This window comes from Xanthobacter sp. NM-59, from assembly GCF_021401125.1.
Classification (GTDB): domain Bacteria; phylum Pseudomonadota; class Alphaproteobacteria; order Rhizobiales; family Xanthobacteraceae; genus Xanthobacter.
The window spans coordinates 1-57,671 of the sequence record NZ_JACBFQ010000016.1 but is presented as its reverse complement, the minus strand read 5'-3'; the positions used below and the strand labels follow the sequence as shown (position 1 = coordinate 57,671).

Annotated in this window: 51 protein-coding genes and 1 pseudogene (1 of these 52 running past the window's edge); 30 read left to right on the top strand and 22 right to left on the bottom strand. The window is 65.5% G+C overall.

The features are described from left to right. Positions 1-142, top strand: partial view of a hypothetical protein gene (locus tag L0966_RS21150; RefSeq protein ID WP_234054058.1) — the 3' portion only. Its footprint begins 206 nt before the window's first position; the window shows 142 of its 348 coding nt (coding positions 207-348); its start codon lies beyond the left edge, outside the window; it ends in the stop codon at positions 140-142. A gap of 24 nt (positions 143-166) precedes the next feature. Here the strand turns inward: L0966_RS21150 and L0966_RS21145 are convergent, their stop codons facing one another. From L0966_RS21145 to L0966_RS21115, 7 genes are all read right to left on the bottom strand, one after another. Beyond that, entirely contained in the window at positions 167-1,090 is a 924-nt protein-coding gene (locus L0966_RS21145) for a DUF2493 domain-containing protein (protein WP_234054057.1), read from the bottom strand. A 309-nt stretch (positions 1,091-1,399) separates the two neighbouring features. Continuing rightward, positions 1,400-2,437, bottom strand: coding sequence for a toprim domain-containing protein (locus L0966_RS21140; RefSeq protein WP_234054056.1), 1,038 nt, complete (start codon positions 2,435-2,437; stop codon positions 1,400-1,402). Beyond that, complete coding sequence (locus L0966_RS21135; protein ID WP_234054055.1) at positions 2,437-6,750, bottom strand: strawberry notch family protein; 4,314 nt, start codon at positions 6,748-6,750, stop codon at positions 2,437-2,439. The genes L0966_RS21140 and L0966_RS21135 overlap by 1 nt, the downstream gene beginning before the upstream one ends. Before the next feature lie 149 nt (positions 6,751-6,899). Next, complete coding sequence (locus tag L0966_RS21130; RefSeq protein ID WP_006022619.1) at positions 6,900-7,313, bottom strand: hypothetical protein; 414 nt, start codon at positions 7,311-7,313, stop codon at positions 6,900-6,902. A 166-nt stretch (positions 7,314-7,479) separates the two neighbouring features. After that, entirely contained in the window at positions 7,480-9,618 is a 2,139-nt protein-coding gene (locus tag L0966_RS21125; protein ID WP_006022620.1) for a ParB/RepB/Spo0J family partition protein, read from the bottom strand. A 187-nt stretch (positions 9,619-9,805) separates the two neighbouring features. Next, entirely contained in the window at positions 9,806-10,924 is a 1,119-nt protein-coding gene (locus L0966_RS21120) for a DUF3800 domain-containing protein (RefSeq protein ID WP_006022621.1), read from the bottom strand. 151 nt (positions 10,925-11,075) lie between these two features. Then, positions 11,076-12,269: a hypothetical protein gene (locus L0966_RS21115; protein WP_024338475.1), complete on the bottom strand. Its 1,194-nt coding sequence runs from the start codon at positions 12,267-12,269 to the stop codon at positions 11,076-11,078. A 256-nt stretch (positions 12,270-12,525) separates the two neighbouring features. Between L0966_RS21115 and L0966_RS21110 the strand changes: the two genes are divergently transcribed. From L0966_RS21110 to L0966_RS21060, 11 genes are all read left to right on the top strand, one after another. Then, positions 12,526-13,155: a DUF6088 family protein gene (locus L0966_RS21110; protein WP_006023614.1), complete on the top strand. Its 630-nt coding sequence runs from the start codon at positions 12,526-12,528 to the stop codon at positions 13,153-13,155. A 75-nt stretch (positions 13,156-13,230) separates the two neighbouring features. Continuing rightward, positions 13,231-14,061: a DUF6088 family protein gene (locus tag L0966_RS21105; protein WP_006023613.1), complete on the top strand. Its 831-nt coding sequence runs from the start codon at positions 13,231-13,233 to the stop codon at positions 14,059-14,061. Beyond that, a complete protein-coding gene (locus L0966_RS21100) occupies positions 14,058-15,137 on the top strand; it encodes a nucleotidyl transferase AbiEii/AbiGii toxin family protein (RefSeq protein WP_006023612.1) in 1,080 nt (359 codons plus the stop codon). The genes L0966_RS21105 and L0966_RS21100 overlap by 4 nt, the downstream gene beginning before the upstream one ends. Further along, positions 15,134-15,991 carry a DNA-binding response regulator gene (locus L0966_RS21095; RefSeq protein WP_234054054.1) on the top strand — a complete coding sequence of 286 codons (858 nt, stop codon included), beginning with the start codon at positions 15,134-15,136 and terminating at the stop codon, positions 15,989-15,991. Before L0966_RS21100 ends, L0966_RS21095 begins: the two co-directional genes overlap by 4 nt. Further along, the gene (locus L0966_RS21090; protein WP_234055166.1) at positions 15,988-16,566 is read left to right on the top strand and encodes a hypothetical protein; all 579 of its coding nucleotides are present in this window, start codon (positions 15,988-15,990) and stop codon (positions 16,564-16,566) included. Before L0966_RS21095 ends, L0966_RS21090 begins: the two co-directional genes overlap by 4 nt. A 1-nt stretch (position 16,567) precedes the next feature. Continuing rightward, positions 16,568-19,969 (top strand): UvrD-helicase domain-containing protein, encoded by a 3,402-nt coding sequence (locus L0966_RS21085; RefSeq protein ID WP_234054052.1) that lies wholly within the window; start codon positions 16,568-16,570, stop codon positions 19,967-19,969. Between the two features lie 81 nt (positions 19,970-20,050). Next, entirely contained in the window at positions 20,051-20,797 is a 747-nt protein-coding gene (locus L0966_RS21080) for a multiubiquitin domain-containing protein (RefSeq protein WP_006023608.1), read from the top strand. Continuing rightward, the gene (locus tag L0966_RS21075; RefSeq protein ID WP_006023607.1) at positions 20,772-21,944 is read left to right on the top strand and encodes a ThiF family adenylyltransferase; all 1,173 of its coding nucleotides are present in this window, start codon (positions 20,772-20,774) and stop codon (positions 21,942-21,944) included. Before L0966_RS21080 ends, L0966_RS21075 begins: the two co-directional genes overlap by 26 nt. Further along, on the top strand, positions 21,941-22,381 hold the full coding sequence (locus tag L0966_RS21070) for a DUF6527 family protein (protein ID WP_234054051.1): 441 nt from the start codon (positions 21,941-21,943) through the stop codon (positions 22,379-22,381). The genes L0966_RS21075 and L0966_RS21070 overlap by 4 nt, the downstream gene beginning before the upstream one ends. 277 nt (positions 22,382-22,658) lie before the next feature. Then, positions 22,659-22,895: a DUF2158 domain-containing protein gene (locus tag L0966_RS21065; RefSeq protein WP_006023605.1), complete on the top strand. Its 237-nt coding sequence runs from the start codon at positions 22,659-22,661 to the stop codon at positions 22,893-22,895. An 11-nt stretch (positions 22,896-22,906) separates the two neighbouring features. Further along, positions 22,907-26,011, top strand: coding sequence for a DEAD/DEAH box helicase (locus tag L0966_RS21060; protein ID WP_234054050.1), 3,105 nt, complete (start codon positions 22,907-22,909; stop codon positions 26,009-26,011). Between the two features lie 307 nt (positions 26,012-26,318). Here L0966_RS21060 and L0966_RS21055 read toward each other — a convergent pair whose 3' ends face one another. The 8 genes from L0966_RS21055 to L0966_RS21025 all read right to left on the bottom strand — a co-directional run bounded on the left by L0966_RS21055 (position 26,319) and on the right by L0966_RS21025 (position 38,640). Continuing rightward, positions 26,319-27,680 (bottom strand): site-specific integrase, encoded by a 1,362-nt coding sequence (locus tag L0966_RS21055; protein ID WP_234054049.1) that lies wholly within the window; start codon positions 27,678-27,680, stop codon positions 26,319-26,321. Positions 27,681-28,469: 789 nt separating this feature from the next. Further along, the gene (locus tag L0966_RS21050) at positions 28,470-31,313 is read right to left on the bottom strand and encodes a GH36-type glycosyl hydrolase domain-containing protein (protein WP_234054048.1); all 2,844 of its coding nucleotides are present in this window, start codon (positions 31,311-31,313) and stop codon (positions 28,470-28,472) included. Further along, positions 31,289-36,994, bottom strand: a complete 5,706-nt coding sequence (locus L0966_RS22605) for a glucoamylase family protein (RefSeq protein ID WP_234054047.1) — start codon at positions 36,992-36,994, stop codon at positions 31,289-31,291. The genes L0966_RS21050 and L0966_RS22605 overlap by 25 nt, the downstream gene beginning before the upstream one ends. Positions 36,995-37,181: 187 nt before the next feature. Further along, the gene (locus tag L0966_RS21040) at positions 37,182-37,403 is read right to left on the bottom strand and encodes a hypothetical protein (RefSeq protein WP_234054046.1); all 222 of its coding nucleotides are present in this window, start codon (positions 37,401-37,403) and stop codon (positions 37,182-37,184) included. Positions 37,404-37,488: 85 nt separating this feature from the next. After that, positions 37,489-37,752, bottom strand: a complete 264-nt coding sequence (locus tag L0966_RS21035; protein WP_234054045.1) for a DUF1488 domain-containing protein — start codon at positions 37,750-37,752, stop codon at positions 37,489-37,491. 27 nt (positions 37,753-37,779) lie between these two features. After that, the gene (locus L0966_RS21030) at positions 37,780-38,082 is read right to left on the bottom strand and encodes a hypothetical protein (protein WP_234054044.1); all 303 of its coding nucleotides are present in this window, start codon (positions 38,080-38,082) and stop codon (positions 37,780-37,782) included. Positions 38,083-38,091: 9 nt separating this feature from the next. After that, positions 38,092-38,220 (bottom strand): hypothetical protein, encoded by a 129-nt coding sequence (locus tag L0966_RS22335; RefSeq protein WP_255684216.1) that lies wholly within the window; start codon positions 38,218-38,220, stop codon positions 38,092-38,094. A gap of 207 nt (positions 38,221-38,427) precedes the next feature. After that, entirely contained in the window at positions 38,428-38,640 is a 213-nt protein-coding gene (locus L0966_RS21025) for a cold-shock protein (protein WP_234054043.1), read from the bottom strand. A 389-nt stretch (positions 38,641-39,029) separates the two neighbouring features. Here L0966_RS21025 and L0966_RS21020 point away from each other — a divergent pair, with 389 nt between their 5' ends. Next, positions 39,030-39,890: a transglutaminase family protein gene (locus tag L0966_RS21020; RefSeq protein ID WP_234054066.1), complete on the top strand. Its 861-nt coding sequence runs from the start codon at positions 39,030-39,032 to the stop codon at positions 39,888-39,890. A gap of 3 nt (positions 39,891-39,893) precedes the next feature. On the opposite strand, the pseudogene L0966_RS21015 reads toward L0966_RS21020, so the two are convergent. Continuing rightward, positions 39,894-40,004: pseudogene (locus L0966_RS21015) on the bottom strand (transposase); the annotation flags it as partial. Positions 40,005-40,747: 743 nt separating this feature from the next. Here L0966_RS21015 and L0966_RS21010 point away from each other — a divergent pair. Both L0966_RS21010 and L0966_RS21005 read left to right on the top strand, forming a co-directional pair. After that, positions 40,748-40,993 (top strand): hypothetical protein, encoded by a 246-nt coding sequence (locus L0966_RS21010; RefSeq protein ID WP_234054042.1) that lies wholly within the window; start codon positions 40,748-40,750, stop codon positions 40,991-40,993. A gap of 1 nt (position 40,994) precedes the next feature. After that, complete coding sequence (locus tag L0966_RS21005) at positions 40,995-41,234, top strand: hypothetical protein (RefSeq protein WP_234054041.1); 240 nt, start codon at positions 40,995-40,997, stop codon at positions 41,232-41,234. Between the two features lie 164 nt (positions 41,235-41,398). Here L0966_RS21005 and L0966_RS21000 read toward each other — a convergent pair whose 3' ends face one another. Together L0966_RS21000 and L0966_RS20995 are read right to left on the bottom strand one after the other, a co-directional pair. Further along, positions 41,399-41,608 carry a cold-shock protein gene (locus L0966_RS21000; protein WP_234054040.1) on the bottom strand — a complete coding sequence of 70 codons (210 nt, stop codon included), beginning with the start codon at positions 41,606-41,608 and terminating at the stop codon, positions 41,399-41,401. 180 nt (positions 41,609-41,788) lie between these two features. After that, on the bottom strand, positions 41,789-41,962 hold the full coding sequence (locus tag L0966_RS20995) for a hypothetical protein (RefSeq protein ID WP_234054039.1): 174 nt from the start codon (positions 41,960-41,962) through the stop codon (positions 41,789-41,791). A gap of 167 nt (positions 41,963-42,129) precedes the next feature. Here L0966_RS20995 and L0966_RS20990 point away from each other — a divergent pair, with 167 nt between their 5' ends. After that, the gene (locus L0966_RS20990; protein WP_234054038.1) at positions 42,130-42,501 is read left to right on the top strand and encodes a hypothetical protein; all 372 of its coding nucleotides are present in this window, start codon (positions 42,130-42,132) and stop codon (positions 42,499-42,501) included. A gap of 52 nt (positions 42,502-42,553) precedes the next feature. Here the strand turns inward: L0966_RS20990 and rpsU are convergent, their stop codons facing one another. Together rpsU and L0966_RS20980 are read right to left on the bottom strand one after the other, a co-directional pair. Beyond that, complete coding sequence (gene rpsU, locus L0966_RS20985; protein ID WP_234054037.1) at positions 42,554-42,808, bottom strand: 30S ribosomal protein S21; 255 nt, start codon at positions 42,806-42,808, stop codon at positions 42,554-42,556. Between the two features lie 85 nt (positions 42,809-42,893). Next, complete coding sequence (locus L0966_RS20980; RefSeq protein WP_234054036.1) at positions 42,894-43,742, bottom strand: transglutaminase family protein; 849 nt, start codon at positions 43,740-43,742, stop codon at positions 42,894-42,896. An 81-nt stretch (positions 43,743-43,823) separates the two neighbouring features. On the opposite strand from L0966_RS20980, the gene L0966_RS20975 reads away from it, so the two are divergent. The 6 genes from L0966_RS20975 to L0966_RS20950 all read left to right on the top strand — a co-directional run bounded on the left by L0966_RS20975 (position 43,824) and on the right by L0966_RS20950 (position 52,248). Then, on the top strand, positions 43,824-44,660 hold the full coding sequence (locus L0966_RS20975) for an N-formylglutamate amidohydrolase (protein ID WP_234054035.1): 837 nt from the start codon (positions 43,824-43,826) through the stop codon (positions 44,658-44,660). Positions 44,661-44,822: 162 nt separating this feature from the next. Then, positions 44,823-46,235 (top strand): UDP-N-acetylglucosamine-peptide N-acetylglucosaminyltransferase, encoded by a 1,413-nt coding sequence (locus tag L0966_RS20970; protein ID WP_234054034.1) that lies wholly within the window; start codon positions 44,823-44,825, stop codon positions 46,233-46,235. 215 nt (positions 46,236-46,450) lie between these two features. Then, the gene (locus L0966_RS20965; protein ID WP_234054033.1) at positions 46,451-47,647 is read left to right on the top strand and encodes a DUF932 domain-containing protein; all 1,197 of its coding nucleotides are present in this window, start codon (positions 46,451-46,453) and stop codon (positions 47,645-47,647) included. A gap of 180 nt (positions 47,648-47,827) precedes the next feature. Beyond that, on the top strand, positions 47,828-49,897 hold the full coding sequence (locus L0966_RS20960; protein WP_234054032.1) for a ParB/RepB/Spo0J family partition protein: 2,070 nt from the start codon (positions 47,828-47,830) through the stop codon (positions 49,895-49,897). 68 nt (positions 49,898-49,965) lie between these two features. Continuing rightward, entirely contained in the window at positions 49,966-51,012 is a 1,047-nt protein-coding gene (locus L0966_RS20955) for a toprim domain-containing protein (protein WP_234054065.1), read from the top strand. A gap of 315 nt (positions 51,013-51,327) precedes the next feature. Next, complete coding sequence (locus L0966_RS20950; protein ID WP_234054031.1) at positions 51,328-52,248, top strand: DUF2493 domain-containing protein; 921 nt, start codon at positions 51,328-51,330, stop codon at positions 52,246-52,248. 66 nt (positions 52,249-52,314) lie between these two features. Here L0966_RS20950 and L0966_RS20945 read toward each other — a convergent pair whose 3' ends face one another. Continuing rightward, positions 52,315-52,680, bottom strand: coding sequence for an MmcQ/YjbR family DNA-binding protein (locus tag L0966_RS20945; protein WP_234054030.1), 366 nt, complete (start codon positions 52,678-52,680; stop codon positions 52,315-52,317). A gap of 308 nt (positions 52,681-52,988) precedes the next feature. Between L0966_RS20945 and L0966_RS20940 the strand changes: the two genes are divergently transcribed. The 3 genes from L0966_RS20940 (at position 52,989) to L0966_RS20930 (ending at position 54,668) form a co-directional block, all read left to right on the top strand. Further along, positions 52,989-53,174, top strand: coding sequence for a hypothetical protein (locus tag L0966_RS20940; protein ID WP_234054029.1), 186 nt, complete (start codon positions 52,989-52,991; stop codon positions 53,172-53,174). 115 nt (positions 53,175-53,289) lie between these two features. Then, positions 53,290-53,724 (top strand): hypothetical protein, encoded by a 435-nt coding sequence (locus L0966_RS20935; protein ID WP_234054028.1) that lies wholly within the window; start codon positions 53,290-53,292, stop codon positions 53,722-53,724. Between the two features lie 617 nt (positions 53,725-54,341). After that, positions 54,342-54,668, top strand: a complete 327-nt coding sequence (locus tag L0966_RS20930) for a DUF736 domain-containing protein (RefSeq protein ID WP_234054027.1) — start codon at positions 54,342-54,344, stop codon at positions 54,666-54,668. 74 nt (positions 54,669-54,742) lie between these two features. Here L0966_RS20930 and L0966_RS20925 read toward each other — a convergent pair whose 3' ends face one another. Beyond that, the gene (locus L0966_RS20925) at positions 54,743-54,991 is read right to left on the bottom strand and encodes a helix-turn-helix domain-containing protein (RefSeq protein WP_234054026.1); all 249 of its coding nucleotides are present in this window, start codon (positions 54,989-54,991) and stop codon (positions 54,743-54,745) included. A 131-nt stretch (positions 54,992-55,122) separates the two neighbouring features. On the opposite strand from L0966_RS20925, the gene L0966_RS20920 reads away from it, so the two are divergent. The 5 genes from L0966_RS20920 to L0966_RS20900 all read left to right on the top strand — a co-directional run. Further along, a complete protein-coding gene (locus L0966_RS20920; RefSeq protein ID WP_234054025.1) occupies positions 55,123-55,383 on the top strand; it encodes a DUF2285 domain-containing protein in 261 nt (86 codons plus the stop codon). Between the two features lie 127 nt (positions 55,384-55,510). After that, entirely contained in the window at positions 55,511-55,861 is a 351-nt protein-coding gene (locus tag L0966_RS20915) for a transcriptional regulator domain-containing protein (protein ID WP_234054024.1), read from the top strand. Then, on the top strand, positions 55,812-56,279 hold the full coding sequence (locus L0966_RS20910; RefSeq protein WP_234054023.1) for a DUF2285 domain-containing protein: 468 nt from the start codon (positions 55,812-55,814) through the stop codon (positions 56,277-56,279). Before L0966_RS20915 ends, L0966_RS20910 begins: the two co-directional genes overlap by 50 nt. A 139-nt stretch (positions 56,280-56,418) precedes the next feature. Next, positions 56,419-56,697, top strand: coding sequence for an AlpA family transcriptional regulator (locus L0966_RS20905; protein ID WP_234054022.1), 279 nt, complete (start codon positions 56,419-56,421; stop codon positions 56,695-56,697). A 14-nt stretch (positions 56,698-56,711) separates the two neighbouring features. After that, positions 56,712-57,671 (top strand): replication initiator protein A (locus L0966_RS20900; RefSeq protein WP_234054021.1); only part of this gene is annotated, 960 nt, incomplete at its 3' end.

Sequence of the window (57,671 nt, the reverse complement as noted above, 5' to 3'; positions counted from 1 at the left end):
CAGCCTGGTCAGCGCCATCAAGGTGATTGGTGGCATTCCGTGCAAAGGTGTCGGCAAGCGCGATGTCGGCAATGAAGCTTTTGGGGAAAGGTACGAGCGACGGCATGGATCCGAAGATGCCATGTTTGCGCAGCTTTCATAAGGAAACAGGGATTTACGACGGCGCTTACGCGCCGCCGAACTTCCAGACCGGGATGCCGAGCTTCTTGGCCTTGTCGGCGAGGTTGTCGTTGATGCCGGTGCCCGGGAAATGCAGCACGCCCTTCGGTACGATCTGCAACATCTCATCGTTGCGCTTGAAGGGTGCGGCCCGGCCATGCTTCGTCCAGTCGGGTGCGAAGCCGATTTGCGGGACATTGCGATTCCTGGCCCAGAGGGAAGCGATCTTCTCGGCGCCCTTCGGCGACTTGCCGTGGATCAGCACCATGTCGGGGTGCTTTTCGTGGACCTGGTCGAGCTTGGCCCAGATCAGGCGATGGTTGTCGAAATCGAGCCCGCCGGTGACGGCGATCTTGGGACCAGGCGGCAGGAGCACCTCCTGCTCGGCACGCTTCTTTGCCATGATGAAGTCGCGGCTATCGATCATCGCCGAGGTGAGGTTGCGATGATTGACCTTCGATCCCGACCGCGGGAGCCATGCTTTGCCGACCTGGCGTTCGTAGTGCTCGGAAGCCTGGTCGCGCATCAGTTCGAAGGCGGTCTGGCGTTCGACCAGTGTCTTGCCCTCGGCGATCAGGCGCTCGAGGTCGACTGACTTCACCTCGCTGCCATCCTGTTCGCGCTGGGAGCGCTTCTGGGCCTGCTCGTTATCGTCGAGCTCGCGGTTGATCCGTTCGGCGGCGCGATGAAAGACGTTCACGGTCGACCAGAGGAGATCGTCGAGGTCGGGTTCGAGGCGCGTGTCCTCCAGGGTCACGATCAGGGCGTCGAAGATGTCGGCGATCGCGCCCGCGACCTCGTTGCCGTCCGGCAGAAGCCGCTGATCGGGTTCCTCGGCGAAAGGCCGGTAGCCGTGGAGCTGCAATTCGTTGAGGACGTGGTCGGTCGGTGAGGATTCGTGGTGCGGTTCGTAGTCGTCGAGATCGCGCATCGGGTGCTCCGTCGGATGGACCGCGACCGTCGCGGCCTTCATGGCGACGAAGCCCACCGGCGGGACGGCGCTGCACCCGGAGCGCAAGCGGAGGGCCGGAGCGCCAGCGGAGGATGGCGAAGGCCGGCTATTTTGGTTCGCGATGGAAAGCGGCCCCTTGGGGCCGCGCCGGAAAATAGTCGGCCGCAGCCATTGCCGGGCCGGCCCGCCTGTGGGCCGATCGCCCTCTAGAAGGCCGAGGCGCGGTCCTCTCCGATCCCCGGCATCCGAGCGAGGACGGCGGCGGGGCCGCTGCCCCTTCCTTTCCGGCTATGCCGCCAGCGCCATGAAGCGACCGACGTCCTGCGGCCCGAGCTGCACCCGTGTCTGGCTCCGCAGCGTCGCGAGGCCGAGGGTGCGGAGATCCTCGTTGAAGTCCCCGAGCTGTGGCGAGATCACGATCGCCTCGATCCCGGCCGTGTTCGCCCGTTCGATCAGGCTGTCACGCGCACCGTCGCCCGCCGGATCGTCATCGCGCAGGATGTAGAGCCGGCGCAGCGTGTCCGGGAACAGGATGGCGGCGAGATGTGCTGCGGAGAGCGCCGCAAGCATCGGCATGTCGGGCACGACCTGTCGGACCGAAAGGACCGTCTCGATGCCTTCGCCGGCTGCCATCACTTCGCCACCGACGCCAAAGCGGACCGCGTTGCCGACGAGATCGCCCATCGCCCGGCGCGGGGTGTCGAGCGGCGCCTTGTCCCGGCGTTGCGGATCGAGCCAGGTGCGATGCGCCCCCGTGATCCTGCCATCGAGATCGGTGACGGCCGCGATCATGGCCGGCCATGTCTCGGTCGGCGCATACTCGTCTGGGCGATAATAGCAGCGCGGGTGGAAATACAGATTTCCGGTTCCACGGAGGTCCGTAATGCCGCGTTGCCGCAGATACGCCGCGACGATTGTGCCGGGAATCGGCTGCGACATGCGGACAAGACGTCGTGCGGCTTCGGGCGATCCATGCGGTGCAGGCGCCAGGGGCTGGAAGGCCGACGGTTCCGGCGCAGGCGGTGGCATGCTCAGGAAGAGCCGGGCCTCGTCGGCGACGCCCTTGAAGTCGATGAGGCCGCAGCTCTCCCGGATCACGTCGAGGAGGTCTCCATGCTCGCCGGTGGCGGCGTCAGTCCATTTCCCGGCTGGCCCCTTCGGCGAGTCCTTCAGCCGGACGTACATCGAGCGGCCCTTGGTGTTACGGGCGTCGCCCACCTGCCAGTAGTTGCCCTGACGGTGGCCATTGCTGAGATAATGGCGGCACACCGCCTCGGCCTGTCGGCCGAGACGTTGCGCAAGATCGGATGCGTCGAGACGGGCCATCACGCTGCCTCCCGCTCGCCGACGCGCTGGATCGGGTAGGTGCCGATCAGCTTGCCGATGATGGCCCCGCCGCCCGCACCGACGGGCACGAAGAAGCGGAGCTTCCACGAGATGATCTCGCTGAAGAGACCATAGGCGCGGAGGCGCTCGCGCATCGCGTCGGTGAAGCCCGACAATTCGATGCGGTCGGCGCCCATGACGCGCACGCGACGGAGTTGGAGGCCTTCGGCGAGGTCGAGGATCGTCTTGCCCTCTATGAGCGCGGCATAGGCATGGTCGGCAGACAGGTTCGTCGTCCCCACCGCCGTGGCATTGGCGACCCATGCAGGCGACACGCGGCGGCCGATGATCCGTTCCCCGTCATCGGTCTGGAGCCGATAGACGCGGCTCGACTCGTTGGGCAGCCGCTTCCAGATCGGTAGCAGCAGGCCAGCGACGATGTGGATGGTGGAATCGGAATAGGCTGGCACCTCCGCGACCTCGGCGTTCCAGGCGGCGGTGAACTCGGCGCGACTGGTGGCGATCCAGTGGCTTTCGTCCATCATGCGGATGGAGGCGTGATGCTGCTCCATCGGTCGGATCAGCCGCACGCGGCGTTCGATCTCGCCATCGTCGAGCATGAGTGAGGGTGCGGGAAGCTGAACGGCGGCGCGGTGCGAGCGTTCGTTGACCAGCAACTTGGCGGCCGGATCGTCGAGCCAAGCCATCGCCTCCTCGGCGGTCATTGGCCGGTTGCGCTCGCGCTGTTGGATGGTGAGCAGGCTGGTTTCCGCGCCGGTGCCGGCATGGGTGTAGATGGTCTGGCGATCGGTGACGACGAAGCTCTCCGCGCGCAGCGTCTCCAGTCCGATGTCGTAGATGCCGGCGGCGATCGCGCCCTCGACCTTGGCGGTCAGAAGCTGCTCGAAGGCGGCGAACAGGACGTCCTGCAGGTCGATGGTGAGCGCGAGCAGGCGGTTGAGAAAGGTTGTGATCGGCGGGAGCTCGTCCTTGATGCCGTTGTCGTCCATCAGCTTCAGGCCGGTCGTGTCCTCGAACCGCTGGAGCGAGCACCCTTCGACCTTGCCGCGGACGATCAGGATGTAGAGCTGGCGAAGCGCATCGCGCGCATAGTGGCTCTCCAGATTGTCCTCGGGTCGGAACAGGCCCTGGCCACCGGTCTGCCGCTGGCCGCGCGTGATCGCGCCCAGCGTGTCGAGCCGGCGCGCGATAGTCGAGAGGAAGCGCTTCTCCGCCTTCACATTGGTCGCGATCGGACGGAAGAGCGGCGGCTGCGCCTGGTTGGTACGGTGGGTGCGGCCGAGGCCCTGGATCGCGGCGTCGGCTTTCCAGCCCGGTTCGAGCAGATAGTGGACGCGCAGCCGCGTGTTCCGCGCCGACAGCTCCGCATGGTAGCTGCGTCCCGTGCCGCCGGCGTCGGAGAAGATCAGCACGCGCTTCAAGTCGTCCATGAAGGCCTGGGTCTCGGCGAGATTGGCCGACGCGGCGCGGGTCTCGACCACAAGGCGCTGTCCCTTGCGCACGATGCGCCGCGAGCGGCCGGTGACCTCGGCCACCATATCCGCGCCGAAATGCTGGACGAGCTGGTCGAGCGCGCCCGGCACCGGCGGAAGGCTCGCGAGCTTCTCGATCAGTTCGGTGCGGCGAGCGACCGCCTCGCGGCTCTCGACCGGCTGGCCGTCGCGAAAGACCGGACGCGAGGACATATTGCCCTCGCCGTCGGTGAAGGGCTCGTAGAGCTGCACCGGGAAGGAATGGGCGAGATAGTCCAAGACATATTCGCGGGGCGTGATGTCGACGCGAATGTCATTCCATTCTTCGGTCGGGACGTCGGCCAAGCGCCGTTCCATCAGCGCCTCGCCGGTCGAGACGATCTGGATGACCGCAGAATGCCCGGCCTCCAGGTCCACCGCGATCGAGCGGATCAACGTCGGCGTCTTCATCGAGGTCAGCAGATGACCGAAGAAGCGCTGCTTGGCGCTTTCGAAGGCGGAGCGGGCAGCGGATTTGGCCTGGCGATTCAACGTCCCGGTCGAGCCGGTAATGTTGGTCGCCTGCATCGCCGCATCGAGATGGTTGTGGATGATGGCGAAGGCGCCGGCATAAGCATCGTAGATGCGCCGCTGCTCGGCGGTCAGCTCGTGCTCGACCAGCTCATATTCCACCCCGTCGAACGACAGTGATCGGGCGGTGTAGAGGCCGAGCGCGCGAAGGTCGCGGGCAAGCACCTCCATTGCCGCGACGCCGCCGGCCTCGATCGCCTCGACGAACTCGGCGCGGGTCGAGAAGGGAAAATCGTCGCCACCCCACAGGCCGAGGCGCTGCGCGTAGGCAAGGTTCTGGACCGTGGTGGCGCCGGTGGCGGAGACATAGACGACACGGGCATTGGGCATGGCGTGCTGCAGGCGAAGTCCTGCGCGCCCTTGCTGCGAAGGCGTGACATCGCCGCGTTCTCCCTTGCCGCCGCCAGCGTTCTGCATCGCGTGCGCCTCGTCGAAAATGATCACCCCGTCGAAATCGGAGCCCAACCATTCGACGATCTGCTTGACCCGCGAAACCTTCTCGCCGCGATCGTCGGAGCGCAGCGTGGCATAGGTTGTAAATAGGATGCCTTCCGGCAGCGTGATCGGCTTGCCCTGCGGGAAGCGCGAGAGCGGCGTGACCAGCAGGCGCTCCATGCCGAGTGCGGACCAGTCGCGCTGCGCGTCCTCAATCAGCTTGTCGGATTTGGAGATCCAGACCGCCTTGCGCCGGCCCTGCATCCAGTTGTCGAGCACGATGCTGGCCGACTCGCGCCCCTTTCCGACGCCGGTGCCGTCGCCGATGAAGAAGCCGCGGCGGAAGCGGACGACGCCGTTTGCATCATCGGCGGCGGCCGCCACGACATCGAAAGTGTCGTCGATGGTCCAGGAACCTGCGAGAAAATCGGAATGGGCTTCGCCCGCGAAGATCAGGGTTTCGAGCTGGGCGTCTGAGAGCGAGGCCATGATGGTCGCCGGCAGCGTCGGCCGATAGCTCGGCTTGGGCGGGGCGACCGAGGCCATGGCGGCGGATTGCACGAGCTTGGTGGGATGGGCCTGAGAGCCGGGAATACGGATCGTCTGCAATCCGTATTGCTCGTAGATCGCGTCGCTGAGGCGGGCGCCCTCGGCCGGGGTCCAGTCGACGGTCTCATAGGCGAGCGGCACGCCCTCGGGATCGGCGAGGCCCACGCGGGTCGCCGATGTCGCCGCGGTGCGCGCGAGATAACCGCGAACTGTGCGCGGTGCGGCACTGATCGGCATGACCTGCACAGCGGGCGCGAGGGGCGAGCGCGGCGGCACATGCTCGACGAGCCATGTCATCAGCGTGGCGATGTCGGGAGCGGTGCCGGGTGATGCCGGAAATGCGGATGGGTCGTCGGCTGGGATTTTGTCGATCACGGTCAGCCGGGTTTCGACGGTCGTGCCGTGCTTCGCATAGATCGAGCCATGGACGGCGGCGGTGAAGACGACGCGGCCCCGCTCCTGCAGGCGGACGAAGGCGTCGCGCCAGGCCGGCATGTCGGGGCCGAAATTCACGCCGGTGATCGCGACCAGGCGTCCGCCATCGGCGAGCCGCGCGAGCGCGGATGCGAGATGGCGATAGGCTGCGTCGGCAACACGCCCCTCGACATTGGCGAGTACCGAGAATGGCGGGTTCATCATCACCACGGTCGGGACGATCGCCGGATCGAGATGATCGTCGATCTGGGCCGCGTCGAAGCGGGTCACGGGAATGGCCGGAAAGAGGGAGGAGATGAGTGCGGCCCGGGTTTCGGCGAGTTCGTTGAGGACAAGCGTGCCGCCGGCGATCTCGGCGAGGATGGCGAGCAGGCCGGTGCCGGCCGATGGTTCGAGCACGCGATCGGCGGGTGTGATGGCGGCCGCAGTGATCGCGGCCAGGCCGAGCGGGATCGGCGTCGAGAATTGCTGGAAGGCCTGCGCCTCCTCGGAGCGGCGCGTGTGGGTGGGCAGAAGTCCCGCGATCTTGCCGAACAGAGGAACCGCCGCAGCCGGAGACCCGGCTTTGCGCAAAAGCGCCTTTCCGTATTTGCGGAGCATGAGGACGGTTGCGGCTTCGCAGGCGTCATAGGCGTCCTTCCAGTCCCAGGCGCCGGCAGTATCGGACGCGCCGAAGGCGGTCTCCATGGCGGTGCGCAAGACCGCGGCGTCGATGCGCTCGCCGCGCTCGATGTGAGGAAGGAGGAGAAGTGCCGCGGCATGGATGGCGGCAGCGTCGGTCGGCTGATCGGCGGCGGTCGGCAGCGCCGCCGCAAGGGTGTGAGCATTCATGGGAGACGTCCTCGGGAGAGCGGAGCGGGAAAGCCCGCCGGCGCTCTCTCTCGGACCGGACGGGCTCAAACCCGTCCCGGCCTTCCTCTCGCTCTCAAGGGGCGCGGCCCGGCCGCGCCATCAAGCGACAGACAATGGTCTCGATGATGTCAGGCACCATCGCCGCCATCGATCACCTCGGCGAGCCAACCGTTGGTATAGATCCACGCCACAGTTTCGCCGGTCGCGAGATCGAGGACATGCGCGCCGCCACCGAAGCCATCGAGACGCGGCCGGGAGCAGGTGTTGGCGTACTGAAAGCCCCATCGGCCGGTGAGGTGGAATTCGGCGGCGCAGCGTATGACGAACTGGATCAGCCGTTCGGGATCGCCGGTGACATCGTCGCGCATCCAGAGTTTGGAGCCGCCATGCTCGGGCTGGATGGACAGGAGGAAGCCATCGGACGGCGGTTCCTCGGATGCTCCGTCCTCGGACAGTTGGTTGTAGAGATCGAGCGCGCGGGCTGCGGTCTCGGGCGTGCCGACATCGAGCAGGCATGAGAAATGGGTGAAATAGTCGGCCATGAGGCCACTCCCGGAGAGCAGGGAACGGGAGAGCCGGCAGGCGCTCTCTCCTCCATGTCCGGCTCGCCACGTCCGGGCCAAACTCTCCCTCTCGATCGGCGCGCATGAAAAAAGCCCGACGCCCCCGAAGGGACGCCGGGCTCGTCAAGTCAGATGAGGACCGCCGTCACTCCGCGGCGGCGAGGTGCCGTTCCTCCTCATCATCGGTGTTGGTCTCCTCGTCATCGCCGTCGAGGAAGTCCGGCAACGCCTCGTCGCCCTCGCCAGAGTCCGCCTCGGTGCTTTCGGCATCGGCGCCGGAATTGCGCAGCGGTTCGGGCAGCCAGCCCGTCTCGGCGAGGAGACGTTCGGCTTCGGTCGCCATGTCGCCCTTCTTCAGATGTGCGATGAGTTGGGCGGCGCGCTCGCCGGCGCCTTCACGCACCGCTTCGAGGATGCGGGGCTTGGTGACGCGGCCGAGATAGTTGGCGACGGTCGGCCGCCACCCGGCTTCGGCCATGTCGAGCCCGACCGCCAGCGACAGGCGATCGGCTTCGGCGATGCGCTGTTCGACACTATGCGCCGAGACACGGCCACCGTAGCGATCGGCCCGCTCATAAAGCGCATTGACGCCGAACGAAGCGCAATGGGCGAAGAGTTCGGCCTGTTCGGGGCCAGTCAGTGCGGCCAGCCCATCCCAGAGATCAGCGACTTTGGCCGGGAGCCGTTTGCGCCAGCTATCGTGCCGGGCCTCGATCGCCTTGGCATAGACGCTGTCACGAAGCCCTTCGGGCTGCGAATGGAAGGTCGTGCCCCGCACGCTGACCTCCATCGCGAAGCCGTACTGGCTGCCGCCGTAGAACACGTCCTGGCAGAACTTGTGCAGGACGGCGACGAAGGCGACCGAGGGATCGGTGGCGAGCTTGTCGCGGAGCGCGAGGGTGCGATCGGCGGTCAGCTCCGTGATCAGTCGATCGGGGAGCGGCTTGATCGTGTCGTCCTCGTCCTCCTCCTCGGGCTCGGCAGGTTTGCCGCAGATGGTGATGACCGCGCGCTGGACCGAAGGCGACGCCGGATAGTCAGCGTCATCGTCGCCGCCATCCTGCTCTTCACCCTCGCCATCGCCCGCCTGGTTGGCGATCTCGTCCTCGGGTCGGACATAGCCGCGGTCGATCGACAGCGTGCCGTCGGCGTCCAGGCTGACGAAGACCCCGGCGATCGCGATGTCGGCGGGTTCGTAGTGGACCGGCCGCTCGTCGAAGCTGGCGAGCGCGGTTTCGATTTCGCCAAGGCGCTGATCGATCTCGTCCGGCAACTCGTCGGCGTTCTCATATTCGGCCTCCAGCTTGGCGCACTCGGCGTTGAGCGCCTCGATGGTCGCCTGTTCGTCAGCCGTCAGGTCGAGCGGCGTGCCCACGATCTCGCGCAGGCCGTGGGTGGCGCCATAGGGGAAGCTCATCGCCACCTCGATCCATTTCCAGCCTTCGCCGGCGATCGCTTCGGCGGAGGCTTTCAGCTTGTCGGCGACCAGGCGATCGAGCAGCGCAGGATCCTGCAGCCAGCCGCCGTCGTCATCCTGGAAGAGATCGCGCAGCACGCAGCCGCCGTTGGTTTCATAGGCATCGATGCCGACGAATACGGCCCGCTTGTCGGATGCGCGGACGGCGGTCTCGGTCAGCATGCGCCGGATCTGGTAGGGTTCCCTCTGCCAGCTATTGCGAACCGACTCCCAGACCTGCTCCTGACGCGCATGATCGTTGGTGACGGTGAAGGCCATGAGCTGTTCGAGCGTGATGCCGTCCTCGGCATAGATATCGAGCAATGACGGCGAGACGGCCGCGAGGCGAAGCCGCTGCTTCACGACCTGGACGGACGCGAAGAATGCAGCCGCAATCGCCTCCTCGGTCATGCCCTTCTCGCGCATCGCCTGGAACGCGCGGAACTGGTCGAGAGGATGCAGCGGGGCGCGTTCGATATTCTCGGCCAGCGACACCTCGTCGACGAGGATGTCGGCATTGGCGTCCGACACCACGCACGGCACCTTGGAGGTCTTGGTGAGGCGCTTCTGCTTGACGAGGAGCTGCAGCGCGCGGAAGCGACGCCCGCCCGCCGGCACTTCGTACATGCCGGTTTCCTGGCCGTCGGCATCGAGCACCGGCCGGACGTGGAGGGACTGGATGAGACCGCGCCGGGTGATCGACTCGGCCAGCTCGTCGATCGAGACGCCAGCCTTGACGCGGCGGACGTTCGACTGGCTCAGCACCAGCTTGTTGAAGGGGATGTCCTGCGCCGACGACAGGGTGATCTTCTGAATGGCAGTTGCCATGAGACTTACTCCGCGACGGGCGCCGAAAGCCTCTCTCTCGACCCTAAACCCGTCACGAAGCGAAGCACCGCCCTCTCACTCTAGGAGGGCAGCGACACCATCAAACGCCATCGGTAAGGTCACTGCCAGAACCGGCGATGATCCCGCGCCAGTCCTTCGTATTCGCCCATGACGGCTTGATGCCGCCCTAGAAATTCGAGCGCGGTTCGATGCCGAGGAAGCGGATCATGTTGTCGGGCGCGACGAAGTTGACACCCGAACCCAAGCTGCGGTCGCCTGTTGCGACGAGGCGGCGGAAAATCGCTACCTTGTCAGGATGCATGGGGGCGCCGCCCCACACAGCGTCCTGTACATATCGCGCGATGAAACCGGCGAGGACGTCGGCGACCTGAATGCCGATAGAATCGTGCGATCGCTGGAATTGCAGGTCGGCCGCCTGCGAGAATTCGAAGTCGGCCGTCTGCAGGGGCAATTTCACGCCAAGCTGCGCCAGGTCCTCTGCGAGCTTCTTGTTGTGCAGAAGAATGTCTCCGAACTGCAATTGCTCGTCGTGGAACAGCGTCACGCCGGAAACCTGCTTTCGCGCGAAGCGATTGATCCGGGCGTAGATGTTGGTGAACGATGTCAGGTTCGGCAGAACCCAGAGCAGCTTCCCGGCGGGATTCTTGTCGGGAATCGGTAATGCCCGCTCGACGGCCTTGGCTTTCGGCAGCTTGCGGAAGTCCTTCAAGCTGTCGCGCGCAAAACGGATGATCCCCGCCGCCACGTCAGTAGGCGGAACTCCGCTTCCCTGCGCCCACCGAATTATTTGCTTGTAAAGTTCGCGTATTTCCGCGTGGTCTCTGCTTTGGCAACATGCGGCAAAGGCGTGAGCCAGCTCGGGAGGTGCATATAGCGCCATGTAGTTCGCCATAACGCCCTTCATCCAAAGGGCGCCAGGTTGAGTGTCGCATTCCCCCACATAGGGCACCACCATTCGCTCGATGATGTTCACGACAACGAAGAAGTGCTTGTCGACAAGCTCGATAAAGATTGGGGCGCGGCGCGTCTCAAGGAGGTCCAGAAGATCAAAGATGAAGCGCGGCTTGTCATAAGCCTGTTTTGATTTGAGCTCCGACGACTGGATGCGGTGCGCCTTTTTTAGTGCGCCCAATTTATCGGTGAAGTCCTGGTCGAGCGTGCAGCCGAATGCAGCCAAGGCGAACATGCGCTGTTCGACGAAGTAGGAGTCGATTTTGACCGTGCTCAGGTCGCCGGTATTGCCGCTTTCATCGATGTAATATTCCGCAGGCGCCTGCTCTAGCATTCTGTATCCAGTCGCTCGTTTGGCGATTGTGCTCCATGCCGCACCACTGAATAGGTGACCTGGATCTGGGCCACAAGACAGCCCGGAAACAGTATGGCTAGGGGACGCAAAGCCGGAGACACGGACAACCGCATCTCCGGCATTGCGGGGATCAGGCGGCGCGATCGAGCAGCTTCTTGGCCTTGCCTTCGAGCTCGAGCCGCGCGTCCTGGTGGGGCTTGTCGCGCGCGACGGCGGTGATGCCCTGGACGAAATCGAAGATGCTTTCCGGCGGGCGGCCTTCCTCGGCCAGCACCGCGTCGATGATTTTGCCCGTCTCGGCTTTCGAGAAGCCGCGGCGGCGCAGGAATTCGGTGCGCTCTTCGTCCTTGTGCGCGACGATGCGTTCGCGCGCCGCCTTGATGCCGGTGATGAACGGCTGCGGTGAGGAGTCCGCGAAGCTGAGCAAGGCCGGCGCCGCCTCATGGGCGAAGCGCGAAGCGGCGTATTTGGAATGGCGGATGGAGATCTCCTCGAAATCTTCGACGCCCCACAAATTGCGATTCTGGCACACGGCCCTGAGATAGAAGGACGCGATACCAAGGGTCTTGGCGCCCACTTCGCTGTTCCAGGCATAGAAGCCCCTGAAATAGAGATCGGGCGATCCATCCGCGAGCTTGCCGGCTTCGATCGGATTCAGATCGTCGACGAGGAAAAGGAAGACGTCGCGATCGGAAGCGTAGAGCGTCGTGGTGTCCTTGGTGATGTCGACGCGCGGATTATAGACGCCGGTCGACCAGTCGAGGACACCGGGCACTTTCCATCGGGTGTCGCCGGTGCCGTTGCCGGCGATGCGCTGCACGGCTTCAACCAGCTCGTGGTCGTAGATCCGGCCGTAATCAGGGCCGGTCACGGCGCGCAGCTCGACGCGGCCGTCGTCGGTCTCGAGGGTCTTGATCTGCTCGGCGCGGTGGGCGGTCAGCCCATATTGCAGGTTGATGCCGGCGAGCGCGGCGGGGAGCTGCCGCAGATAGGCGGCCGGCGCGCCGACCTGGCTCGCGAGCTGACCGAAACTCCAGTGCGTCGGAGCGATGGGCTTGTCGGCGCCTGGTAGGATCAGGGCAAGCCGTTCGGGATCGGTGCGGCTGGCTTCGACATGGATAAGCGCGGATTCGACAACGCGCGTTCGGCTGCGCTCGGTGCGCTCGCGGACGGTCCGGCCGAGTTCGGCGAGCGAGAGATAGCGCTCGTCGTCGGGTCGCGAGAACCACTCCGAGGAAACCCGACCGATGCGCTCGCCGCGGTTGATGTCCACCTTCCAGCCGCCACTCACGTCGCGCCGGGCATCGAGAACCTGCATGTTCATGGGATCAAACTCCATGACGGGCGCCGGAAGACTCTCTCCCGACCCTCAACCCGTCACGGAAATCCGGTCCACACTCTCACTCTAATGAGGGCGTTGCGGGGTCTCCCCGCAGAAGGGGTCGGCCGAGACCCTGGGCTCGGCCGCAGGGGAAGGCTTTCCCCTCCAGGCCCCCTCTCAATCGCTGGCCCTTCCAGTCGGTTTGGGGGAGATTGAAAACTGTCAGAAAACCGCATATATTTCTGACAGGAGAAGTGCCGTGCAACGACTGACCGAACAGATTCTGGCGCACACCGAGGGCTTGCCCGAGGGCGCTCCGATCGCGGCGAAGAGCCTGCTCCATCTCGGCAATCGCGCCGCGGTGGATCAAGCCTTGTCGCGACTGGCTGAACGTGGCCGGCTGATGCGTGCCGGGCGCGGCGTCTATCTGCGCCCGGTTTCGAGTCGGTTCGGCGTCCGCGCGCCCTCCGTCGAGAAGGCCGTCGAAGCCCTCGCGCTCCAGCGCGGCGAAACCATCGTGTCGAACGGTGCCGCGGCCGCTAACGCGCTCGGCCTCACGACACAGGTGCCGGTCCGGTCGGTCTATCTGACATCGGGCCGTAGCCGGACGATGAATCTGGGCCAGCAGGTCGTCGAGCTGCGGCATGCGCCGCGCTGGCAGTTGGCGCTGGCCGATCGGCCCGCCGGACAGGCGGTGCGAGCGCTCGCCTGGCTGGGGCCGGAAAAGGCAGAAGCCGCCTTGATGACGTTGAAGCGCAAGTTGCCGTCTTCCACGTTCGGCGAACTCGTCGCGGTCGCGCCCCAGCTACCGAGCTGGCTCGCCAGGACGGTCGGCAAAGTTGCATACGGCCGAAGGAGCCATTCTCAGGTGGGCGGCCTACCTATTTAGATTGTCCGAAATTTGTATATTTATTTCGGACAATCCACTTGGTTCGCGTCCGAAAAAGGACTACAATTTTCGGACATGAACACCGACTCGCCCGATCTGAAGAAAGCCATGCTCGAGCGCATCCGTGCGGATGCGCCACGCAAGGTCTGGACGCCCAGTGACTTCGTCGATCTCGCCTCGCGGGACGCGGTCGATAAGGCGTTGCAGCGGCTGACGAAGGTCGAAATCCTTAGGCGGATTGATCGTGGGCTCTACGATCAGCCTGGCTTCAACAAACTCACCCAGAAACCCAATCCGCCTGATCCGCGCTCAGTCATCGACGCCGTCGGGCGACGTGACCAAACCCGGATGCTTGTCGACGGCATGACCGCGGCGAACGATCTGGGCCTAACTGACGCCGTCCCCGCCAAAATCGTGGTGCACACCGACGCTCGGCGCCGCGCGATCAAGCTCGGCAACGTAACGATCACCTTCCGTCCAACCGCGGCCAGCAAGCTATTCTGGGCCGGACGACCAGCGATGCGCGTCGTCCAAGCGCTTCACTGGCTGCGCGATCTCCTGGTTCGTGAAGGAGAAAGTGATCAGGTTAGGCGCAAGCTCGCCAATCTTTTCGAAGATCCCACGGTGGGACCGCCCCTCAAAGCGGATCTCACTGCCGGTATGACAGCTCTTCCGACATGGATGTGGGTGTTTCTCAAGCCGCTCGTTGAAAGCGACGCCGGCGTTCGTCGTCGGCACGTCGATGATGATCGTGATGATGCTGATCATGATCGTCATCAACAAAGAACGGCGGACGATGCCGATGATCAGCGTCATGCTGCCGTCGCCCGGCCCAAGCGAAAGCCGCTCTCCCCGCAGAAGGCACAAACTGCCAAGCGCGGTGCAGCCCGGGCGGTGAAGACATGAATCCGGCTTTCGACGAGGTTCTCGCGGCCGGGTCGGACGCGATGTTGAGCGCCTTCGATACGACGGCGCTACGCCTCGGCACGGCGTCTCAGAATATCGAGAAGGACTTCTGGGTCTGCTGGACGCTGGATGCCTTGTTCAATGGCTTGAAAGAGGGCGGACCCCGCCTCCTCTTCAAAGGTGGAACCTCCCTGTCCAAAGGGTTTGGTTTGATCAATCGCTTCTCCGAAGACATTGATGTCACGGTGTTTCGGGACGACATCGGCGAGCCGGCGACCATCGAGGAGCTCGAAGCGCTGAGTAGCAAAAAGCGCCGGGCGCGCCTCGATGCGATCAAGGACGCCTGCCAAGCCTACATCAACGGCCCGCTGCGGGCTGAGTTGACGCAGATCCTGCAGGACCGGCTTCAGGCTGCCGGCCTCGATGCCGGCGCGGCCCGAGTGGAAGCCGATGACGCTGATCCCGACGGGCAGACGCTTCTGATCTGGTATCCCGCGGCGACGCCGCGATCGGATTATGTGCGGGCAGCGATCAAGATCGAGTCGGGCGCGAAATCCGCGCTCGATCCGAACAGCGAAGTGCCGATCAAACCCTATGTCGATGATGATCTGCCGGCGCTCGACCTGACCGTGCCGGCCGTCCGCACGGTCGATCCGGAACGTACCTTCTGGGACAAGGTTGTCATCCTCCATGGGCTGCGGCGCTGGTTCGACAAGCGCGGCGAGCTGCGCGGGGGCGGCCAACGCGTTTCCCGTCACTATTATGACCTGCACCAGCTCGCCGCGGCCCGCGTCGGCGCCGCCGCCATCGCTGATCCGGCGCTCGGTGCGGATTGCGTCGCGCACGCCCGGATGTTCTTCAATCGACCGGACTTCGATCTCGCGAGCGCTGCGCCTGGCTCGTTTGCACTCGCCCCGCATGACGCGATGATCGAGCAACTGCGCGTCGACTACAGGGCCATGCAGGGCATGATCTTTGGCGATCCACCGGATTTCGAGGCGGTGCTCGACAGCATCGGCTCGCTCGAGACGCGTCTCAACAAGAAGGGCGATACGGGAGGCGGGGCCGCGCGATGAACCAGTTGGAGGGAGCTTTCGACACCGGGCAAAAGGCAGACGCGCGTGGCGCGGGCGAAGCGATCGTAACCCCGCTGCGCAAACGCCGCCTCAGCGGCGAACTCTACGAGCGCGACCCGAAGATAGAAGCCCTCATCGCCGAATTGGCAGTCCTGCCGCGTGATGGCTTGATCGCCAGGGCGGAAATCACCAAGCGCTCGGACCCGGGCTACGTCCCGAGCGAATGTCTCGTTTACTTCATTCGCGCGAGCCGTCGCGACAACAACGAGGTGTGGTTCGAGCGCCTCTATCGGATCTTGACCGAACGGGTGCTGCGCAGTTTGCCCAGGGCGGAAAGCTCCGATGGAAAGACGGAATCGCTGACGCGCGAGGTCGTGCGCGACAAGGTGTTCGGCCGGTTCGTCGAGCTCCTTTCGGCGGACCGCGCCGCCTACGACGAAAAGGTCGACTACTACGAGGTGCGCTTCGATGGCGCGCTAGCGAGCCTGCGGCGCGATGCGCAGGAAAAGGCCTGGCGCGACGAAAACCGTTCCCAGCCCCTCGAATATGACGAGGAGAGCGGAGAGCTGTCACCGGAGGTCGAGGCGGCCGCAGGGACCCACGATCCCTTCGCCGTGTCGGATTTCGACGACCCGTCTTACCGGTCGCGCCTGGATGCAGCGATTGAAGCTCTACCGACAGAACTAAGCAGGATCATTCACATGTTGAGACAGGGCTTCCCCATCGACTCCAAGGAGCCGGACGTCATGACCATCGCCAAGGCTTTGTGCCGCTCCGAAAAGACCGTCCGAACCTACCGCGACAAGGCCTTCGCCGCCCTGCGAGCTGCCATGGCCGACGGAGACGAGCGGTGAGCCCCGGCGGCGGACGTCCATCCCGCGAGGCCGTGCTCGACGCGTTCGCGGTCGAAAGCGAGCCTGGCCGGTCGACCTTGGAACGCTATCTGCGGCTATATCCGGAATATGCCGGGGAGCTCATCGACCTCTCGCGCGAACTCAGCCGCGAGGCTTATGAAGATGCCGCACCCCTCTCTGCTGCCGATCGGGCGCTGATCGACGCTGCCTGGTCGCAACACGCGAAGGCTATGCCGGCGGCAGCAGCCGACCCTTTCGCGGCGCTGACGGTCGATGACTGGCGCGCCGTCGCGCAGCGTCTGGACGTGCCCCGGCAGGTCGTGACCGCACTGCGCGAACGGCGGGTCTCTCTCGTCAGTATCCCGCGACGCTTCCTGGCGATATTGGCGGATGCGATGCGCAGCTCTGTCGCACAGTTGGAGTCGTCCTGGGGGCCAGCGCACCTGATTGTCGCGCGCAGCTATAAGGCCGACAGCAAACCGGTGGCCGGCGAGCAGGTCACCTTCGAGCAAGTGCTGATCGATGCCGGCGTCCCGGCCGAGAAGCGCGCCCGGCTGTTGGCGGAGGCGGACTGACATGGACAGTGTGGAGCTCGCCAGGCAAGTCGCCGCCGAGCTTCACGCTCGCCTCGTTGCATCCGGCGCCGATCCCTGGTCGCCCTATGACTTTGCTGTCGCCGAGGCCAAGCGGCGGGGGATTGATGTCGAACGGACTGCCGCCGGCGCAGCCGTCCTCAATGGCGGCCGCGCGACTTTCGTCGCCGCCGACGATCTGATTCTTCACGAGAATATGGGCTCTCCGTTCGAGCAAGCTTTCCTCGTGGCGCATGAGATCGGCCATGTCGAGCTGGGCGACGATCCTGGTGGCGAAGCGGCGCCGATGATTGATCCGGCACGCCCGGCCGAGCCCTCACCAGTCGGAATGGATCGGGTTGTCGATTATGGACGCCGGCAACGCCGCGAAGTCCAGATGGACCTGTTCGCGCGCGAACTGCTGCTTCCGCGCACCGTCGCGCGGGCGCTCCATGTCGACCAAGGGCTCGCCGCGTCCGCCATCGCCGCGAAGCTCGGCGCGCCGTTCGAGGTCGTCGCGCAGCAGTTGTTCGATGCTTTGCTGCTGCCGCCCGTGCCTCCCGCCGCGACTGCGGCGCATGTCGAACGGCCGCTCAATCCGCTGCAAGCGGCCGCTGCGGCGCATCGCGGCGAAGCCTATCTGCTTGAGGCTGGGCCTGGCACCGGCAAGACGCAGACGCTGATCGCGCGCGTCGAGGGCCTTCTAGGCGAGGGGGTCGATCCACGGCGCATACTGCTGTTGACCTTTTCGAACAAGGCAGCGGGCGAGATGGCCGAGCGGATCGCGCGCAAGCGGCCCGAGGCTGCGGCCGCGATGTGGATCGGCACGTTCCATGCCTTCGGCCTCGATATCATCCGTCGTTTCCATGCGGAGCTCGGCCTGCCGAAGGACCCGCGGATGATGGACCGGACCGAAGCGGTCGAACTCCTTGAGGGGGAGTTCCCGCGGCTTAGGCTCGCGTACTACCGCAATCTTTACGATCCGACCCAGATCATTGCCGACATGTTGGCCGCCGTATCGCGGGCGAAGGATGAGGTGGTCGACGCCGAAACCTACGCCGCGCTCGCCGACGCCATGCTGGCGAAAGCCCAGGACTCGGATGCGCGCGAGGCGGCGGAACGCGCCGGCGAGGTTGCCCGCGTCTACGCGGCCTACGAACAGCTCAAGCGCAACGCGCATTGCATCGACTTCGGCGACCTTGTCGCCTTGCCGGTGCAACTGCTCGAAAAGGACGCGGCCATCTGCGCGGCGCTGCAGGCGCAATATGATCATGTCCTGGTGGATGAGTATCAGGACGTGAACCGCAGCAGCGTGCGGCTGCTGAGCGCGCTGCGGCCCGACGGCCGCAATCTCTGGATGGTCGGCGACGCCAAGCAGTCGATCTACCGGTTTCGCGGTGCCTCATCCTTCAACATAACCCGGTTCGGCAAGGAGGACTTCGCCGGTGGCAATCGCGGTCGATTGAAGCGTAATTATCGTTCGGTGCCGGAGATTGTCGCCAGCTTTTCCAGTTTCGCGATCACGATGCGCGCCGGCGATGCGGATAGTGGCCTCGACGCGGACCGCGACGCCAATGGACATAGGCCCGAGTTGCGCACGGTCCAGCGCGCCGAGCAGCAGCAGGTCGCCCTGGCCGACGCTATCGAGGAGCTGCGGCGTGACGGCTACGCCTATCGTGACCAGGCGGTCCTGTGCACCGGCAACGAAAAGCTGTCGACAATCGGGCAGGACCTGGAACGGCTCGGCGTGCCGGTCCTCTTCCTGGGAAGTCTGTTCGAGCGGGGTGAGGTCAAGGATCTCCTGGCTCTCCTCTCGATCCTGGTCGATCGGCGCGCCATGGGCCTGGTGCGCATTGCCTGCTGGCCAGACTTCGCCACCTCCTTTGCCGATGTGGTCGCGGTCTTCGACCATCTGCGGGCGGCCGAGCACGCGCCGGCGGGCTGGCTGCGGCATGGCGAGGCGATCCCCGGTTTGAGCGACAGGGGGCGGCAGACCGTTGCCAAGCTCGCGACTGCGCTCGATGGTTTCGATCAGACGGCCTCGCCCTGGACCGTGCTCGCGACGCTGTTGCTCGATCGCACACGCATCGCCGCGCGCCTGGGCGCGTCGGAGGATCTCGCCGACCGCACACGGGGCATCGCGATCTGGCAATTCCTCAACTTTGTGCGGGTACAACCGGCCGGACGCGGGCTGCCCATCACGCGCCTGCTCGATCGTGTGCGCAGGCTCGTGCGGCTCGGCGACGACCGCGACCTGCGCCAATTGCCGGCGGCCGCCCAGCATCTCGACGCCGTGCGGCTGATGACCATCCATGGCGCCAAGGGCCTAGAGTTCGGTGGCGTCCATATTCCTGGGCTTAACAGCGACACGATCCCACGCACGCCGCCGGCGCCGCCCTGTCCGGCGCCCGACGGGATGATCGCGGGGGCGGAGGGCAGTGCGCTGGAGGCGTTCCGCGCAGGTCAGGCCGAGGAGCAGGAGTGCCTATTTTACGTGGCGCAGTCGCGCGCCCGCGATCGCCTGATCCTTTATGCGCCGACCGAGAAGAGTAACGGCCACAACCGACCGCTTTCGCCATTCCTCGACCGTCTCGGGGCGACCTTAACACGCCGTTCGCTCGTGCCGGCACGGCCGCTTCCCGTGGCCGCGGAAGCTCGGGATATCGATTTGGTGGTCGACGGACGGCTGCGGTTAGGCGCCCCGCAGATCGCTCTTTATGAATCCTGCCCGCGTCGCTTCTTCTACACGCATGTCCTGCAGGTCGGCGGCCGGCGAACCGCGACCGCCTTCATGCATCTGCATGAGGCGGTTCGCGTGGTGGTCGAGGCGGTGATCGCGTCGGATGGACCCGTGTCCGAGCAGGCGCTGCAAGATCGCATCGATGCGGCGCTCGCCGGCGAGGGGCTCGGCGAGCACGGCTATCGCGCGGAATTCCGCGATCTGGCGCTGGCAATGCTGCGCTTCTTCCTGGCGAACCGCGCCGAAGCAGTCCCCGAAGCGCCGGTCGCGCTCAGCCTCAGTTTCGGCGGCGAGGAGATCATCGTTCGGCCGGACGAGGTGCTGGTGCGGCCGGACGGCATCCGCGCCGTGCGCCGCATTCGCACGGGTCACATGCGGTCGGCCGAGGGCAAGGATGTCGGCGCGGCGGCGCTGATGCTGGCGGTCAGGCAGTCCTTTCCCGGCGCGGTCGCAGAGCTCGTCCATCTTTCCGACGGCGAGGCACATGCGCTTGCCTTGTCCGATCGGGAGCTGAAGGGGCGCAAGGACAAGCTCGCAAAGTTACTCGGCGACATCCGCGCCGGACGGTTTCCGGCCGAGGTTTCGTCGCGCACCTGCCCGAACTGCCCGGCCTTCTTCATCTGCGGGCAGACCCCCGACGGCCCCTTGCAAAAAAAGTTCGTCTGACCTTACCGGTCGGCCTCCCTCGCTCCGATTGGACCCTTAGAGCCGCGGCGCTGCCTCGGCCGAACCTAAGGACCCAATCTTATGAACACCGAAGAACTTCTTGATTACGACGATCTCGGCAACGCCCTGCGCGAAGGCCGGGCGTTGCGTCCGGCGCGGGGGTATCGCTTTCTCCTCGCGCAGGGCGATCTCAACTTCCAGTCCCGTGTGGTGAGCGATCCCGTGCCGCTCGGCCGCCAGTTGCTGGAAGCCGCGGCACTCGACCCGCGGGACGGTTACAGCCTCATCGCGATCCTGCCCTCGGGCGATTTCGAGGATGTGAGGCTCAACGAGCCGTTCGACCTGCGTGAGCGCGGCGCCGAGCGGTTCATCGCCTTCCAGACCGACCGCGACTTCAAGCTGACCCTCAACGACCACGAGCTGCTCTGGGGCAAGCCGGTCATCAGCGGCACGGTGCTCTACGGCCTCGCCAAGCCCGGCGAGGGGGAGGCCGTCTTCCTCGAGGTTCCCGGCGGTGAAGATCGCCTGATCGAGCATGGCGAGCTGATCGATCTGGTCCAGCCCGGCATCGAGCGGTTCATCACCGCGCGGCTGACGTTCGAGATCATCGTCAATTCGCGGCCGCGCACGGTGAACGCCCGCACGGTGACGTTCGAACAGATCGTCCAGCTCGCCTTCCCGGGCCAGCACGAACCCAACGTCGTCTTCTCGATGACCTATCGGCACGCGGCGTCGACGCCGCCCGCCGGTGAGCTCGGGGTTGGCGGCTCCGTCGACGTCAAGAAGAAGGGCACGGTGTTCAATGTCACGCGCACTGTTCAGTCGTAATCCGGACCTCAAGCGGCTGCGGGACGAAGGCTACTTCGTCCAGCAGCAGGGCGGGTATCTCGTTATGCGCGAGGTGCCGTATGTCGATGCGCGCCGGGAGGTGCGCATCGGCACCCTCATCTCCAGCCTCACGCTGGCCGGAGATCAGACGCGCCCGCCCGACACCCATGTCATCCACTGGGACGGCGATTTCCCGTGCCACGCCGACGGCAGGCCCATCCAGGGCATCTCGCATGCGGCCGGCGCCTTCGATCTCGGCCACGGCCTGAAGGCGACGCACAGCTTCTCCAGCAAGCCAGACGGCGGCTACTCGGACTACCACCACAAGATGACGAGCTACGCGAATATCCTCGCGGGCCCGGCCGCAGTGCTGAAGTCCGGCGCGACGCCTCGCACCTTCCGCGAACCGGAAGAGGAGGAGGACAGCGTCTTCAACTATGTCGAGACCGCCTCCGACCGTGTCGGGATCGGCGTCCTGACCGAGCGACTCGTCAACGAGCGGGTCGCCATCATCGGCGTCGGGGGGACCGGCGGCTACATCCTGGATTTCGTCGCCAAGACGCCTGTCCGGGAAATCCGGCTGTTCGACAGCGACGAGTTCCTGACCCATAACGCGTTTCGCGCGCCGGGCGCTCCGAGCCTGGAGGAATTGCGGGAAGCGCCCAAGAAGGTCGAATACCTGAAGCGCATCTACAGCCGGATGCACCGGAACATCGTGGCGCACGATGTCGCGCTCGGCGTCGACAACATTCACCTTCTCGACGGCGTCACCTTCGCGTTCCTGTCCCTCGATGCGGGTGACGCTAAGCGGCTGATCGTAGAGAAGCTCGAGGCGATCGGCGCCGCGTTCGTCGATGTTGGCATGGGGCTCGAGCTCGACGAGGGGTCGCTGGGCGGCATCCTGCGCGTCACCGCCAGTACGCCGGAGAAGCGCGATCACGCGCGGCAGCGCATTTCCTTCGTCGGCGGCGGCGCCAAGGACATCTACGCCTCCAACATCCAGGTCGCGGATCTCAACGCCCTGAATGCTGTCCTCGCGGTCGTCAAGTGGAAGAAGATTCGCGGCTTCTACCGCGACCTCGAGCGCGAGCATCACTGCACCTACACCACCGACGGCAACATGCTGATCAACGGGGATCTCGCGTGATACGGCACAAGCGACTCGAACATCGTTTCGTCGAACACATCCCTGAGCGCCTTGAGGCAGGCATTCTCTATGTTTCGATGGAATATGCCACATCAGCCCACAGCTGCTGCTGCGGTTGCGGCGAGGAGGTCGTCGCCCCCTTCACGCCGACGGACTGGAAGATGACGTTCGATGGCGAGACCGTCTCCCTTCGGCCGTCGATCGGCAATTGGACGCTGAAATGCCGGTCACACTATGTGATCGACCGCGGCAAGGTGATCGAGGCCGGCCCCTGGAGTGACGAGCAGGTCGAAGCCGAGCGTCGTCGTGATCGCGCTGCCAAAGCGCGCTTCTACGGGCAGACGCCAGCGATCGAACTTGCCGTTCAGCCCGCTCCCGTCAAGGCGGCTCCCGGCTTCTGGCGCCGCGCCTGGCGTTGGCTATCTGGCAGATCGTGACGATAGGCCCGACGGCAGGTTGCCGTCGGGCTATCCAGCTTCGGAACGCAGCGCAGCCCTAAGAAACAAATCAAGAACATATATCAGGAGCTTACACGGTCTTCGCTGAAATCCTTGTGCAAGGAATGACCGACACACCATATATTGATGTTAGGCATGGGGCGATCTCCTAGCACGTGCGCGTCTCCACTCATGGTGGTGGGGACGTGGGCGAGCTTCTTGCGACCTCCTCCGGTGCCTGGCGAGGACAGATAGGCATCGAGAAGGAGCGTGGAGAATGGATGCTACCGAATTCAAGCCCGGCGATCTTGTGCGGGTGAAGTCAGGCGGGCCGATCATGACGGTCGAGCAGGTCGGGAAGACGGCCATGCTGGAGGAGGATGCCGTCTGGTGTGTCTGGTTCGAGAAGGTGGGCAACAAGCAAGTCGCGCGGAAAGACACGTTCGCGCCGGTCGTGCTGGAGAAAGCTGAGAAGCCACGAGCCGCGTTCTCCGTCGGCGTCGTTCGGGCGTAGCGTGGTGCCTCATGCCGTTTCGCGGCCTGTTCATCGGCATCGACCGTTATAGCTCGACCGGCATTGATGAGCTGACCTGCGCGCGTCGCGACGCGACGGCGCTGGAGGCACTGTTCTTCGACACGCTGGGCGGCAGCACAGTCTTGCTGGCAGATGCGGAGGCCACGCGGCAGCGGATTGAGGACGCATTTGCCGACCTGGCCGGCTGCGGCCCCGAGGATACGGTGGTGATCGCGTTCTCCGGCCATGGGTCGGAGACACATGAGCTCGTCACCCACGACGCGAATCCAGATGATCTCGCTGGCTCCGCGATCCCGCTCGAGCTGTTGCAGGAATGGTTCTCGCGGATACCGGCAAAGCGCCTGATCCTGTTCCTCGACTGTTGTTTTTCCGGCGGCATTGGGGCGAAGGTTCTGCACGTCGATGCGAAGCCGCGCAGCCTTTTGTCCGCCGAAGCGCGCCTGGCTCAGCTTGGCGGCGCTGGTCGGATCATCTTCACCGCCTCCGCAGCGACCGAGCCCGCCTATGAGCACCGCCGGTTCGGGCACGGCTTTCTGACCCACTTTCTGCTTGAGGCCCTATGTGGCGCCGAGGAAGTCGTGAGCGGCGGCAAGCTCTCGCTCTACCGCCTCCTCGAGCATGTCACGAGCCGCGTCCGGGCGGCCGCGCTGCAGGGCGGCAAAGAGCAGAACCCGACCATGCGCGGGAGCATCGACGGCGATGTCGCGTGGCCCGTGTTCGTGCCGGGCGCTAAGTATCGGGCGGCCTTCCCGGCGCGTCTGCCTGCCAAGGTGACGTCCGATCTTGCCAGCCTCTCGTCGGCCGGTTTCCCCGACGCGCTTGTCACCGCCTGGGCTGGAGCGATCCCGTCCTTGAATGCGCTTCAGATCTCCGCCATCACCGACTTCGGCGTGCTGGACGGCGAGAACCTGGTGGTGTCGGCCCCGACATCCTCGGGCAAGACGATGGTGGGCGAGCTCGCGGCGCTCCGGAACGTGCTGGATCGCAAACGGGCTTTGTTTCTGCTGCCGCTTAAGGCCCTTGTGGCAGACAAGCGGCGGCACTTCGAGAGCGTCTATGGCGGTTTCGGGGTCCGCACGGTGGAAGCGACGGGCGAGACGGACGACATCGCGCCTCTGCTGCGGGGCCAATACGATGTCGGTCTCCTGACCTATGAGAAGTTCGCCGCGATCGCGCTGACATTCCCTCATGTGCTGGCGCAGGTCGGCGCGATCGTGATCGACGAAGCGCAGATGATCGCCGACCGTGGCCGCGGCGCGAATCTGGAGTTCATTTTGACGCTCATCCGGATGCGCCGGCGTGAGGGGATCGAGCCCCAACTGATCGCGCTTTCGGCTGTGATCGGGGACACGAACGGCCTTGAGCAATGGCTCGGCGCGCGGCTCTTGCGGCGCACGGAGCGGCCCGTTCCGCTTGAGGAGGGCTTGTTGCTCGGCACCGGGCATTTCCGCTTTCTTGACCCGGAGAATGGCAATGAGCAGGTTGAGGGGCCGCTCGTTCGGCGTCTTGTCGGCGGCAAAGGATCCAGCCAGGATTGGATCATCCCGCTGGTGCGCAAGCTTGTCGCCGAAGGCCAGCAGGTGATCGTGTTTCGCGAAACCAAGGGCGAAGCCCGCGGCTGCGCCAACTATCTCGCAGAGTCGCTCGGATTGCCTCCGGCTGCCGAGGCGCTGACGCAGATGCCCGGCGGCGATCCCTCGCAGGCCAGCGCCGACTTGCGGAGCGCGCTGGGGCGCGGCGTCGCTTTCCACAACTCGGATCTCGACCGCGAAGAGCGGCGCGTCATCGAGGAAGAATTTCGCCGTAGCGGCTCGGGCCTGCGCGTCATCGCAGCCACGACGACGCTGGCGATGGGCGTGAACACGCCCGCGTCATCAGTCATCATCGCCGGCTTGAATCATCCCGGCGACGAGCCCTATTCGGTAGCCGAATACAAAAACCTAGTCGGTCGCGCGGGAAGGCTTGGCTTCGCCGAGAAGGGAGCTTCGTATCTGCTGGCGCTCGATCCGCGCGCCGAGCATGATCTGTGGTCTCGATACGTGACCGCGGAGCCGGAAGACTTGGTGTCCCGCTTCCTCGACGGTACAACCAACCCACGCTCCCTGATTATCCGCGTCCTAGTCGCGGCACAACGAGCGGCCGGCGAAGGCGTGCCGAGCGAGGAGATTGTCGAATTTCTGGAATCGAGCTTCGGCGCGTTCCAGGCCCGGCGCGCCCATAGCGCGTGGCAGTGGAGCCGGCCGGATCTGCTTTCGGCCCTAGCGGATTTGGAACGCCACGGCCTGGTGCAGAAGAACGCTACAGGCGCGTATGAATTGACCAAGCTGGGCCGTCTCGCTGGAGAAAGCGCGGCAGAGGTCGGGTCCATCGTCGCGCTCGTAGATTGCCTCGGCTCGCTTCAGCCCCAAGAAATCAGCGATCCCGTCCTGATTGCCGCAGCTCAAACGACGGTCGAGGTCGATCAACTCCATTTTCCGATCAACCGAAAAAGCACGCAGAAAGAGCCTCAGCTATGGCCCAACGAGCTGCAGAGGCAGAATGTGCCGTGGCGCGTCCTGAACGCGCTTCAGCGCGGGACAACAGAAGATCATCAGGCGACCCTGCGTGCGAAGAAGGCGGTCGCTTGTCTTTTGTTCGTGTCCGGTCGCGCCATGAGCGAGATCGAGCGCGTACTGACGCAGTTCGGCGGTGCGTTTGGCGGCGCCGCCGGCCCGATACGCGCGGTCGCAGCGCGGACTTGCGATCTGATGCCGGTCGCGGCTCGCGTCGCCGAGATCCTGCACCCCACGCTCGATCTTGGTGACCGTGTGAGACGTCTGGCGATCCGGTTGACGTATGGCGTGCCCAGCGCCGCCGTCGACCTTGCCCAATTCGCTGGAGCCGATTTGCTGCGGGGCGACTATTGCCGCTTGGCCGCCGCACAGCTCTGTGAGCCCGAACAGATCGACGCCGCAACTGATGACCAAATTCTGGCATGCGTGGACAAGGACAGGCGCAAGCTTGCACTTGTCCGCGATGCGGCGAAGCGCGTTGCCAAGCGTCGGGCCGAAGCGGTAGCGCCTTCCGCCCCGATCCTTGAAGCATATGTGCCCTAAATTGCGCGCAACGGGGGCATGAGGCGATTGCGTCAGATGCCCCCCTCTGCGAGACGTTCCTGCCTCATAAGGTCTCCAATGCTGGCGGAGCCAATGCGGCAGCGCGCGATCAAGCGGTCGAACGAGACAACGCGCCGCTACGGCCGCGCTCGGTGTGCAGGAGTGTCAGGATGGTCTGCCGGGTCGGAGCAAATGACCTGGTCGCCGGTGGCGCCGAACCGAAGATCATCGATTTCTTCAAAAAGCTTTTTCGACTGCATCGTGTGCGGCAATGAATTGCTCGCCGACCAGTGGCTGATCGCAAGCCTCAAGCTGCCAAGCGACGCTCCCCGTCCTCGGCTTCGTTCCCCGGCTCTCCCACCGCTTTGGTCAGGAAGAGGTCAAGCGCAGCTCGACGGGAATCACGATCCAATGCGTAGGCGGTCTGTTTGAATTCGATCCCCTCGAGTAGCCCTTGGATGTAACCGGATATCGTGTCGGCGGCCATGATGAGCGCCGTGTCGAGCGTGTGAATATATTTGCTCGTCACCGAGCCCTTGGAGTGGCCGACCAGCGCGGCGATCGTCACCTCGGTGAAGCCGAGATCGTTGGCGATGCTGGCAAAGCTGTGACGCAGGACGTGTGGGGTGACGCCGGCGAGCGGGCTGTCTTTGAAAATCTGCTCCCAATGGTTCGGGAAGCTGCCGAACGCATTGTCCTCGCCCTGACCGGGGAAGACATAAGTGCCCGCAGCGGTCTTGCGCCGCTCCTCCAGATACTCGACGACGGGCAGCCCGATAGGACGAATGGACTCGCCTTCCTTGCTGTCTACTAGTCGCATGCAGCTCGCGTCGATGTCCGCCTCGATCCACATTAGCGAGATCATTTCTGAGCGGCGGCAGCCGGTGAGCGCGATCTGGCGGATGATGTCCACGGTCATGGCGTATTTTTCGTTCGCTGCGGCCTCGCGAAGCATTTGCCCGAGAGTGCGGTACTCCGCCTCTGTGAGGCGACGATTCCGAACATTGTCCTTGGGCTTCTTGATACCGTGCGCGGGATTGGTCTCGATGATCCCAGCATCGACGGCGTAGGTGAGGATGCCGCCCAATAGCCCGACGGTGCGCGTGGCGGTGCCGGCACCGCCACGAACGATGGCCTTTCCACGCAGCTTCTTCGTCTTGACGGCAACGCGCGTCTTGCCAGCCATGATGTCCTTCAAGACTTTGTTGATGTCGGCCTTGGTGAGATCCTTGACCCGGCGAGCGCCGACCAGCGGGATGATGTGCCGCTCAATACGGCCAGTGTCGGTGATGATCGTGGTCGGCTTCTTCGGTCGCCCGCCCTTACCCAGGATGAGGCCTGCGTTCAGATCAGCGGTATAGAGGGCGCAAAGCTCCTTGACCGTGATGGCCTTGTGATCGAGCTGACGTTCCTCGGAAGGGTTGTCGCCGCGCGCGACGCGCCCCAGTTGGACCTTCGCTTCTTGCCGGGCGGTCTCTGGCGTCCACACGCCATGTAGGCCGATGGTGTAGCGTCGCGTGCGTCCGGCAGAGCGATATTGAATGAGGTAGCTGCGCTTGCCGGAGGCGAACACGCGGAGGCCAAAGCCGGGCAGTTCGTCGTCCCAGATGAAATAGTCTTTCTCGCGGACATCGGCAGCGTCCACGATCCGCTTGGTCAGCTTTGCCATGAGGCGTTCCCCTCGCTAGTGAGGGGCTGCTTCCGCGGAAGCACCACGGAAGCAACCGGATGGATATTGGAGCGAAATTCTGGATAGACAGTTCGGCGCGGAAATCCGAATTGTCTAGCGACTTCAGTTATATATCGCATTGTAGCGTGCCCTATCGTGCATATCGGATAGGCAGGCTAAATTGCTCCGAAGGCGGAGGCCACACGTTCGAATCGTGTCGGGTGCGCCATTTCAACTAAAGATTGTATCGGCGTTTGAGTGGCGGGCGCACGTTTTTGTCCTCGTGCTGAAAGCTGATTGGCCGCCTTGGCAGGGTCGTAAAGCGGCTCCTATCTGCATGCGGATCCCGCCTTCTTCGAAATTCGACAGCATATGAGACGCGCGGCTTGGCGACGCTGACTCCCACGGTCTCTTGCGTGCCACGAGATCGGTAGACTCCCTATGCCTCGCCGCGGCGATCAGGGTCTCCCTTTACAGATACTGGGACAGCGTCCGTCTTTCATCCCGCCGCCTAGCCGTCGCCTTCACTTCCCGCTTGTTGGCGATCGATCCGAACACGCCCTGCGACGGATGCGTCGTGCAAGGGGGGCGCTATCCCGCCGTTCTGAACCATGGGCGCAGCAACCGCAGCAGGCGCCGTGTCTCCGCTTCCAACGGGACTGTGCTTCAGGATTTGTCGAGCCCAACGATTGGGCCGAAGGGAGCAACTCGGTTTGCAGGGGCAAAGATGACCCAAAGCCGATACTCGGAACGTCTGGTCTTCGGCACTAACCTACGCAAGGCTCCCCCTCAGGACGGACCCACCGCTGCATGGATGTTGGATGTGACGTCGGTCGGCCCGTCTCGTCCAAGCGTAACGCGGATGGGGTGATCCGCAGGCCCGTCCTCAAGAGCGAAGAGCAGCGGCATCACCGGCAGCGCGCCCCCGTCCAGAGTGGCGGACACAACACCCCGGCTCACCCCCTGCGGATTTTCTACGGTGATGCGATATCGCGCGGTGCCGTGGCGGATCGTCAGCTCGAAGCCCGGCCAGTCTCGCGGAATGCAGGGATCAAGACGGAGCATGCCCGCCTCCTTGCGCAGCCCGAGGATGCTCTCGATCCCCGCCCGCTGCATCCAGCCGGCCGAGCCTGTGTACCAGGTCCAACCGCCGCGGCCGGTGTGGGGCGGCTCAGCATAGATGTCGGCGGCGAGCACATAGGGCTCCACTTTGTAGCGCACGACGTCAGAGCGCGTTCGCGCGTGATTGATGGGATTGAGCATGGAGAACAGGGTCCCCGCTTTGTTGCCTTCGCCAAGTGCCGCGAACGCCATTACGGACCACAGGGCTGCATGGGTGTACTGGCCACCATTCTCGCGGATGCCCGGCGGATAGCCTTTGATGTAACCGGGATCGAGCGCCGTCCTGTCGAACGGAGGCGTGAACAGCAGCGCCAGCTCTTCCTCCGGCCGGATCAACTCCCGCTCCACCGCCGCCATAGCGCGGACCGCCCGCGCGGGATCACACGCGCCCGACAGCACCGCCCAGGACTGCGCGATGGAGTCGATGCGGCATTCCTCGCTTATGGCCGAGCCGAGCGGTGTGCCATCGTCGAAGAAGGCGCGGCGATACCAGTCGCCGTCCCACGCCGTGCCGTCGAGCGCGGCGCCAAGCCCCTCCGCATGGGTCCGCCACCGGCCCGCTCGCAGATCGTCTCCTCTTGCCTCGGCCAATGGGGCGAACGCCGTGAGGGCCGCGTGCAGGAACCAGGCGAGCCATACGCTCTCGCCCGCGCCGTCCTCGCCCACCCGGTTCATGCCGTCGTTCCAGTCGCCTGTACCCATGAGCGGCAGGCCGTGGCCGCCCAGCGCGAGGCTCTGGTCCAGCGCGCGGGCGCAGTGCTCGAACAGGGATCCGGACTCATCGGAGACGGTGGGCGGGAAGAAGGCTTCGTGCTCGCCAGCAGCGAGCCTCTGGCCTTCCAGGAACGGCACCCTTTCGTCCAGCACCCCCGCGTCGCCGCTCACCTTCACATAGTGGGCGGTGGCATAGGCGAGCCAGGCGCGATCGTCGGAAATGCGGGTGCGCACGCCCCGGCCGGAATGGGGCAGCCACCAATGCTGCACGTCGCCTTCCACGAACTGCCGCGCGGCCGCCCGCAGAAGGTGGGCGCGCGTCATGTCGGGGCGCAGCGCGGCCAGCGCCATGCCGTCCTGGAGCTGGTCGCGGAAGCCGTAGGCGCCGCTCGCCTGATAGAAGGCGGAGCGCGCCCAGACCCGGCAAGCCAGCGACTGATAGAGCAGCCAGCCGTTCAGCATGATGTCCATGGCGCGGTCGGGCGTGCGCACCTCGACGGCGCCGAGGAGATCGTCCCAACCCGCGGTCACTTCCGCGAGGACCGCGTCGAGGTCGGCGGCCCGGAACCGGGCGATCAGCGCGCGGGCCTCCGGCGCATCGGCTCCTTCTCCGAGGAAGACGACGATCTCCGCGCTGGCGTTCGGGCGCAGCTCCAGCGTGGTGCGGATGGCTCCGCAGGGATCGAGGCCGGCGCCCACCAGCCCGGAGAGCGGGGCCGCCCGCCTGAGCGCGGCCGGGTCCGCGAGGATGCCGTTTCGCCCGATGAATTCGCGGCGGTCGCCCGTCCAATCGGTCTGGCGTCCGCCCATGTCGAGGAAGGCGACGCGCGCTCCGAAATCACCGTTCCAGGAATTGCGGGCGAACAACGCGCCGGTCTCGCTGTCGATGGCCGTCGCTACAAAGGGGGCCGTGGCGGAGCGCGAGGGGCCGAGCACCCATTCCACATAGGCGGTAAGCGAGAGCCGTCGCGGCCGGTTGGTCTGATTGCGTAGCGTGAGGCGGGAGATCTTGATGGCCCCCTCGGCCGGCACATACTGGACGAGCTCGCTCGCGATGCCGTGGGCCGCATGGGAGAAAGCGCTGTAGCCCCGGCCGTGGCGGGCCACATAGGTGGCCGCCTCGTCGCGCATGGGCGCGGCGGTGGGCGTCCAGACGGCGCCGGTCTCGTCGTCGCGCAGGTAGAACGCTTCGCCGGTGCGGTCGGTGACGGGATCGTTCGACCAGGGCGTGATGAGGTTTTCACGGCTGTTCTGGGACCAGGTGAAGCCGCTGCCTTCGGTTGCCGCCTGAAAGCCGAATGCGGGATTGGCTACGACGTTGATCCACGGCGCCGGCGTGGACCGGCCCGGGCCCAACACCGTCACATAGTCCCGCCCGTCGTCGGCGAAGCCGCCGAGCCCGTTGAAGAATTCTAGCTCTGGCGCAGGCGGCGGCGGCTCCGGCGCGGCGGCGGGGGGCTTGGGAAACGTGTTGGCGGTGGCCTCCGTGTCGCTGATCCGATCCAACTGCTCCGCGAGGCTGCCGCGCTGGGCGACCAGCACGATGCGGGCGATGGAGGAGAGAAGCGATCCCGTTTCCGACGGGATCAGATCGGCCCGCAGCACGAACACCTGCCCGACAGGCCCGTTCCGCCCGACGTGCGGCTGCGACCCGCTGGTGCGGACGAGGGTTTCGAGCGCGATCTGAAGATCCTGCACATAGGACGATTGGCGCTCGTTCAGGATCACCAGGTCCACCGCCAGCTGCTTCATGCGCCAATATTCGTGCGCCTTCAGCAGCTCATGGGCGACATCCACATTGTCGAGGTCGGAAATGCGCAGCAGAACGATGGGCAGATCGCCGGAAATGCTCTGGGCCCAGAGGCTCGATTGCGGACCGCCGCCGCGCAGGATCGTGTCCGATGCGGGGCGCAGCGTCGGCGCCGCGTAGAGCGCGTAGCCGGCGAGCCGCTGATATGTGGCCGCATCGCTCGCCGTGATGCCCAGATGGTAGAGCTCGACCTGCGTTGAGTCCAGGCGAGGGTTGCCGCGCGGCCATAGGCGGCCGTGTCGCGATGCTTGTCGATGCCGTCCAGCAGCGCGTCACGGGTGGACGTGGCCACGGTCCAGAACGCGATCCGCGCCATGCCGCCTGGCTCGATCCGGACGCGCCGGCGCAGCGCGAAGATGGGGTCCAGCACCGTGCCCGTCGTGTTCGAGAGCGGGCGCCCGTCGATTATCGCGATGGGGGTGCGCACACCATGGCCCCGCCCCAGGAAACGGGCCCGGTCGGTCTCGATCTCCGACGCGCCCACGGCTTCGCCTTCCAGCACGCTGAAATGGGCGGCCCAGATTTCCGGCTCGCTCGGCGCGCGCCGCCGGCGCGTGGCGAGGATCGCGCCGGTGTCGGCGCGGTACTCCGTCTCGACGAACAGTTTGGAGAAGGCGGCATGGGCGATGTCGGAGGCCTGGGGCGCCAGCACCAGCTCGGCGTAGGAGGTGATCTCCAGCTCCCGCGCGCGGTTGCCCGTGTTGGAGAAGGTGACGCGACGCACCTCCGCGTCGTCCTCGGCGGAGACCAGCACATCCAGCGTGGTCTCCAGCGTGCCGTCGCGGCGGATGAACTCCGCACGGTCCTCGTGAAAGGTTACCTGGTAGGCGGCGGGCTCGACGCCGCTAGGTTGGAAGCCGCAAGACCATACCTCCCCGCTGCGCACGTCGCGCACGAAGATGTAGGAGCCGAAATCGTCGCAGGTCGTGTCCTCGCGCCAGCGGGTGACGGCGAACTCGCCCCAGCGGCTGTAGCCGGAGCCGGCGGCGGTGAGCATGGTGGCGTAGCGCCCGTTGGAGAGCAAGTGCGTGGCGGGGGTCGCCTGCCGGGCCGAGGTGAAGGCGCGCGCGGCGGGCGGCTCCAGGTCGCGGGCGCGGGCGGCCGATCGCCCTTCCGCCGACCAGGGGCGCACCACCGCCACGTCGCGGGGCGTGCGCTCCTGCAGCAGCAGTTCTGTCGCCTGGATCATGGGCTCGGCATGGAAGCGCGCGCGCATGGCGCCGCCCATCAGCGTGTCGGCGACGGCGACGATGGTCATGCCCTGGTGATGCGCCATGAAGGCCTTCACCACGGCATGGCTCTCGTCCGCCGGGATGTGGCTCGCGGTGTAGTCAAGGGCCTCGTAGAAGCCGTAGCGGCCACGGGCGCCGGCCTCGCGGAGCCGGGCGAGATTGGCGCAGGCGGCCACCGGGTCGGCCATGGCGGCGAGCGCGGTCGCGTAGGGCGCGACCACTAGGTTGTCGCCGAGCCCGCGCTTCAGCCCGAGGCCGGGGACGCCGAAATTGGAATATTGGTAGGTCAGCTCCAGGTTGCGGGCGTTGTAGGCGGATTCGGAGATCCCCCACGGCACCCGCATGCCGGCCGCGTAGTCGATCTGCCGGCGCACCACGAGCCGGTTGGTCTGGTCGAGCAGGCTGCCGGCCGGCGCGCGCATGATCAGCGACGGCATCAGGTACTCGAACATGGAGCCCGACCAGGAGATTAGCGCGGCGCCGTGGGCGATGGGCGTCACCGAGCGTCCCAGGCGGAACCAGTGCCGGGCCGGGACATCGCCCTTGGCGATGGCGAAGAAGCTGGCGAGCCGGGCCTCCGAGGCGAGAAGATCGTAGCAGCTGGGATCGAGCGTGCCCTCCGCCACCAGATAGCCGATGGACAGGAGAGTGCGGTCGCGGTCCAGCAGGAAGCCGAATTCCATCTCAAGCGCCATAGATCGGGCGATGTCTTCGAGCGCGGCGAGGCGGGCGGCCAGCTGCGGGCTGACCTCCGCTCCATCCGCCAGATCGCGGCGGTGGCTGGCGATTGCATCCAGGCTCGCCTGCGCCCAGAACAGCATATCCGAGCCCGCCGCGTCCCCGCGTTCGGTGGCCAGGGCACGGGCGATATCCATCATGGTGTCCGCGTCGGCGGCGAGATCGGAGAGCCGGCGGGACAGGTCCTCGCCCGGCAGAAAGACCCGGCGCGCGGCGTCGGCGAGGGCGGCGAGGGCTTCCCCCAACTGGGGAAGGGTCACGGTCTGGGTGCGACGGCCGTCGGCAAGAAGGCCGGCCTCCTCACGGGCCAGGTCCAGCGCGTCGGCGATGCCGGCGAGGCGTTGGGGGATCGGCAGCGCGGACGCCGTCCAGCCGCGCAGCGCGTTGGCGATGGCGATGAGGTGCCCGGCGAGGTTTCCGCTGTCGACGGTGGAGACGTATTTCGGGTCGAGGGCGCGCAGGTCGCTGGTGTCGTACCAATTGTAGAAATGGCCACGAAAGCGGGCGAGGCCGGCCATGGTGGCAAAGGTCGCCGCCAGCCGGTCCACGGCCGCGCCCGTGCCCAGCCATCCGAAATCGCGGGCGCTGGCAACCGAGAGAAGATAGAGGCCCATGTTGGTGGGCGATGTCCGGTGCGCCAGCACCGGCGCTGGGTCTTCCTGGAAGTTGTCCGGCGGCAGGTGATGGTCTGACGCCGTCACGAAAGTCTCGAAGAAGCTCCAGGTGCGCCGCGCGGTCAGGCGCAGGGTGCGGGCCTCCATCTCAGACATCTGCAGGCGGCCCGCCGGATGGGGCGAGCGGCTGACGAAGCGCGCCACGGCGGGAGATGCGGCCCACGCCGCGGCGAACAGGGCCGCCAGCGGCCACGCGCCCCGTCCGGCGAGGATCGCGACGATCATCGCCGTCACGGCGATGACCAGAGCGCCGGCCATCCGGCGATAGGAACCGGCAAGGTCGGGGCGTCGGGCAAGGCTCGCCTGCGCGGCGGGCACCCATTCCAAGAGGTGCTTACGGGTGACCATCAGCCGCCAGAGCGTGCGAGCGATGGCATCGCCCATCAGCCATGCTTCATGGGCGAGGAACACCACCGTGAGCGCGGATTGCAGCGCCGCCAGGCGCAGATCCCCCAGGAGCGCCCGCAGATGGCTTGCCACGGCGATGCCGCGCTGCCGGGGCACGATGGCGGCGAGGACCGGAATGAGATTGGGCAGGGTAAGGGTGAACAGCACGACGACGGTCCAAAACAGCGCGGCGGCAAAGGGTAGCGTCCAGCCGGCAGCGAGGGCGGCGACGGCCAGAGGCGCGGACAAAGATCGGCGCAGATTGTCGAGCATCTTCCAGCGCCCCATGACGGGGATGGCGCCGAAGCCATGGGTGGCGTCGGGGCGCTGGGGACCTCGCCCGAAAATCCAGGGCAGAAGCTGCCAGTCGCCGCGGGCCCAGCGATGGCGCCTCAGGGCGCTGACGTCGTAGCGGGCGGGAAACTCCTCCACCACCTCCACATCGGAGGCGAGGCCAGCGCGGGCGAACACCCCCTCGAAGAGGTCATGGCTGAGCAGGGCCGAATCCGGCACGCGCCCGTCCAGGGAGGCCTCGAACGCGTCCACGTCATAGATGCCCTTGCCGGCGTAGGAGCCTTCGCCGGACAGGTCCTGATAGACGTCGGACACGGCCGAGCCGTACGGGTCGATGCCGCTCATGGAGGAGAAGGTGCGCTGGAACAGCGAGCCTTCCGCGCCCATGGGCAGCGATGGCGTCACGCGCGGCTGGAGCACGCCATAGCCCTCCACCACCCGGCCTGACGCCGCATCGAAGCTGGGCCGGTTGAGCGGGTGCGCCATCTTGCCGATGAGCCGGCGGACCGTGTCGCGCGGCAGCCGGGTATCCGCGTCCAGCGTCACCACATAGCGCACGTCTTCCGGCAGCTTCGGCGGGCATCCGGCGATGTTCATGAAGGTGGTGTCGGAGGCACCGCGCAGGAGGCGGTTCAGCTCATGCAGCTTGCCGCGCTTGCGCTCCCAGCCGATCCAGCGCGCCTCGCCTGCATTCCACACCCGCCGACGGTGCAGCAGGGCGAACCGGGCGCCGCCCGGCGCGGGCCCATAACGCGCGTTGAGGCGAGCGATCCCTGCCGCGGCCAGGGCGACCAGAGCGTCGTCGCCGTCCGCATGCTCGGTCTGGGTATCGGTCCAGTCGGACAGGAGCGCGAAATGAAGGTCGCCTTCGGGGCTGGCGAGGTGATGGATCTCCAGCCGCTCAATATTTTCTTCGATGGATGCGGGGTTCGTCAGCAGCGTGGGCACTGCCACCAGAGTGCGCAGATGCGAGGGAACGCCATCGCGCAGCTCCAGAGCCGGCAGGGCCGTCGCCCCGAAACCGAAGCTCATGGCGCGATTGACCAGCGCAACCGCGGCGTCGATTGCCGGAACGGCCCCGAGCAGGCCAAGCAGAACGAGCTGCGCCGCGCCGAGGCCGGCGGCTGCGAGCGCCAGCAGTGGCAGGGCCAGGAGCGCCGCTGCCGCGATGGCGATGGCGCCCACATAGCCGCCGACGCCGAAGGCCCGGTTCAGTCGGGTGGAAATGTTGCCCATGGGCAGGCGAAATCCGACCTGACGTTCGAATGCGCGACGACCGCCTCCGATCAGGTGGTAGCCGGGCTCGCTGTCGCGCCGGAGCCCCTCCTGGTCGCAGAGCACGCCGCAAGCCCGCTCGGTTGCGGCAATGGCCTCGCGGGCGATCTCAAGCTCGGTGCGGCCTGATCCGCGCGCCAACTGCTCGATGGCGTCGCGGTAGAGATTGCGGGTTGGAAAATCCATCTCCTCAAAGGCGCTTCCGCCGGCCAGCATGGCGTGCACGAGGCTGGTGCGCTCGAACATGTCCTGCCAGTCCAGGTCGGAGATCAGCCGCAGGCTGGTGATGATGTTGCGGATGGTCACGTTCGCCGCGCCCTGGCCGCGGTGCACCTCGCGTACCACCGTATCGGCAGTCGTATGCTGCGCTGTCAGGCGCTGATCGAGCCAGACAAGGGCCGGCGTGATCCCTGGGTCCTGGTCGCGCAGCCGGTGGACCAATTGGACGGCGAAGGCGTCCGCCAGCCGTCCTTGCTCGTAATTGGCGAGCACGGTTGCGACGGGTCCGCCGGGCGTCCCGCCGGCACCCAGCAGCCGATCGGCCACGGCATCTGCCTCGCGCCGGGCGATACGGTCGTCGACAATCGCCTGGGCCAGTCGCCGGAGATTCTCGATGAGAACGATCCGCAAGGTGATGGAGACTGCCCAAAGCTCGCCGATGGTCAGCGGCTGGATCTCCTGGTAGGCCTCAAGGTAGCGCGACAGCATCCCGGGATCGAAGCGGCTGTCGGTATGGGCCACGAACGCCCATGCCACCCCGAACACGCGCGGATATCCAACGAACGGCCCGCCGGCGAGCTTGGGCAGCTGGCGATAGAAGCCCGGCGGCAGATCGGAGCGGATCTCCCGAATCTGCCTTTCCACCAGATGATAATTGTCGATCAACCATTCCGCAGAAGGGGTGATGGCACCGCCTTCGGCGACGGCCGCAGCGATGGCGCGATAGGCCGCCAGCAGGACGGCGCCATTGTCGGCGAGGCGAACCGAGAGCGCATGCCCCTTGGCGAGCCGAGGCTCCACCGTCTGGGCTGCCGCCAGGCTGCGGGCGTGCTCTTCGAGCCGCTCCACACCGAACAGCTCCTCACGGACGGGTTGGTCATTCCAAGGGGATGAGGCGGGCGCGCGCCCGATGGCGCGGAGAAGAAGCGTGAGCAAATGGACCTTTCTAACGCGCGGTGCGGACCACGATCTGCAATGCGGAGAGTGGCGCCGGAGGGCAGCGCCGCGCGCGGTCTATGACCGGGGGTGCGACGGGCTAATCCTGGATCGTGTCGGCGAAGGCTCGGGCGAACCGGATGGCCAGGGCCCGTGCGTCCGCCTGAAGCTGCACGTTGCTCTTTGGCGCGGCGGCGCTGTTGCGGACGGGAATCTCGAGCGTAACGGTTCCGCCACCGCTGTCTTGCTCGCGCCAGACCACCCGGGCGAGGACATGCTCGGCGTCGAGCGACTGGAAAATGATGTGAAGGCCTTTGTTCATGGCGACATGCCCGCCTTTCTTCCGTGGTGTATGGCGCGCGCTGTCTTGCGACGGTGCCGGGACGTTGGTCGAAAGTGCGCTGGTCCTAAAAGTCGGACGCGGAGAGGCGGTGGAAGCTTTGCCGCCGACGCGCATAGACGCCGCTTGCGACACGCTCGATCCGGACCCGGTTCATGTCAAAGGCCCGCAGCGATGCGGCTTCGTCCTGCCCAGCCTGGGGGCTGAATCGCTGCAGGACATCAGCATCGAGGTGGAACGCGACCTCGAAGGCAGAATCGTGCCCCCAGAAGGTCACGCAGCGCCGGACCGGGTCGTAGATGCGGCTGGCGTTGGGAAACTGGAGTGGCATCGAGATTTCCTGTTAGAGGCACCCCCTTTAGGTGGCGGCAGCAGAAGAACGAGCGTCACGGTCCTTGGCGGACTGCCGCTGGTCGTTCAGCAGGGCGGCATCGAGTTCGGCTGCATCCACCGACAGGATCGCGCTCCTGCCCTGTGGCGCCGCGAGGGCCGGCGTGTGCAGCATCGTCGCCACGCGCCGATAAGCGACGAAGGAAAGGCCGAGAAGCTGCTCCTCGTCGATGGCGATACGATAGGTTCCTGCCGGCAGGACGCCCTCAGCTTCGCTGAGGTGAAAAGGATGATCGAACGTGATCACGGCCTCGCGGGTTCGGACATTCATGACAGCACCTCAGCTCTTCTTCTTGGGAGGCCCTACGGACACGGGCGTCCCCTTCACGAAGGAAGGTGACGCCTCCGGCACCTTGATTTTCTTCGGCTTCTTCGCTTCGCGATTGCCGCGCATCTGTCCTTTGGCCATGATCGTCTCCTATAGGGCGCGTCGATTGATTCTGCGGGTGAGACGAAAAACGCCCTGCGACCTCAAAGGCCACAAGGCGCCGATCGCCCTGCAGGGCCAGGGAATGGCGCATCGCTGCCGGGACTGCCGGTACATCCGCGGTCAGCCATTTTGGAGGCGATGCGCAGGGCCAGCGTCCCGAAAGACTCGGGATGCCGGCCGCTGAGGTCAGCTCAGGTCCTTGAGCATGTCAGCGGCCATCTTGCCGCTCTTGCGGTCAGCGACGAGCTCGAAGCCCACCTTCTGACCTTCGCGCAGCTGGCCAAGGCCCGAGCGCTCCACGGCGCTGATATGGACGAAGGCATCGCTGCCGCCCGCATTGGGGGCGATGAATCCAAAGCCCTTCTGGGCGTTGAACCACTTCACGGTTCCCTCAGTCATGGGAAACCCTTTCAATGTAATGTTTAGCTCACCAGCCGGCGGCTGGTCGTCGAAATCGCATTTTCTGGCGAGAAGTTTTGGTTGAGCGCAAAAGCGAATTCTGCGCGAAGCCAAGTGATCTGGCTGTCTATCGACGAAATGAATATGCTCCACAATTCCGGGAATGGCAACAATATTTTATGAATGTTAATCGCCGATCGCTGTTTGTGGCCCATTCTATGCTAAATAAATGAGGGTCCCTTTTACCCCCTGCTCTGTGGCGCGTCTCCCGGCGCGAACGGGGGATGGAGCTCGGGGCCTTTCAACCGGCCGGGCTCAGGCCACAGTGACGCGGTTGCGTTCGCATCCCCGTCAAGACCTCAGCCGTGACCAAGCCCGATGGAGCGCCTTTGATCCCTCTCCAGATCCGCCACACCACCACCTATCGCTTCCATCGGCCGGTATCATTCGGGCCGCACCGGCTGATGCTCCGCCCGCGCGAGAGCCGCGACCTGCGGGTGACGTCGAACGAGGTGACGCTGACACCGGCGGCGACGATGAACTGGGCCCAGGATGTCTTCGGCAACGCGGTCGCCACGGCGACATTCTTCACCACCAGCGACCATCTGGTGATCGACAGCACGACCCAATTGCAGCTCGATGCCGTACCATGGCCGTTGTTCGCCATCGCGGGCTCCGCTGTGTCCTTCCCGTTTCGCTATTCCGACGACGAATGGACCGATCTCGGCGCGTTGGGCATCCCTCAGTTTCCCGACGCCTCTGGGCGGCTGCGGAGCTGGGCGCTGGGCTTTGTCCGGGGGAACTCCACCGACACCCTCTCCTTGCTCAAGGATTTGAGCGCCGGCGTATCCCAACAGATCTCCTATCAGAGCCGGGATGCGGAGGGGACGCAGTCGCCGGTCGAAACCCTCGATCGCGGCTGGGGCTCGTGCCGGGATTTTGCCGTTCTCTTCGTGGAAACCGTCCGCAGCTTGGGCTTCGGTGCACGGATCGTGTCGGGCTATCTCTACAACCCGGCCGGGGCTTTCGTGGGCTCTCAAGGCACGGGGTCGACTCATGCCTGGGCGGAGGTGTTCGTTCCAGGCGCCGGCTGGATCCCCTTCGACCCCACCAACCGCAGCATGGGCGGCTTCAATCTCATTCCGGTGGCGGTGGTGCGTGACATCCGCCAGGCCGTTCCGGTGCAAGGGAGCTTCATCGGCAGCAACGCCTTCCGGGACATGATTGTGGATGTCCACCTCACGTCATGAAATGATGATGGCGCGAGCGTGCGCTAGGTTTGAGAACAGGGGCTCATTCACGCACTCGCCCCGCAGCGGGCCGTTGAAGCTCTCGACGAAGCCGTTCTGCATCGGCTTGCCGGGGGGCGGTTCAGTCTTTTGCCTGCCGCACGCGTCGAGGCGTTCTCCGCCTCAAGGGCTTCCCGCTCGGCACGCAGCCGAGCGCTCTTCTCGCGGACAGCCTCGAAGTCGCTTCTATAGCGCTCCATGGCACGCCCTATGGATTCCTCCAGCTGGCGACGGCTGTCTGCAGTGGAGATGTGATTTTGATGTGTTGTAATTGGTGTCATGAATTACAATATCACACATAGGCTGTCGTGTACGGTGTTTTCGTAAATATTACAGGATCGTGCAAAGGCACAGATCTGCGCCTCCCGGACGCGGGCCCTTTGATGATCGCTTTCAAAAAGCCCTGCACCATTGGTGACGCCGCCAGTCACGCCTCGCTCTTCGGTCCTGGATATCGCCAGCTTTACCCGAAAGCGAGGTTCAGATACTTGTCCACACCGGCCATGAGCTTACCTGTGAGCGCCCCAGCCCACACCTTTGACCTTCACCTTGAGCGTGCATCCCTCACCATTTGTGACCGAGTGAACCAAGTTCCGCTGTGAAGCTCTGACAATGGAGCTGGATACCCTTAGCCTCAAAGGGCTCTGCCGCACTGAGCTGAGCCCCTCCGTGGTCGGCGAATGAGTTTGGCGAGCATGCCTTCTCGATTCCACGGACATCCGAAAACCGCATTCCTCACCGACGATGCTCTCATCGTGAGGCTCGCCGAAATGGCAGGTGGCTTGCGTGTCCGCAGCACCCCAAATTTGGAGCCTTCAATGCCCCAGCCCATGATCCATGAACTTCGACTTTCCGTCGGCGGAGAGATCCAGGAGATACGCTCCCTTGACGAGGCCGCCATCTTCGTTCGGTGCCATCCCATGGGTGAGCATGCCGGCTCCCTGCTGGACCAGATCGCGGGAGCGTCCAATCCCCTCCTGACGGACCGGGCCTGGCTTGCCGTCGCCACGTTCGCCGATGCCATGCAGCGCTCTGGGAACGTGAAGCTGACACGAGGGGCATGACGTGCCCACCCTCACCAATGAGGCGATCGCCCGCTCCGTCTGCGAACGGGGCTTACGCGCGCAGGGGATGACCCTCGAAGCCGACATTCAGCCTTTTGTCGACCGCTTCTGGCAAATCGTCGCCGCGCAGCTCGACGCGCAACTCATCGATATTTCCGGCCGCCCAATTCAGCACACCATCCAACAGGGCATTGATGCTTATTGGAACTGGTGCCTGAAATGCGCCGCGAAGCAAATATAATGGGATAAAAATCGGCGCGAGACACCGTCAAATACTGAGAGCTTGCGCCGAGACATCCGCTCAACAACAAAAAGCCCCGCCTCGATGAGACGGAGCCTTCCGCTGCTCTCTTCAAGCGCGCTTCAGCCGTTGCCAGTACATCCGTGGTCAACGGCGCGAAAGCGTCACGCGGCCTGAAGATTGCCCGCCGAGCTCTTGCCGGTCCGGTTGTCCCGGACGATCTCGAACTGGAGCTGCTGCCCTTCAGCGAGGGACTGCATGCCCGCCCGCTCCACGGCCGTGATGTGCACGAACACATCCGCGCCGCCGCTCTCGGGCTGAATGAAGCCAAAACCCTTGGTGGCATTGAACCACTTCACGGTGCCGATATTCATGACGATTTCCTTTCAATCGTGCAGAGGGGATCCCGCCCGACAGATCAGGCGAAACAATAGTTAGATATTGAAGGGAGAGATCGTCGGACGCGCCGTGCGTGTCGCAGAAAATCAGCCGTCCAAAATCAGACAACTGAAAGATATGGATCGATTGTGTTTATGGCAAGGCCGAAAATCATTTTATTGAGCTTTCCAGTGGCGCAGCTCTGAATCGCGGGCCACACGTTCAAACGCCTCATGCTCGCCCTTGAGCCGATAGCTCGGTTCGCCTTTGTCCGGCGGCAGAACACGCATGATGCGGAACCGGCCCGGCGGCGCGCGGAAGCCGACGACGAATTCGACCCAGCCATTCACGTTAAATCTAGCGTTCATCTGCTTTTTTACCACACAACACCGCCACTGGCGGTCGAGTGCAAAAATATTTCTAGATATATTTCCACAATTTCGCGCTCGTCACGAATGAGGCCGCCCAACTGTGCTAGCGTGATGTCGGCTTCGGCATCGAAGCCGGAGGGCCTTTGATGAAAAAACTGAGCCTCGTGCTCTGCGTTCTTTGCGGCAGCGTCACCGCCGCGTTGGCGGCCTCGCCGGATATGACATTGGATTTTACCTGGATCGGCACAGATCTGTGCACGCCCTTGCCGCGCAGCCCCAAATTCCAGGTGGAGAATGCCCCAGACGGCACACACCAGCTTCAGTTCGTGCTCACCAGCCCGGACGGGAGGGAGCTTGGCCGAGCCGATGTCGCGCTACCTCCGAAAGGCAATATTCCCAAGGGTGCGATCGGCTATGCGTCGCCCTGCGTCGGCGGAATGTACACGTGGACGGTCAATGCATTGGGCGCCGACGGAAAGCTTCTCGCCTCGGCCCAGCTGAGCCGTCCATTCCACTGAAGCAAGGCCAGAACCGGAGTTGCCCCTGCCAACTCCGGTTCTGCATGAGCCGTCAGCGCGCGGGTGACCCTGTCGGCTTTTTCACGGCCCGTTTCGGCGCGGCGATCAGGCCTTCGCGCTGGGCCTTCTTGCGCGCCAGCTTGCGGGCCCTGCGGATGGCCTCGGCGTGCTCGCGGTTGCGCCGCTCGGAGGGCTTCTCATAGGCCCGGTGCTGCTTCATCTCGCGGAAGATGCCTTCCCGCTGCATCCGCTTCTTGAGGACTTTCAGGGCCTGATCGACATTGTTGTCTCGTACGAAGACCTGCAAAACCTCTCCAATCTGAGAGTTGTCGCGAAACCCTGGCCACCGGGTGACCGCTCGCTCGGATGGGCTGGCTGAGCGCCACGCTTCATCATATAGGGGATCGGACCTGCGAATGCGATGGCCCGAGCCCCTCCGGCACCTCCACTGTCACGACCTTGAAAGCGTCGAGGGTTGATGGCCCGAAGGTGGTCACCATGGCCACGTCGGTCGCATCGCGTCCGCGCGCCATGAGGATGCGGCCGATGCGCGGCGTGTTGTGACGAGCGTCGAACGTGTACCAGCGCCCACCCAGATAGACCTCGAACCAGGCGCTGAAATCCATGGGCGCCGGATCGAGCGGCACCCCGATGTCGCCGAGATAGCCGGTGCAATAGCGCGCCGGGATGTTCATGCAGCGGCAGAGCGTGATGGCGAGATGAGCGAAATCCCGGCACACGCCCTGCCTTTGGGTGTAGGCGTCGAAGGCGGTCTTGAGCGGGCTCGCATGGGCATAGTCGAAGGCGATGTGATGGTGGACGAAGTTGCAGATGGCATGCACCAAGGGCCAGCCCTTAGGCGTATGGCCGAACAGAGACCAGGCGACATTGCTGAGGCGGTCGGTCTCGCAATAGCGGCTGCCCAGAAGAAAGATCAGCACCTCGACGGGCAGGTCGCCGAGCGCATGCTGGACGGCTCCCGGCGCCATCTCGTCGGGCAGGCCGCTGTCGCGGATCATGAAATCGGTGTGCATGGTGAGGCGGCCGGACGGCGCCTCGATGACGTGGCAGAAATTGCCGAAGCTGTCGTGATAGGTGTTCGCCGCGATCGGTGGGTCGAACAGCACGCGGTCGGGGTTCACCAGATCGTTGATCCGCGAAGGATGCACGCTCAAGGTGAGGATCATGGGCGTTGGCTTGGGGCAAGTGTAGGAAATTTCGTAGCCCGCGTGAATCTGCATGGGGAACCTCTGGTGGGCGCGGGGCGAGCCCGCGCTATCGGCCGTGTTGGCTATGGTCCTTGAAACTCGAATGGACGCGCCATGGGCGCGGTCGGTGCCGGAGGGCCCTCAGACGTGACCTTGATTTCTTCCCTGCTGGTCGCGGATGACGTGCCGCCGGTGTCCGTGTTCAATGCCGACGGGAACTCCGCGTTCCTCATTGTTGCGGACCACGCGGGCAACGCCTTTCCGCGCGCGCTCGGAAAGCTCGGAATCGATGCGCCGGATCAGGAGCGTCACATCGCGTGGGATATCGGCATAGGAGGCGTCTGCCGCACGCTGGCAGATCTACTCCATGCCACGTTCATTCGACAGAACTATTCCCGCCTCGTTATCGACTGCAATCGCCCGCAAGGCGCGCCGGATTCCATCCCTCCGGCGAGCGACGGAACGTCCGTGCCCGGCAACGCTGGCCTCAGCCCAGCGGAGCGCGCAGCGCGCAAGGCCGCGATCTTCGATCCCTACCATGCGTGCATCGCCACCGAGCTGGACCGGCGGCAGGCGGCATCCCGGCCCACCGTGCTCATTGCCATGCACAGCTTCACACCGGTTTTCCGCGGGGTCGAGCGGCCATGGCATGTGGGCATGCTCTATCACCGCGACGCCCGCTTCGCCCGGGCCCTGCTCGCAAGGCTTCGGCAAGATCCGGGCCTCGTGGTCGGAGACAATGAGCCCTACGCCGTCAGCGACGCGACCGACTGGACCATTCCCCACCACGGAGAGCGACGCGACATCCTCCATGTGGGCATCGAGATCCGCCAGGACCTCATCGCCCAGCCGCAAGGGCAGTTGGAATGGGCCGAGCGCATGGCCACGGCGTTGCCGCACGCCCTCGCCGCATGTGCTGAAGAGCAAAGGGCGGACGCTCCCGGCCCCTGACGCTCCGGCCGTCTTGGGATTGGTGGGCGAGCCATGCGGCGCATTTCTTGCTTCAGTTCAGGGATCTGAACTTCGAGACCGCGGTTTGTTCGATCTCCGCCACCTCGGCCGACAGATGCCCCGGCCAGACGGCGAGGGTGAACGGCGAGATGTGGTGGTCCCATGGACAGGTTCGGGCGCAAGCGCCAGATGTGCGAGTGGGATGAGCTGGCGCGTGACGATGCCGGACTGGAGGCCGTCCTGGCGAGAGGTGACGGCCACCGTCTCCCCCCCTTCCACCTCCTGTCGGTCCCCGGCATGAGCGCCGCGCAGCAGCGCGCGTGCTCGGAGCTCTGGACCCGCGATCGGCGCTCGGAAGCCGTGGCAGACCGTGCGGCCCTGGGCTTCACCTTTCCCGATCCCGGATCGCGGCCCATTCGGCTCGGCTATCTCTCCAACGACTTCCACGAGCACGCCACCGCGCACCTGCTCATCGAGGTGCTGGAGGCACACAGCCGGGACGAATTCGAGGTCTTCGCCTATTCCTTCGGCGCCGATGACGGCCTGCCCATGCGCCGCCGGCTGGCGGCGGCCTGTGACCATTTCGTGGACATCTGCGACCTTGACGACGCCGCGGCTGCCCGGCGCATCCATGCGGACGGCGTGGACATCCTCATAGATCTGAAGGGGTTCACCGCCCGGGCGCGGACCGGCATCGTGCTGCTGCGGCCGGCGCCGATCATCGTGAACTATCTCGGCTATCCTGGAACCATGGGGGCCGGGGTCTGCGACTATCTGATCACCGATCCGTTTCTGACCCCGGCCGACACAGCGGAGGACTACACCGAGGCCTTCGCCTACATGCCTCACTCCTATCATCCCCATGGTCGCACCACGCCGGTGGGGAAACGACCGAACCGGCGCGAGGCCGGGCTGCCCGAGGAGGGCTTCGTCTTCTGCTGCTTCAACCAGCCCTACAAGATCTCGCCGAACGTCTTCGACATCTGGTGCCGCCTTCTGGCCATGGTGCCGGACAGCGTCTTGTGGCTGTTGGACCATCCCGATGCCGCCGGAAACCTGCGCGGCGAGGCGATCCGGCGGGGCGTCGATGCCCGGCGCCTCATCTTCGGTGGGAACCTGCCTCAGGCGGAGCACCTCGCGCGGCTGCAACTCGCCGACCTGGTGCTGGACACGTCGCCATTCAACGCCCACACGACGGCAAGCGATGCCTTATGGGCCGGCGTGCCGGTGGTGACCTATGCCGGCCAGACCTTCCCCTCCCGCGTCGCCGGCTCGATCCTGCATGCCATCGGGCTTTCCGATCTCGTGACTGACAGTCACACGGCCTATTTCGAACTTGCTCATGAGCTGGCCACGGATAAGACCCGCTATGCCGGCGTCGCTGCGCGCCTTGCCATCAACCGGCTGAAGATGCCGCTGTTCGATGTGGCGAATTATGCGGCCAGCCTGGAAGGACTCTTTCGGACGATGGCGCTCCGCCACCGCGAGCATCTCGCGCCGGAGGCCATCGGCGCCGGCGTCAACAATGGCCGCATTCGAAGCGTCCATAGCGATGGTCGACCCTTGGGCGAGTAGTCAGTTTCCGCTGTTGGTGTTGGCCGGAACGTCCGCTGTTGGCGCACCGCGGTCGAGGTGGTGTTCGCCGAACGCGGACGCCGGCCTCGACCAGTGCCCTACGTCTGACGGCAGCGGGGCGCCCGCTTCCAAGAGTGAGAGTTCGGATCGGGTTTCCGTGACGGGTCGAGAGCCGGAGGAGAGCCTTCCGGCGCCCGTCATGGAGGTTGGTTCCCATGACCCAGGTGGTGGCTCTGGATGCGGTGCCCGCTGTCGCTGGTCCCTACAAGGTGGATGTGAGCCGCGGTGACCGGATCGGCCGCGTGTCGTCGGAGTGGTTCTCCCGGCCGGATGACGAGCGGTACCTGTCCCTGTCGGACCTCCATCTGGCGGTGCGCGGCCGCGCCGAGCGCAGCCGGACCCGGACGGTGGAGAGCGCGGCGATCCGGGTGGAGGCGAGCCGTGACGATGCCGAGCGCCTGGCGCTCATGCTGCCGGGATCGGACATGCCTATCGCGCCCACTCATTGGAGCTTCGGACAGCTCGCGAGCCTCGTCGGCGCTCCGGCTGCCTATCTGCGCCAACTCCCCGCGCCGCTGGCCGGCATCAACCTACAATATGGCCTCACCTCCCATCGTGCCGAGCAGGTCAAGACGTTCGAGATCGAGGACGGCCGGGTCGAGTTGCGTGCCGTCACCGGCCCGGAATACGGCCGGATCTACGACCATGAGCTGGTCACCGCCGTGCAACGCATTGCCGGCAATGGCACCGGCGACACTCGCTGGAAGGTGCCCGGCGTGCTCGACTGGTCCACCGGGATCTACAATCCGAGGGTCGACATCACCAGGGACACGACGACCCTCTACGCTTCGGACCGGGACGTCTTCCTCTTCCTGGTGGACGACCTTAACCCCATCGAAGCGGGCCGCCTGCCGGACGGCTCGCCCGACCTCTTCTTTCGGGGCTTTTACTGCTGGAACTCCGAGGTGGGCGCGAAGACGCTCGGCATCGCCAGCTTCTATCTGCGGGCCGTGTGCCAGAACCGCAATCTGTGGGGTGTGGAGGACTTCGAGGAGATCACCATCCGCCACTCCAAGTACGCCGCTTCCCGCTTCGCCCATGAGGCAGCGCCGGCCCTTGAGCGCTTCGCTAATTCCTCCGCTCTTCCCTTCGTGAACGGCATCAAGGCGGCGCGGGAGAAAATCGTGGCGCGCTCGGACGAGGACCGCAGCGACTTCCTGCGCAAGCGCGGCTTCTCCAAAGCGGAGACGACGAAGATCATCGAGACCGTGCTCGCCGAGGAGGGCCGACCGCCCGAGAACGTGTTCGATTTCGTCCAGGGCATCACCGCCGTCGCGCGGGACAAGCCCCACCAGGACGCGCGCCTCGATCTGGAGGCACGGGCCAAGAAGCTCCTGGACCGGGCCGCCTGATCTCCGCAAAGCCGGAGATACGCAGTTCCGTGTCTCCGGCTTTGCGCTGTCCCGCTCTCCAGGCTTTCCGGATCGTCGGCTTTGTGGCGCCGCCCTCAGAGGAAGAGGGCGGCGCTTCGCTGCGTGACGGGTTTGGAGGCGGAAAGAGAGTTCCGGCTGCCCGTCGCGGAGATCTATCCCATGGCTGTCGCGAAGAAGATCACCCTGTCGCCCTCGCGCGACATTCCCTTCAACAAGCTCCTGTTGAGCCAGGCCAACGTCCGGCGCGTGAAGGCCGGCGTCTCCATCGAGGAGCTCGCCGAGGACATCGCACGGCGCGGCCTCCTGCAGGGCCTCAGCGTCCGGCCCGTCCTCGACGCGGACGGCGTCGAGACCGGCATGTACGAGATCCCTGCCGGCGGGCGGCGTTACCGGGCGCTGGAGCTGCTGGTGAAGCGCAAGCGCCTTGCAAGGACCACGCTGGTGCCTTGCGTCGTGCGCGAGGGTGGCCTCGCCGAGGAGGACTCCCTTGCCGAGAACGTCCAGCGCGCGCCGCTGCACCCGCTCGATCAATTCCGCGCCTTCCTAGCGCTGCGCGAGAAGGGGCAGTCCGAGGAGGAGATCGCCGCGGCCTTCTTCGTCTCCGTCCATGTGGTCAGGCAGCGGCTGAAGCTCGCCTCGGTCTCGCCCAGGCTCCTCGACATCTATGCCGAAGACGGCATGACGCTGGACCAGCTCATGGCCTTCACCGTGTCGGGCGACCATGAGCGCCAGGAGCAGGTGTTCGAGCGCCTGCAGCAGTCTTACGACAAGCAGCCCCATGTCATCCGGCGCATGCTGACGGACAGCACGGTTCGTGCCGCCGACAAGCGGGCCCGGTTCATCGGCCTTGACGCTTATGTGGAGGCCGGTGGCACGATCCTGCGCGACCTGTTCCAGGGCGACGATGGCGGCTGGTTGCAGGACGCGGCCCTTGTCAACCGGATGGTGACCGAGAAGCTCAAGGCCGAATCCGACACCATCGCGGCGGAAGGCTGGAAGTGGGTCGAGGTGGCGCCGGACTTCGCCTATGGCCACACCTTCGGCCTGCGCCAGTTGCGCGGCGAGGCGGTTCCGTTGACGGCCGAGGAGCAGGGGGAGCGCGACACCTTGCAGGCGGAATATGACCGCCTCTCCGAGGAACACCGGGACGCCGATGAGCTGCCGGACGAGGTGGACGAGCGCCTGGGCGCGCTGGAGTCAGCCATGGAAGGCCTGGATGACCGGCCGTTCGCGTTCGAGCCTGCCGATGTCGCGCGTGCCGGCGCATTCGTCAGCATCGCCCATGACGACCGCCTGCGGGTCGAGCGCGGCTACGTCCGTCCCGAGGACGAGGCGCCGGTCGAAGCCGCAGTCGAGAATGGGGGGACCTGCGAGGCCGGTGCACCGGTCAATGACGGTGACCCGCCCGCATGCGCCGATGCCGAAGCGCCGGAAGCCGAGGAGGATGAGGGCCTGTCGCCCATCTCCGACCGGTTGATGACGGAACTGACGGCCCACCGAACCCTCGGCCTACGCCAGGCGCTCGGCGAGCAGCCGGACGTCGCCTTCTTCGCGGCGCTCCATGCCCTCACCCTCAAAGCCTTCTATCACTATGGCACGGACAGCTGCCTGGAGCTGGAGCTCAAGAGCGTCGGCTTCGGCGCGCAGGCGCCGGGGTTGAACGACAGTGCGGCCGCCGAGGCGATCCGGACCCGCCACGACGCCTGGGCCAAGGCATTGCCCAAGGAGTCTGCCGATCTCTGGGCCGCGCTCCAGAATTGGGACGGGCACCGTCAGGCGTCCCTGTTCGCCCATGTGGTCAGCCTCTCGGTCAATGCGGTCCACGAAGCCTGGAACCGCAAGCCGAGGACGCTCGCCCATGCGGACCGGCTCGCCGAGGCGGTCGGCCTCGACATGGCGGCTGCGGGGTGGCGGCCGACCGTCGACGCCTTCCTCGGCCGCGTGACCAAGGCCCGCATCCTGCAGGCGGTCACGGAAGCGAAGGGTGCGCGCGCCGCCGAGCGGATCGCCCATCTTAAGAAGGGCGATATGGCGAAGGAGGCCGAGACCCTGCTCGCGGACACCGGCTGGCTGCCCGAACCGTTGCGGACGCCGGGGCGCGTGTCTGAGAGCACCACGGCCGGCGATGAAACGACAGCAGACGGCGGCGAAACGGCCATGGCCGATGAGGCGCTTTTCCCACAGAATAAAGGGGCTGGCGACGCTTCCCCCGCGATCGCGGCCGAATAACGACCCGTCTCCCTCTGCACGACAGGCCCGCCGGCGACGGCGGGCCTTTTCCTTTGAAGGAGGTCATGATGGCGGACCGCCCGCATGATCTGGCACGGCGCCTTGCCGAGCGCGCCGAAGCGGTCTGCCGCCAATATCTTTCGAACGGGCGCCGGCAGGGCCACTATTGGCAGGTCGGCGATGTTCGCAATTCGCCCGGGCGCTCCATGTTCGTCCGGCTCGGAGGCTCCGCCAAGGGGCCGGCTGGAAAATGGACGGACGCTGCCACGGGCGAGCACGGCGATCTGCTCGATGTGATCCGCGAAGCGCTGGGCCTCGTCGACTTCGCCGACGTCGCAGGTGAGGCGCGGGCTTTCCTCGCCCTCCCTCCATCCGAACCTGAGCCATCCGGCCGAACCGCCCCTTCTTCCCCCACTGGCACGGCGGAAGCGGCACGGCGGCTTATCGCCATGGCGCAGCCGATTTCGGGCACGCTCGCAGAAACGTATCTGCGGAACCGCGGCATTACGGCTTTGCACGAAACCGGGAGCCTGCGCTTTCATCCGCGCTGTTTCTATCGGCCCGACGCCGGTGCACCCACCGAAGCATGGCCCGCCATGGTCGCGGTCGTCACCGACCTTGGCGGGAAGATCACTGGAGCCCACCGCACCTGGCTTGACCCGCAAGGTTTCCACCCCATGCGACTCGGCAAGGCGCCGGTCGACACACCCCGGCGGGCCATGGGCGATCTCCTCGGCAACGCGGTTCGCTTAGGCGTTCCGGGCGACGTCATGGCGGCCGGCGAAGGCATCGAGACCGTCCTTTCGCTTCGATGTGTCCTCCCTGGGATGCCGATGGTAGCCGCGCTTTCAGCGGCACACCTCGCCGCACTCCTTTTCCCAGACACGCTCCGGCGCCTCTACATCGCACGCGACAACGATCGGGCCGGAGACACCGCGCGGGACAGCCTGATCGATCGGGCCAATGGGTTGGGCCTCGAGGCAATCGTGCTGTCACCCCGGCTCGGTGACTTCAATGAGGATCTCCGCGCGTTCGGCATCGATGCGCTTCGCGCACAGGTGAGAATTCAGCTCGCGCCACAGGACGTGGGTCGCTTTCTGGCATTGGCGGCATAGCCGAGACGGAGCAGATCGCGTCGTGTCGCTCGGATGCGTTCCGCCACAAAGGACCGCGCCGCGGCCTTCGAGAGGGCGATCAGGCCCACAAGCGGGCCGGTCCGGCAATGGCACAGCCGACGATTTTCCGACGCGCCTCCCTTCGCGCGAGCGCGCTGGGCGGCGCGTTCCATCGCGAAGCAAAATCGCCGGCCTTCGCCATCCTGCGCTGACGCTTCGGCCCTCGGCTGCGCCTCGGGTGCGGGTCCGTCCCGCTCATGGGCTTCCGCCGCCATGAAGGCCGCGACGGTCGCGGTCCAAGCGAGGAAGCATCCCATGCGCCAGAATGACGACGAACCCCACCACGCCTCTTCCCCGACCGATCATGTCCTGAGAGAACTTCAGCTCCATGGCTACTCGCTCAGTCAGGACGAGCCCGATCCCCGGCCGCTGCCCGAAGGCCACCATCTCGCCGGCGCCGTCGTCGATATCTTCGACGCTCTCATCGCCACCCTCGGCGATACCGGCCTCGAGCCCGACCTCGGCGATCTGCTCTGGTCGACCGTGCATCTCTTCCACCGCGCCACCAGCCGGATCGAGCGCCACCTCGACGACAACGAGCAGGCGCAGCGCCGGTCCCAGCAGGAACAGGATGGCAGCGAGGTGAAGTCCGTCGAACTGGAGCGCCTCATCGCCAAGGGCCAGACCCTTATAGAACGCCGCGACGCCCTTGAGCTCATGCGTGACGAAGCGGCAGAGCACTACGAGCGGCACACGGGAGCACCCTGGCGTCCACGCGCAGGCTCCATGGTCAACCACAAGACCATGACCGCGGCGGTGATCGACAGCCGCGATTTCCTGATGGCGAAGAAGCGTGCCGAGCGGGAGGTGCACCTGCCGCCCGGGCCGAAGGTGGCCTTCACCGGCGGGCTCGATTTCAACGACCACCGGCTCATCTGGGATGCCCCGGACAAGGTGCACGCCAGGCACCCAGACATGGTGCTGATGCACGGCAAGTCACCCAAGGGAGCTGAGAAGATCGCATCGCGCTGGGCGGATCATCGCAAGGTGCCGCAGATCGGCTTTGCTCCCGACTGGACACGGCACGGCCGCGCCGCCCCCTTCAAGCGCAACGACCAGATGCTGGAGGTGCTGCCCATCGGCGTCATGGTCTTCCCCGGCACCGGCATCCAGCAGAACCTCGCCGACAAGGCGAAGAAGCTCGGCATTCCGGTCTCGAGGTTCGGTGGCGCGTGAGCGCCACCGGTCTTCGACAATTCGACAGCGCGCGTGTGCTGCTTGGTCATCCGTGCTCGATCGCTATCACGCCATGGGAAGCCCCAGAGCGGCGCGCATCTTCTTCGACAGACCTTGGGAGACGATCCGATGGGACTGCCGGATATAGTCGCGCAGCTCCGCGTCCGACAGGCCTGGTTCCCCGTAGTGCTGGATCCATTTCAGACCCCGCGAGGCAAGATAGGGGGCCGGGCGCAGGCCCGGCTGCTCTTGCAGCACCTCATAGGACAGGTCGCTGACCTTGAACGTGAAGCGGGCCTCGACATCCTCCTGCCAGCCGCCGATCGCAAACACCTTGCCACCGACTTTCCAGACGTGCGACCCGCCCCATTGCATCACGTAGGTCACAGCCGGCAGCGATGCGCAGAAGGCGTTGAACTCCTCATAGGTCATGCGCGTGGTTGCCCTGCGTCTCGCGTTGCTCTGCCTGGCATCGGTCATCGAACGTACAGCGAGCATAGCCCAGGCCGGCAAGAGCGTCGTCCGGATGCGTCTTCCTGTGCCCGCAGGGCCATCCCCCGCTTTTCGTGCGCTGATCCTTGGTCCGCCCGATCGCCTGGCCATCAACCCATGAAGGGTCGGCGACGCGTCGCGTGCCGCCGCTCCTGCCGAGGCCGTCGCGGTGATTGCGGCTCTCAGTCCGACCCGTCGGGCGCCTGTCAGCGGGGGATGGCCTTCCGCTTCGAACAGGAGCTGGACCCATGTCCCTCAACGACGCTCACGCCTTCGCCTTCAGCCTCGCCACCACCTTGATGGTCGCCATCGTCATCTTCCAAGCGGGCGATGGCAGCCTCTCGGTCACGCCCGCCCATGAGTTCGACGGCGATGCCGCCTCGATCCTGTGCGAGATCGATCCTTTGCTGCCTGACCGGCGCTGGCTTCGGTGAGCGGAGATCGCGATGATTTCCGCTTCCGGAGTGGTGCAGCTCGGCTATGATTCCGGTCGCGCCGCGGTGGTGGTGGAGGCGCGCCCGTTAGCTTCTTTTCGCGGAGACCACCACCATGATCGTCCTTTCCATCTTCGGGTGTCTCGCCGTCATCGGCATCTTCTGCTGGTTGCTGGTTACGCTCGCCGTGTTCGCCTTGCCGCTGCTCTTCGGACTGACTGCCGCCAGTTGGGCCCATGGCACCGGTGCAGGCTGGATCGGCGCCATCGTCGTCGGCCTTCTCGCCGCCGGTGCGATATGCGCCATCGGCCAGTTCGTGCTCGTCGTCCCGCAACCGCTCTGGCTGAAGCTCCTCGTCGCGTTCGCCTTCGTCATCCCGGCGGTCGTGGCCGGCTATGCCGCGACCTATGGCATCGTGAAGCACGTCCTGCCCTCGCAGACTTGGCAGCTCATCTTCTCGGGTGTCGGTGCGATCGCGATCGGCTTGGTGGCGTTCGCGCGGCTCACGACTCCGCTCCACCCATCCGGGCGGGGAACCATGGGGCTCTGATCCCTGGCCGGGCTCGACGGAGGACGCTGGGTGATGTTGGGCTCGGCCGTCGTGGTCTTGGTGCCCCAGCAACACCGGGATGTTGATCTCGGATCGACCCTCTCGGCCTGGCGACCGGCCCGTCGATGCATACCCATGAAACCAGCTTCGTTCGCTCATCCAGGGCCATAGGCAAGGGGGTGACCTCTCCGTGGGCAGGAATGGACAATCCGAATTCCGCCCTGACCCTTGGGAATCGCCGATCCCGCGAACACGCTCCGGTCTTGGGACAGAGCACGAGCCTCGCCATCGTCTCCTCCGTCGATCCCTGTCGGTCCGAGCACACCGAAGCGGCCTCTTCGATGGGCGGATCTGGCCGCAGGACGGCTGCGCCTCGATCGCCTCTGCCGCAATGGCACCGATCGACTTTCTTCCCCTGGGCGACCACCCCAAGGGGCCCCGGATCACCCATTCCTCGCGCGCCAAGAAAGTCGCCTGTCTGCCATCCTCCGCTGCGCTTCGGCCCCTGCGCCCCCGTTGGGGCCTCGGCGGGGTGCGGCGTCGATCGCCTGTGGCCTCTTGATCCCCATCGAGGCCGCAATGGTGCGGGCTCGGGACAGAAATCCAGGAGACTTCACATGGCGACCATCGGCACCTTCAAGAAGATCGGCACGAACGAGTTCACCGGCGAAATCGTCACCCTCAGTGTCCAGGCCAAGGGCGTGCGCATCGTCCCCGACCAGCGCGCAACCGGCGAGAACGCTCCCAGCCACCGGGTCCTGGTGGGCCGTGCCGAGATCGGCGCCGCCTGGTCCAAGCGCTCCAACGAGGGCCGCGACTATCTGGGTCTCAAGCTCGACGATCCGAGCTTCACCGCCCCGATCTACGCCAACCTGTTCGACGACGAGGACGGCGACACCTTCTCGCTCATCTGGTCCCGCCCCAGCGGGCGCCGCGGCGAGTAAGCCTCGCCCAAGGCCCCGGCCCAACGGCCGGGGCTTTCACATCGATCGAGCAGAATGAAAGCTGCCCAAACGTTTCAATTGATCGTAGTTCCCGGCTCGATTGGAACATCCGCGGCGGGCCGCTTCAGCAATACGGCGGCATCAAGCTCAAGGGCGGACGCCAATCGATCCACGACGTCGATACTGGCGTTATAGACGCATCGCTCCAATGAACTGATGTAGGTGCGGTCGATCCCGGCTCTATGGGCGAGCTCTTCCTGCGACAAGCCTTTGGCGAGCCTCGCAGCCTTCAAATTCCGGGCGAACACCTCTCGGATCTCCATGATCGAGAGACCACCGCCTTGTTGAGTATTTCACCACGGAGTATTCTCTACATTCGAGGCGGCAGCCGGCGCGTCCAAAGGCGTGTAGGATTCAGGCGAAAACCTGATGTAGGAAAGGATCGCGGACGAACATGGTGACCGAGGCTTTCGAGGACACCGCACCGACCGGTCCCGCGCTGACGGACTATGATCGGGCGCACATCAAGCTCTATGCGCGCCTCCTCGATGCTTCGGCCGAGGGAGCCGACTGGCAGGAGGCCGTCTCGGTGCTGTTCGGCATTGATCCTGCCCGGGAGCCCGAACGGGCCCGTCATGTCCATGACAGCCATCTGGACCGGGCGCGGTGGGTCGCTTCCAGCGGCTACAAGGATCTTCTGGAGCGCCCAATCTGACGCTTCGGCTCGCTCGAGGTGATGCCGCCAGCGCATCACGTGATGCCCCTTAGCCGACTTCCCGAACTGCCTTCAATCCCTGATTGTCCCGGTCTGAGACGCACACTCTCTGATTCGGAGATGAGCGATGAGGCCCGATACATCGCGCTGGCGAGAGCCCGCCAGCTACGCGTATTTCGACGAGCTGTCCGTTGAGGGGCTCGCCTGGGAATGCCTGCGCCGGGACACGTCCTACCAGGAGCACTACCACGCCCTCGTGAAGGCCGGCACCGATGCCGAACCGCTCCCCCGGGAGGTGGAGCAGCGCGTGGGGCTGCGATTTCGCCGCCCGGCCCGCGCTGTCCGCCCTGGAGCAGGACGTCCTGTGGTCGCCGGTCGTCGACCCGGCTGTCCTGCTTTTCACTCAACGGCCGGAATTCCTTTCCGGTATGTCCTCTCAATCCCTCGACGGTCCTATGGCGTTGCGCGCCAGCGCTGAAGGGCGACACGCGATCCTTCACCCCGGCGATCACGCCAGCCAACTGCTGTTCTTGCCAGGTACCCATGCTGGTGCACCATTGGCAGCAGTGATTCCGCTTGATGCGGACACGACTGGCCGCGTGGAAGCCTTGGCCCGCTTTTGGCGCAGCTGCGAAGGGCGCCCCATGCCCCCCGACACCCGGATCACCGCGCAGCAAAGGCTCCGCCTGCGCGCCATGATGCTGGCGGCCGATGGCCGGACCAACGACGCCAGCTATCGCGACATCGCCATGGCCCTCTATGGCGAGAGGCGCGTCATGTCCGAGCCCTGGAAGACCTCGTCGCTGCGCGATCGGGTCATCGGCCTCGTCAAGGGCGGGCTCGCGCTGATTGGCGGTGGGTATCTCAAGCTTCTGCGTCATCGCAGACGACCATAGCCGCACCGCCACGGCAGCAGAGGTGGGGATTTTCGGCTCCTCAACTTCCCCATCCCCCACGACGGCCGCCCTTCGCCACCGTGAGCGCCATCCGCCGCTGATGACCAGCGGCCCGAGATCGCTCACGGAGGTTCGATCCATGCGCCCCGACGCTGCCCCGCTGCCGCCGCGCTATCTGCGCACCAAGGAAGCCGCCGTCTTCCTCAGCCTCTCCCCCCGGACCCTCGAGAAGCACCGCACCTACGGGACCGGCCCCGCCTATCGCAAGCTCGGCGGGCGCGTCGTCTATTCCGTCGAGGATCTTCAGGCCTGGGTGGCCCGCGGCGCCGTCACCTCCACCTCCGATCCGCGCGGCTCCATCCTGCCAGCCAAGCGTCATTCCATGCCTGGTGCCCTGCCAGGCAGCCTCGCGCGCTGAGCGGCCGCGTCGTCATGGCGGAACGACACCGCTCCCCAGAGCCTGGCGGACAGCTCGAGCTGTTCCGCGCTCTCCCGGGCGCCTTCGCGCCCCGCGATGCGCAGGATCTCATGGCCTATCCCTTCTTCTCCCTCGCCAAGACCCACCGGATCGCCCCCATCGATTTCGCGGCGGGTGACATCGCCATCCGGGTCGAGGCCGTGCCCGACCACGGCATGGCCACCATCTGGGACGCCGACATCCTGATCTGGGCGGCCAGTCAGATCGTGGAGGCCCGAGATGCCGGGCTTCGCACCTCGCGCTTCATGTCGGCGACGCCCTATGAGATCCTCCGGTTCGTGGGCCGGGGCACGTCCCTGCGGGACTATCAGCGCCTGAAGGCCGCCCTCGACCGCCTTCAATCCACCACCGTGTCCACCTCCATCCGCCAGCGGGTGGAGGGTCGGCGTCACCGTTTCTCCTGGATCAACGAATGGAAGGAGCGCACGGACCGGGACGGGAAGCCCGCCGGCATCGAGCTCATCGTCCCGGACTGGTTCTATTGCGCCATCGTGGAGGACGCGCTCGTCCTCACCATCGACCGGGCGTATTTCGAGCTGATGGGTGGGCTCGACCGTTGGCTCTACCGGCTGGTGCGCAAGCATGGCGGCCGCCAACCGGATGGCTGGCGCTTCGACTTCCGCCACCTCCATCTCAAATCCGGCAGCCTCTCGCCCTTCAAGCGCTTTGCCTTCGAGCTCAGGGACATCATCCGCCGCCAGCCGCTGCCCGGCTACACCCTGTTCCTGGAGCTCGACGAGCGCGCCCACTCGCTGCTTGCCTTCGAGCCCGCCTGTGGACGAGCTGTGAATCGGCTCGTGCTATCGGGAACTCCGGGGCACGTGCCATCAGGAACCCACCCCTCGTGCTATCGGGAACCGAAACAGGGCTTAAAGCCTCGAGACGACAGCGAAAATCGCATCCTTAACTTAGAG

Coding starts and splice junctions, on each gene's coding strand:
- L0966_RS21145 (WP_234054057.1), bottom strand. CDS start 1,090: ATGCGCGATCTCGACGACTACGAACCGCACCACGAATCCTCACCGACC.
- L0966_RS21140 (WP_234054056.1), bottom strand. CDS start 2,437: ATGGCCCGTCTCGACGCATCCGATCTTGCGCAACGTCTCGGCCGACAG.
- L0966_RS21135 (WP_234054055.1), bottom strand. CDS start 6,750: ATGAATGCTCACACCCTTGCGGCGGCGCTGCCGACCGCCGCCGATCAG.
- L0966_RS21130 (WP_006022619.1), bottom strand. CDS start 7,313: ATGGCCGACTATTTCACCCATTTCTCATGCCTGCTCGATGTCGGCACG.
- L0966_RS21125 (WP_006022620.1), bottom strand. CDS start 9,618: ATGGCAACTGCCATTCAGAAGATCACCCTGTCGTCGGCGCAGGACATC.
- L0966_RS21120 (WP_006022621.1), bottom strand. CDS start 10,924: ATGCTAGAGCAGGCGCCTGCGGAATATTACATCGATGAAAGCGGCAAT.
- L0966_RS21115 (WP_024338475.1), bottom strand. CDS start 12,269: ATGAACATGCAGGTTCTCGATGCCCGGCGCGACGTGAGTGGCGGCTGG.
- L0966_RS21105 (WP_006023613.1), top strand. CDS start 13,231: ATGAACACCGACTCGCCCGATCTGAAGAAAGCCATGCTCGAGCGCATC.
- L0966_RS21100 (WP_006023612.1), top strand. CDS start 14,058: ATGAATCCGGCTTTCGACGAGGTTCTCGCGGCCGGGTCGGACGCGATG.
- L0966_RS21095 (WP_234054054.1), top strand. CDS start 15,134: ATGAACCAGTTGGAGGGAGCTTTCGACACCGGGCAAAAGGCAGACGCG.
- L0966_RS21085 (WP_234054052.1), top strand. CDS start 16,568: ATGGACAGTGTGGAGCTCGCCAGGCAAGTCGCCGCCGAGCTTCACGCT.
- L0966_RS21080 (WP_006023608.1), top strand. CDS start 20,051: ATGAACACCGAAGAACTTCTTGATTACGACGATCTCGGCAACGCCCTG.
- L0966_RS21075 (WP_006023607.1), top strand. CDS start 20,772: ATGTCACGCGCACTGTTCAGTCGTAATCCGGACCTCAAGCGGCTGCGG.
- L0966_RS21065 (WP_006023605.1), top strand. CDS start 22,659: ATGGATGCTACCGAATTCAAGCCCGGCGATCTTGTGCGGGTGAAGTCA.
- L0966_RS21060 (WP_234054050.1), top strand. CDS start 22,907: ATGCCGTTTCGCGGCCTGTTCATCGGCATCGACCGTTATAGCTCGACC.
- L0966_RS21055 (WP_234054049.1), bottom strand. CDS start 27,680: ATGGCAAAGCTGACCAAGCGGATCGTGGACGCTGCCGATGTCCGCGAG.
- L0966_RS21040 (WP_234054046.1), bottom strand. CDS start 37,403: ATGAACAAAGGCCTTCACATCATTTTCCAGTCGCTCGACGCCGAGCAT.
- L0966_RS21035 (WP_234054045.1), bottom strand. CDS start 37,752: ATGCCACTCCAGTTTCCCAACGCCAGCCGCATCTACGACCCGGTCCGG.
- L0966_RS21030 (WP_234054044.1), bottom strand. CDS start 38,082: ATGAATGTCCGAACCCGCGAGGCCGTGATCACGTTCGATCATCCTTTT.
- L0966_RS22335 (WP_255684216.1), bottom strand. CDS start 38,220: ATGGCCAAAGGACAGATGCGCGGCAATCGCGAAGCGAAGAAGCCGAAG.
- L0966_RS21025 (WP_234054043.1), bottom strand. CDS start 38,640: ATGACTGAGGGAACCGTGAAGTGGTTCAACGCCCAGAAGGGCTTTGGA.
- L0966_RS21010 (WP_234054042.1), top strand. CDS start 40,748: ATGCCCCAGCCCATGATCCATGAACTTCGACTTTCCGTCGGCGGAGAG.
- L0966_RS21000 (WP_234054040.1), bottom strand. CDS start 41,608: ATGAATATCGGCACCGTGAAGTGGTTCAATGCCACCAAGGGTTTTGGC.
- L0966_RS20990 (WP_234054038.1), top strand. CDS start 42,130: ATGAAAAAACTGAGCCTCGTGCTCTGCGTTCTTTGCGGCAGCGTCACC.
- L0966_RS20980 (WP_234054036.1), bottom strand. CDS start 43,742: ATGCAGATTCACGCGGGCTACGAAATTTCCTACACTTGCCCCAAGCCA.
- L0966_RS20975 (WP_234054035.1), top strand. CDS start 43,824: ATGGGCGCGGTCGGTGCCGGAGGGCCCTCAGACGTGACCTTGATTTCT.
- L0966_RS20970 (WP_234054034.1), top strand. CDS start 44,823: ATGGACAGGTTCGGGCGCAAGCGCCAGATGTGCGAGTGGGATGAGCTG.
- L0966_RS20965 (WP_234054033.1), top strand. CDS start 46,451: ATGACCCAGGTGGTGGCTCTGGATGCGGTGCCCGCTGTCGCTGGTCCC.
- L0966_RS20960 (WP_234054032.1), top strand. CDS start 47,828: ATGGCTGTCGCGAAGAAGATCACCCTGTCGCCCTCGCGCGACATTCCC.
- L0966_RS20955 (WP_234054065.1), top strand. CDS start 49,966: ATGGCGGACCGCCCGCATGATCTGGCACGGCGCCTTGCCGAGCGCGCC.
- L0966_RS20950 (WP_234054031.1), top strand. CDS start 51,328: ATGCGCCAGAATGACGACGAACCCCACCACGCCTCTTCCCCGACCGAT.
- L0966_RS20945 (WP_234054030.1), bottom strand. CDS start 52,680: ATGACCTATGAGGAGTTCAACGCCTTCTGCGCATCGCTGCCGGCTGTG.
- L0966_RS20940 (WP_234054029.1), top strand. CDS start 52,989: ATGTCCCTCAACGACGCTCACGCCTTCGCCTTCAGCCTCGCCACCACC.
- L0966_RS20935 (WP_234054028.1), top strand. CDS start 53,290: ATGATCGTCCTTTCCATCTTCGGGTGTCTCGCCGTCATCGGCATCTTC.
- L0966_RS20930 (WP_234054027.1), top strand. CDS start 54,342: ATGGCGACCATCGGCACCTTCAAGAAGATCGGCACGAACGAGTTCACC.
- L0966_RS20925 (WP_234054026.1), bottom strand. CDS start 54,991: ATGGAGATCCGAGAGGTGTTCGCCCGGAATTTGAAGGCTGCGAGGCTC.
- L0966_RS20920 (WP_234054025.1), top strand. CDS start 55,123: ATGGTGACCGAGGCTTTCGAGGACACCGCACCGACCGGTCCCGCGCTG.
- L0966_RS20915 (WP_234054024.1), top strand. CDS start 55,511: ATGAGGCCCGATACATCGCGCTGGCGAGAGCCCGCCAGCTACGCGTAT.
- L0966_RS20910 (WP_234054023.1), top strand. CDS start 55,812: ATGTCCTCTCAATCCCTCGACGGTCCTATGGCGTTGCGCGCCAGCGCT.
- L0966_RS20905 (WP_234054022.1), top strand. CDS start 56,419: ATGCGCCCCGACGCTGCCCCGCTGCCGCCGCGCTATCTGCGCACCAAG.